Consider the following 56802-nt stretch of genomic DNA (forward strand, 5'->3'; position numbering starts at 1 on the left):
ACCGGCAATAAGGTCTTGCACTGCGCTAACGGGGAAATCGCCACCCGGCAAAGAAACTCCAGCGGTCCATGGACCGGGCAAATCCGGGAAGTACTCAGCGATTTTCTCAAGCGCACTTTCGGCCAATCTGCGATAGGTCGTAATCTTGCCGCCGAAAACATTCAAAACCGGAGCACCGCCAAGCCCATTGACCTTCAGAGTATAGTCTCTGGTCGCGGCCGTTGCGCTGCTGGCCCCATCGTCATACAGAGGGCGCACACCGGAATAGGTCCAGACGATGTCTTCGCGGGTCACAGGCTGCTCAAAATATTTTGACGCAAACGCACACAGATATTCCTGTTCAGACTCGGTACAGACTGGAAGAACCGATGGGTCTGGGTGATCCTGATCAGTTGTTCCAATAAGGGTGAAATCTCTCTCATAGGGAATGGCAAAGATGATGCGCCCGTCTTCGCCCTGAAAGAAATAGCATTTGTCATGGTTGAATAACCTGTGGGTTACGATATGGCTGCCGCGGACCAACCGAACCCCCTCGCGCGAGTTCACGTGGATTTTTTCCTGGATGATATCGCCAACCCAGGGCCCACCGGCATTGATCAACATCTTTGCCAGGACGATACGGGTTTCGTCATTTTGGTTATCGCGGATCGTCACAAGCCAAACATCATCCACCCGCTCGGCTGAAAGAACTTCGGTCCGAACCAGAATATCGGCGCCACGGGCCTCGGCATCACGGGCATTCAGAACTACCAGACGGGAATCTTCGATCCAGCAGTCGGAATACTCATACGCGGTCTCAAACCTATTTTGCAGCGGGACACCTTCAGGCGCGGAACGCAAATTCAGCGCAGAGGTCCCGGGTAGAATTTTCCGCCCTCCAAGGTGATCGTACATGAACAGGCCAAGACGGATCAGCCAGGCTGGACGACGACCACGCATCCAAGGCATCACTGTACTCAGCAGCCGTGAGGTCGGAGTGTCCGAGTCAAATCGCATCCCATCGTGGTAGGGAAGCACAAAGCGCATCGGCCAACTGATATGAGGCATTGCCCGCAGCAGCGTTTCCCGCTCAATCAGCGCCTCGCGGACCAACCTGAACTCAAAATATTCCAGATACCGTAGGCCGCCGTGGAACAATTTGGTCGAGGCCGAGGACGTGGCCGATGCCAAGTCGTTCATCTCGGCCAATGTCACCGACAATCCCCGCCCGGCCGCATCACGCGCGATCCCGCAACCGTTAATACCGCCACCGATGATGAATAGGTCAGTAACCTGGCCAGTCTGCTGTGCCATTTGCAGGTCAGTCCTTTTGCTGAAAACGTGCGGCAATTAACCCGCTCGATACTCGGTTCGTCAATGTAGATTTTCGTTTTTTTTCGCTTAACAAACAAGAATAGTGATTTTTTGTTGTTCTACAAACAATGCTTGATTTCTGCCGGTTGCAATATTGCGAAAAAAGGAACAAAAACGAAAGAACCCAATAACCGGAGCTTCCCTTGTCTCTTTCGTTCCGCCAGTCAGACATCATAGAAATCGCCAAGCAGAATGGTCGCGTCATGGTCGAGGATCTGGCGTTGCAGTTTGGTGTCACGGTCCAAACGATCCGGCGCGATCTTTCCGAGCTTGCGGAATTGGGCAAGCTGGACCGGGTTCATGGCGGCGCGGTCCTGCGATCCGGCGTTTCGAATATCGGTTACGAGGACCGGCGCGCCCTGAATGCTGAAATCAAGACCCGTATCGCACAGGTTTGCGCTGCCAACATACCGGATGGTGCATCGCTTTTTTTGAACATCGGTACATCGACCGAGGCTGTCGCGCATCAGTTGCTAAACCACAAAGATCTTATGGTGGTGACAAATAACATGAATGTCGCGCGTATCCTGGTGGAAAACACGAACTGCCAGATCGTCGTCGCCGGTGGTGTTCTGCGCCGGTCGGACGGTGGTCTGATCGGCAACCTGACAAATTCAACGATTGAACAATTCAAGTTCGATTATGCGGTAATCGGGTGTTCCGCACTGGACGCCGATGGTGATCTTCTGGATTTCGATTTCCAAGAAGTCCGTGTCAGCCAGACTATCATTGCACAGGCCAGACACAGCTTTCTGGTTGCCGATCATTCGAAATTTCAGCGCTCGGCCCCTGCCCGTATTGCCTCGATGTCCGAAGTTGACGTTTTCTTTACAGATCAACCTCTTCCAAGTCGGCTTGCACGTAAATGCAAGGAATGGGGAACGCGGGTCGTATACAGCGGCCGAACCACCGGAGATTCGCATTAAACGCGTAATTCCAAACGTGGTTCTTGTCATAGGCGACCGGCCCTGACAGTATCACAACATATTGCAATCAGTGCACGGCAAGGGGGAGATCCGGGCCATGATCGCGCTTTTATTTGCGTTACTCTCAGCCACTATGGGGCTGAATTATTATAGAAAAACCAAAGCGGCCAATGTTGTGTTCTTCATTACCATGGCCCTAAGTGTTTATTGGCTGAAGTTTCATGCCACCAGCCAACTGACCATTCAGCTGTAGGAGGCCACAATGACACCCGAGCTTTCCCGCACCCTGAACGCGTTGGGAACCCTGGCGGTCAGCCTCGTTCTTGTACTGGCCTTCGGATACCAGCTGGCGCTGAACGAACTGCCCTGCCCGCTTTGCTTATTGCAACGGGTCGGGTTCGTAGCGGTGGGCGTTGGTTTGGGCCTGAACCTGCTATACGGAGCCCGGCCGCAGCATTATGCGTTGATGTTGCTTGCGGCACTGTTTGGGATCAGCGTTTCCGTTCGCCAGATCTTGCTGCATATCGTACCGGGTACCGGCCACTATGGTTCGCCTGTTTTTGGGTATCACTACTACACATGGGCCGCGATCTGCTTTTTTCTGATCCTTCTGGGCACGGCAATCATGCTGCTTTTCGACCATCAATATCAGGACACAACCGACGATCAACCACGGTTCGGGGGCAATATGCTGGCCAAAACCGCGTTCTTTGTGATGCTAGGGCTGGCCGCGCTGAATGCGGGGTCGACCTTGTTGGAATGTGGCCCAGGTATCTGCGCTGACCCGCCGACAAGCTACAAATTGATTGACGAACTGGACACCAACAACTGAGGATGGATAAACCTTCCCTCATGGAGGCATCGGAATGGGACTACTGGGGCAGCCGCTAGGCTATTATGACTATCTGACATTTATCGCACTTATACTGCTGCTGGCCGCTGTAATGGCGCTGTTTCTGTTCATAATGGGACTGCCCGGCCGCATCGCAATCAAACGCAACCATCCCCATGCCGAGGCAGTCAAGATCATGGGCTGGATGGGGTTTCTGGCTGTCGTTCCCTGGATTCACGCCTTTATGTGGGCTTTCCACGATGCAGCCACTGTCGATATCCGCCGTATGCCTGATGATGAACGCGATGCGATACGGAAGGATATCAAACGGTTAGGCGGTGATCTGACCGAAGAATATCGCGATCCACTGGACCCGGACGAAACACAAAAAAGCTAAGGCTAAAGGAAGTCCCACAATATGTTTGTCGCTCTTGGCATTACGCTTTTCTACATCATTTTTGTCTGGCTGATCTTCTTCAAACTACAATGGCTTAAGTTTAGTATCGCCTGGGGCATCGTTTCCTTCTGGGTGGGTGCTCATCTGTTATTGATCTTTATGGTTGCGCTGCGGTTCTTCCAGCCATTTTCGATCGACAGCCACGTAGTCCGCTCAACCATACAGATCGTACCGCGCCTGACTGAACCAACCATCCTGTCCGAGGTTCTGGTCGAGCCGAATACAGAGGTGAAGAAAGGGGATCCGCTGTATCGGTTCGACGACACCGTCTTTGCGCTTGAATTCGAAGAGGCATCCGCACAGTTGGTTGCAGCCCAGCAGAACGCCAAAATTCTGGAACAGGATGTGATCGTCGCGGGTGAAGCCGTCGAGCGAGCCAACGCGCAACTGGCATATGCGCTGACCCAGCAAGCACGGTATGAAAACCTTGTCCCTGCGGGTGGTGCCCGCGAGGATGAGCTGGATCGCTGGAACGAGCAGGTCACGGAAGATCAGGCCAAGATAAAAGAGGCCGAAGCCAATCTGGAAAAGGCAAAGCTGGCGCTGGATTCGCAGATCGACGGGGTCAATACCGGAATCGTTCAAGCTCAGGCTCAGTTGGAAAAGGCCCGGTACTTTCTGGACAATACTACGATCTACGCGCCCGAAGATGGTATGATCGTTTCACAACAGGCACGCCCGGGTCTGGTTGTCGGTGACATCCGATTGGGCGCAATCGCCAGCTTTGTGACCAAGGAAAATCCCTATATTCTCGCCACTTACCGGCAGCAAAACCTGAAATTTGTGAAACCCGGGCAACAGGTTGAGGTCGCACTGGACTTATATCCCGGAGAAATCCTGACCGGCAAAGTCGAGGCAATCTGGTGGGCAACCCGCCAGGGTCAATATCTGCCATCAGGCCGCCTGCCCGGATTTGAACTGCCAAAAATTCCTGGACATATTGCCGTGCAGATTTCGGTCGATATTCCAGATGGCCACGTCTTTCCCGCCGGTGGACATGCCGCGGTGGCAATCTATACCGGCCAGGGCAAAAGCTTTGAGTTCCTGCGGCGCATCAATATCCGCCTCTATTCCTTCGCAAACTTCATCCGACCACTGGACATTTAAGGACACGCTGTATGACACGGGCCAGGCTAAACCGCAGTTTGATGGGCACAGCCCTGTGTGCCGCGCTGCTGGTGGGATGCGCACCTGTCGGTCCTGATTTTGTGCGACCGAACTCTCCGGTCGTGAAGGAATGGATCGAGGTAAACAACCCCTCAGTCGGTGCCAGCGGCCTCACCTCGCGTAGTGCCCCTGTGGCAAAATGGTGGGAGACCTTCAACGACGCCACTTTGAACCGGTTGATCGCCGAAGCCTATGCCCAGAACCTGGCGCTACAGGTGGCCGGTGCGCGCGTATTACAGGCCCGCGCACAGCTTGGGATTGCCTTTGGTGAGCTTTACCCCCAATCGCAGGCCATCGGAGGTTCGATCGAGCGGCGCCAGATCAGCGATAATATCGGGCCGATTTCCGATATCAATCGGATCATCCCTCTGGATACCGAATTCTCGACCTCGCAGGTTGGCTTCGACGCCCAATGGGAATTGGATGTGTGGGGGCAGCAACGCCGGGGTGTGCAGGCCGCACGATCCAATCTGGCACTTCAGGTCGCTAATTACGATGACGCTTTGGTCACGCTGACCGGCGATGTAGCAGCGTTATATGTAAGCTTCCGCGCGCTGCAAGAAACCCTGTTCGTGGCACGAGAGAATATCAAGCTGCAACAGGAATCGGTTGATCTGACCCAGCTGCGTTTCAACAACGGCGTCACCACCGAACTGGATGTGCAAGAGGCCACCGCCCTGCTGAACAATACCATGGCGCTAGTGCCGGAAATTGAAAGCGATCTTCAGCAGACCAAGAATGCTTTGGCTGTTTTACTGGGAACAACACCCTCGCGCATGGCCGGGTTGCTGGGTAATTCCGGTCGTATCCCTTCGGCCCGATCCAACGTCGCCGTTGGAGTACCAGCGGAATTGCTGCGCCGACGCCCGGATGTACGCGCCGCAGAACTGGCTGCTGCCACACAGTCTGCGCAAGTTGGGATCGCGATTGCTGACCTGTATCCCCAGTTCATCCTGTCCGGTTCGATCGGCCTGCAGGCCTCGGGCAGTCAGGACCTGTTTTCATCCGCCAGCAATACTGGGCTGGCCAGTGCCGGAGTGGTCTGGAATGTGCTGAATTATGGGCGGATCAAGAATAATGTCCGCGCCCAGGACGCAGCTTATCAGGCCTTGATTGCGAACTATCAAAACACCGTCCTGACCGCCTATTCCGAGGTCGAAAGTGCTATGGTCGCCTATACGCAATCACGCAAACAGGTGACATTCTACCAAAACAGCGTCACCGCATCGCGCAAAGCTGCCGAGATCGCGGTGAACCAATATCGGGATGGCATCGCCAGTTATTCCCGCGTTCTGAACACGCAAACCGCATTGCTGCGATCACAGGCCAACCTGATCGAAGCCCGCCAGCAGGTCTCGAGCAATCTGGTTGCAGTCTACAAAGGTTTAGGCGGTGGTTGGCAAATCCGGCAAAATCAGGAGTTCCTGCCGGAAACCGTGCTGGCCGAAATGGCCTATCGCACCGATTGGGGAGACCTGCTGCAACAGGCTCCGACCCAAGCCAGCCTGAACTGAGCGCTATTTCGTCAGACCGTGCAAGCCGCCCGAAATCAGAATGTTGACCTCGTAGAGAATACGCGGCGCGGCCAGTCCTCCGGGGCTGGCCAAATAGTTCGGGCTCCATTCTGGTTCGAATTTCTGCTTGAACGAGCGCAGCCCCTCGAAGTGATAAAACTGTTCGCCATGTTCATAGACAAAGCCGCCAATGCGGTTCCACAGCGATGCCAGTTGCCGGTTTTCGATCCCGGAAAACGGTGCCGCCCCCAGCGAGAACCAGTGGAACCCCTGCTCGGCGCCCCATGACATCATCTCGGCAAACAGCGCATCCATAACAAAACTTGGGCTATCTGGTTCATACCGCATCAGATCCAGCGACAGTTCTGATTTTTGCCCGCCCTGAAACAGGTTAGCAAACGCGACGATCTCACCTGTTTCGCCATTCCGCAGCACCGCGTGGTCGAAATAGGACAGATAGGTTTCATCAAATCCGCCAAGCGCAAAACCTTTCTCGGCCCCAGCCTTTTGCGCCAGCCAGTCATCCGAAATCTTGCGCAACTCGGGCAGGATCGGGGTTAGTTCCTGTTTTGGGATAATCTCGAAAACATACCCTTCGCGTTCGGCACGGTTCTTGGCCTGACGGAACCGCTTGCGGGATTTTCCGTCCAGCGAAAAATCTTTCAGCGGCACCCGCGCTACTTCGCCAATTTTCAGGATCGACAGGCCAAGGTCCAGAAAGGTCGGCAGGTATTTGGTGGAAACGCTGTAGAAGGCACAAAGTTTACCCTCACGGTCCGCCATCTCGCGCAGCTGCCATATCAGCTGTTTACCGGCGGTTTCATCCCCTACTGGTTCACCTTTGGTGACCAGTGCGTTGCCGGTATCGGCATAAGCCAGAAAAGCGGTTTCATCCGGCGCGATCAGGAACTGCTTGTCCCCGGTCAGGGAAATCTGGGATTCCGTGTCTTCGCTTTCCATCACCAGACGTTCGACTACTTCGGGGATTTCTGTGCGGACTGGAACAGGAATCTCGCGCCCGAACAGAGAGCTAACGGCAACCACCCCTAGGATGACCGCAACCACAAGGCTGGATCGTAGGAACCGCGAAGCGTCGCCGTTCCAGGCAAACTCCCACCACAGGGCATTTTGATATTCGACATGGGAATAAGCAAACAGACCCACCCAAAAGATCACGGCAAGCAATGCAAGAACGCTGACCAGCCAAGGTATGTTCAACCTGAAGATCGACGCGCCGCTAACCCGATAGAACGCATCCCGGAACATGGCCAGCAGAACGATGCTACCTACCATGCTGAGCGCTTCGTGCGTATCGAGCCCTTTGGTCAGCGAAGCGACAAAACCGGCCAGCATCAACAGCATGGCCACAACCCAAGCCCGGTAAAGCTTGCGAAACAACCCCCGTGACACAAGGATCAGTAAGACCCCTACCGCGCTTCCGGCCAGGTGGGACGCTTCGACAAAGGACAGGGGCAGGAAATCCCGTAGCACACCCAGGTTACCGCTGCTTGCAGGCAACGCGCCGGAGACCAGAAGTATCACACCGGCCACTGCGGCCACACCTGCGGCCACCATGGGCACGATCGGACGGATCACTCGATAAACCCAAGTGGCTGCACCAGTAATATGTCGCCGGTGGCTCAGCGCTGATGCCACAGCGATTGAAAGCGTGGCGATGAGGAAGGGAAGAAACGTATAAACAAGGCGATACAGCAACAGCGCGGCAATGACATCCGACCGGCCTGACGCGCCAAGTCCCGCGATCATAGTCGCCTCGAAGGCGCCAATTCCACCCGGCGCATGGCTGAGGATACCGACCGCAATCGCGCCAATAAAGATGGTGAAGAAATAGGGGTAGCCGATCCCAAGGTCTGTCGGCAGCAGCACATACAGAACCATCGACGCACCAAACACATCGCCCAAGGCCGCCAGCGTCAGCAACCCGGCCAGTTTGCCGCCGGGAAGGTTAAATCCAACCCCGCCATAGGCCAGCCTGCGCCCGCCTTTCGACAGCCAGATGAACAGCGTTGCCAGAGCGATCAAAAGGCCCAATCCTATGACCGTCTCGACCGTATCGCTGATTGGCAAAACCTTCGATATCCCGTCGGGATGAAAGGTCAGCAAAGCCCCTAACAGCAAGGTCATGCCGGACCAGAAAGCGATCCACGAGGTCGCAATAACCCCAGCGACACGCCCCAGATCCAGCCCCAAAGATGCGTAGATCCGATACCGGATCGCCGTGCCCGTGATGTAGGAAAACCCAAGGCAGTTTGACACCGCATAACCACAGGCCCCGGCCATGCCCGCAACCGGCAAAGGGACCTCACCGTCGGCAACGCTCTGGACTGCAAAGACGTCGTATAAAGACAGGGAAACAAAGCTAAAAGCGGTCCAGCACAAGGCGATGAACAACAGCGTCCAAGAGGTGTTCGCCACATCCGTCTGAACGGATGACCATTTCACATGTGCAGACAGTTCATGCAGCACGGTCAGGGCGACCAGCATGACGATTACGGGAATGGCGATTCTGACCAGGGGTCGTTCCAGAAAACCGGATACTCTTTCGGCAAGTCTGATGGCCCAGAGTTCTTTGCCTGTATCCTGATCAGTCATGTGATTTCCCTGTTTCAGGTTTGCAGCTGCCTTTGCGCGGGTGGCGAACGCATCGCAACTTTTACACATATTCCTTGCTGCTCAAAGCACTACAGCAATCAGACGCGGCCTTTCCGAGTAGAAAGAAGCAAGTTGGTTTCGGATCGCGTAATCCCTTCGATCCTGCGGATGCGAAACAGGATTTCATCCAGTTCGGCCAGGGTCTCGGTCCCAATCTCGGCAATCAAGTCCCAACCGCCATTTGTCGAATGGACAGCCCGCACCTGTGGCATGGCGGCAATTTGGGCCATGGTGCGCTCGGTGCCGCGCCCTTCGATTTCCAGCATCATCAACCCTCTGACCGGGCTTTGCGCCACATCCTGCCGTGTCAGAACCGTAAAGCCCACAATCTCGCCGGATTGCTTCAAACGTTGCAGACGGCTGCGCACTGTTGTGCGTGTGACCCCCAGTGTTTCCGCCAGTTCCGAGAGTGAAGCACGGGCATCCCGATGCAGAGCGCTGAGAAGCTTGCCATCCAAATCGTCCATTCAATACTTCCGTTATGTCACTTGCGGTTCCATTTTGAGCATTTTGATCCCTATCCGCAAGCCACATTGCCGGAGTAGTATTCCATATGGATACAAACAACGTAATTCTGGTTGGCGCCCCGATGGATTCGGGCAAGCGTCGACAAGGCTGCCGGATGGGCCCCGATGCCTATCGGGTTGCGGGGCTTCAATCAGCTCTTTCCGATCTCGGTCTTCACGTACGGGATCTCGGCGATATCACACCTGACATTCCGGATATGTCCGAACATTCGCATCTCTTCGCCCTGCCCGAGTGTATCGGCTGGACCAAGGCTCTCAGCCGTGTTGCGCAGGATGTCGCCCCACAAGGCCTGCCAATTTTCATGGGCGGCGATCATGCACTTTCGATGGGCACGGTTTTGGGCATGGCACAGCACGCCGAGCGGATCGAACGCCCACTGTTCGTTCTCTGGCTGGACGCGCATAGCGATTTCCACACACCCGAGAGCACCGATAGCGGCAACCTGCACGGGACACCCGTAGCCTATTTCACCGGACAGCCCGGATTTGACGACTTTCCACCGGTTTCATCACCAGTTCCGACCGACCGGGTCGGCATGATCGGTCTGCGCTCGGTCGACCCAGCCGAACGGGCTCGGCTGGAACAGGATCGCGCAATGCTGGCCGATATGCGAAGCATCGACGAAAACGGCATCAAAGCACCGCTGATGGCCTTTCTGGAGCGGGTCCGGGCAGCGGATGGCATCCTTCATGTTTCGCTGGATGTGGATTTCCTTGATCCGTCCATTGCTCCTGCAGTTGGCACAACAGTTCCAGGTGGCGCGACCGAACGCGAGGCTCATCTAGTGATGGAACTGCTGCACGAAAGCGGTCTTGTCTGCTCGCTGGATCTGGTAGAATTGAACCCGTTTCTGGACGAACGCGGCCGCACTGCAAAATTGATGGTGGATCTGGCCGCCTCATTGCTGGGCCGCCGCATCTTTGACCGCCCCACCCGGAGCTTCTGATGCAATCTCTACAAGCCCCACCAGCCGTTGTGATGATCCGGCCCCATGCGTTTGCTTCGAACCCCGAGACACGCGACGACAATGCGTTCCAGACCTTGGCCAACCGCTCGGCAGCGGCCACGTCTGTCCAAGCACGCGATGAACATGATCAGGCGGTGGCGCTGCTGCGCGATGCGGGTATTAAGGTTCATGTCTTCGACGATTTCGGAGACCTCGACACACCAGACAGCGTATTTCCGAACAACTGGTTCTCGACCCATCCCGGCGGACATGTGGCAATCTATCCGATGTTTGTGCCGTCGCGCAGGCGCGAACGTCGCGCCGACGTCATAGAAATGTTGAAACAGGAGTATCGTGTTCAGGACGTGATCGATTATTCCGGGCTTGAACAGGACAGACTGGCGCTGGAAGGCACCGGAGCGATGGTTCTGGACCACATTGGCCGCGTGGCCTACACGGTCAAATCCAACCGCGCCGACCCCGTTCTGTTGGAGCGTTTCTGCACCCATTTCAACTATGAGCCCATCGCATTCGAGGCGCATGATGCCGCAGGACGTGATGTCTATCACACGAATGTTCTGATGGGCATCGGCTCCAAATACGCGCTGATCTGTCTTGATATGATCGCGGACCCCGAACGCCGCGCGACAGTGAAAGCCAGGCTGGAAGAATCCGGTCGCACGGTCATTGACCTGACCCATGATCAGATCGCTGAATTTGCTGGCAACGCCATCGAACTGAGCGGCCTGAATGGTCCCGTACTGGCGCTGTCCAGCCGGGCACTTGCTGCCCTGACCCCGGTACAAATCGCTACAATCGAAGCCAGCGCGACACCTCTGCCGCTTTCGATTCCCACCATTGAAACTGCCGGTGGATCCGTGCGCTGCATGATTGCGGGCATCCACCTGTCCCGCCGATAGGAGCCCCTAATGCAACCATCCGAAAAGGCCCTGGTGCCGTTCGTGTCTGTCGACAATATGATGAGACTGGTCCACCATATCGGCGTCGAACGTATGATCACCGATATTGCGGCGCAAATCGAAGCTGATTTCAAACGGTGGGAAAGCTTTGACAAAACACCCCGCATCCCTGCCCACTCGCCGCATGGGGTGATTGAACTGATGCCAACTTCAGACGGTGAGGCCTATGGGTTTAAATACGTCAACGGCCACCCCAAGAATACCTCCGAGGGCCTACAGACCGTTACCGCATTTGGATTGCTGGCAGACGTCTACACAGGCTATCCGACCCTGCTGACCGAAATGACCATGCTGACTGCATTGCGCACCGCAGCAACCTCTGCCCTGGTCGGCAGTTATCTTGCGCCTAAATCGGCCTCGACGATGGCAATGATCGGGAATGGCGCGCAATCCGAATTTCAGTGCCTCGCCTTCAAGGCCATGTGCGGGATTGATACTGTTCGCTTGTACGATACCGACGCGGCTGCCACCGAAAAATGTGCGGCCAATCTGGCGGGCTCTGGCCTCTCGGTCGTGAAATGCAAATCCCCTGAGGACGCCATCGAAGGCGCGCATATCATCACGACCTGCACGGCGGACAAGAAGAATGCCACGATCCTGACCGATAACTTGGTCGGCCCCGGCGTCCACATCAACGCGATCGGCGGCGACTGTCCCGGCAAAACCGAACTGCACAGGGATATCCTGCTACGCTCTGAAATATTCGTCGAATACCCGGAACAAACCCGTATTGAGGGCGAGATTCAGGCCCTTGAAGACGATCATCCCGTCACCGAGTTGTGGCAGGTCATGACGGGACAGGCCGAGGGTCGCAAAGATGATCGTCAGATCACGTTGTTTGACAGCGTAGGCTTCGCGATCGAGGATTTTTCAGCCCTGCGCTACATCCAGTCCGCAGTCCGGGGCACAGATTACTACGAACCCCTGGACATGCTGGCAGACCCTGACGATCCGCGCGATCTGTACGGAATGCTGATGCGAGCGAAATAGAGATACCCTGCCCCCGTGCGCCAGCCGGGGGCAGGTATCACCAAAGATTGGCTTCGCCAGATGCCAATTACCCGGCCAGCGAAGGCAGGTACAGAACGATGCCCGGAAAGGCGACCAGCAGCGCAATCGTCACGGCGTCGGCGATGAAAAACGGCGTCACGCCCTTGAACACGTCCTGAACGCTCAGATCAGGGCGGACGCCGGCAACGACAAAGCAATTCAAACCGATCGGTGGCGTGATCAGGCAGAACTCGGCCATTTTCACCACCAAAATACCAAACCAGATGGCGCACATCGGACCGGACATCCCAAACGTACTTTCCGCAGCGGTGACGGCCTCGCCCCCGTTCAGCGCCATAACTGCCGGATAGACAACCGGAAGAGTCAGCAATAGCATCCCGATGGCATCCATGAACATGCCGAGCACCGCATAGGCCAGCAGGATGCAGATCAGGATCAGCATGGGTGACATTGTCAGCGACGTGATCCAGTCGGAAAACGCGCTTGGCAAATCGGCGAAACCCAGGAACCTGACATAGATCAGCACGCCCCAGATGATCGAAAAGATCATCGCGGTCAGTTTGGCGGTCTCAAGCAGTGCGGATTTCAACTCTGCCCATCTCATGCCGTGGAACAGCGCGAAGCAGAACACGATAAAGGCACCGATTGCCCCGCCTTCGGTTGGCGTGCCCCAGGCTTTTTCACCAAACGGGTTATAGACGAAGCAGATGATGATCAGGATCACCGCAACAATCGGTAGGGCACCAGGCAGCGCGGCAAAACGCTGTTTCCAAGTAAAGCCAGTGACCGGCGGGCCGACATTTTTGAACACAACGGCGATGCCGACGATCAGCAGACCATAGATAACCGCCGAAAACGCTCCCGGTATGAACCCGGCGAGCAGCAGTTTGCCCACATCCTGTTCCACGATGATCGCATAAATCACAAGGATCGCCGAGGGCGGGATCAGTGAGGCCAAAGTGCCACCTGCAGCAACTACGCCCGCCGCAAATTGTTTGTTGTACCCGACCTTCAGCATTTCCGGGATCGCGATCCGGGCAAATACCGCAGATGTCGCGACCGATGCCCCCGAGACCGCAGCAAAACCAGCGGTGGCGAACACGGTTGCGACCGCAAGCCCACCCGGAACCCATGCTACCCAGCGCTTGGCAGCCTCGAACAGCGCGCGCGTCAGGCCTGCGTAGTAGGCAAGGTAACCGATCAGGATAAAGGTCGGAATCAGGCTGAGCGTATGGGCTGCAACCTTGGAATGCGGCACTTGCCCTGCGGTTTTTACCGCAACGGTCAGCGCCTTGCCGAACCGGTCGGGATCATATCCGAATTTGGCCCAGAATATCCAAACCAGACCGATCAGCCCCGCCAAAGCCGCGGCAAAAGCCACACGCATTCCGGTGATAACCAGAACCAGCAGACCACCGGTGACCCAAAGGCCAATCTCAATCGAGTCCATTTACTAGTCCTGCCCTTCGAATTGTTCGGCTTCAGCGGCAGCCTGCGCAGCAGCGTCCTGTATCATCGGCACCGCAACTGGGTTTTGTAGGCCCAGCACAAAGGCCCGTCCATAACCCCAGATTTGCAGCACAAGCCGCAAGCAAAGTACCGAAAACGCAATAGGTGCCAGTAACTTGGCAGGCCAGAGCGGGATGCCAATGTCGATCGAGCTGTCCCGGCTCCACAGAGGTGCGCCAAAGTCGAATGATCTGTCGAAATGGGACCAGCTGCCCCAGACCAATGCCAACATGAGCACCAGGATGAGAACGACCGAAATCAACTCGAACAGCCACAAAGCCCGTCCGTGTAGCCGCGAAATGACAATATCCATCCGGATATGGCCCCCATCGCGTTGTACGTAAGAGATACCTAGAAACGCAATCAAAGGCATGGCTTGCTCGATCCAATCGACATAGCCCGGCAATGGCGCGTTATAGGCGTTGCGCCCGCTCACCGAGACAACTGCCAGCACCATTAACCCGAACACGGCAATTCCGCTGATCAGTGCAAGCGTACGCTCGGCCCTTAACAGCAGCTGGTCCAGCCTGCTCAGACGGCTATCATCCGCAAGCACCGTCGCCTGTCCTGCCATTCCGCTGGCCCTCTCTGTATTGGAATCAGTGTCCGGGTACCGCGCTGGGTACCCGGAACGCGTGATCAGTTCCCGCCACGCTGTTGTTTCAGCGTCAGTTGAACAAGATCATATAGATCCTGCGCAGGCAGACCCTGCGCGGACATGTCAGCGATCCACTGCTCGCGGATCGGATCAGCAGCCTTGGTGCGGAATTCCTCCAGCACGGCTTCATCGATCTGAACTTTCTGCACGCCTTTTTCGGTCAACACACCATCCCACTGCTCCAGCAGACCGCCGTAATTGGCGAGATAATGGGCAATGGCCTCGTCGACAGAACTGTTAAGCGCTTCACGATGTTCCGCAGGCAGCGCTTCGTAGGCGTCGATATTGACCACAACCGGACAGTTTACAGTGCCGGGGTTCAGGTTGGCCGTCCACCAGTCGGCTTCGTTGATAGTGCCGAAAGACAAATGTGCGTGCTGAGCAAAGGCCACTGTATCAACAACACCGGATTCCATCGCATTAAACGCCTCGGTCGCGGGCACCGATGTTGGAACACCGCCAACGGCCTCAAACGCCTGGCCCAGCCCGCCAGTCGCACGTACACGCATGCCGTCAAAATCTGCAAGCGTTGAGCGCGGATCACCGGTTCCAACGATATTATACTGGGGCATTGGCGACGTCATGATGATCCGGGCATTCCACTGAGCCATCTCATCCTTAACGGCGGGATGATCATATACAGCGTGGCTGACGGCCACCTCTTCTTCCAAATTGTTCACACCCAGGAACGGCAGTTCAAGTACAGTGATCGCCCGATTTTTGTCGCGGTGATAGCCTGCGCAGAACTGCGCCATCTCGAATGCACCGATCTCAATCCCGTCCAGATTCTCTTTCGGCTTTGACAGCCCGCCATAGCTGACATTGATCGTGAATTCGCCACCGGTTTTTTCGCTGACCAGTTCAGCCAGTTTCTCGACATGTTCGGTAAAGGCCCGGCGTTTGCCCCAGACCGAAGCATTCCATTCTGTTGCTGCAGCTTCGGTAACGAATGCAACAGTCAGGGCGGCGACGGCGGCACCGCTCAACATTTTAGTCATAGTGATTTCTCCCATTGATGCGCCCCCTTTTTTGGGTCGCTTGAGCGTAAAGCTAGCGCCAACATCGATATGTGCCAACCCCTGCCAGACCACCCACCAAAATCTGCAAACCGCCCGCCAGCGCTAACAATCATAAGGTGAATATGAAATGTGTAAATTTCACGGGCAAGCACTTTGAAAACAGTGAAAATGTGATTAACATCTATATTATTGTTTTAAATATATTTTTTTGATATCTAACTATTTCCTTTACAATTCCCTCAAAGAGATTGAAATTTATTAACAAATAAACCCTGCTATTTCTGTAATTTATTTCTTTGTTTTCTGATCTCCGTATTATCCTGCATCGGGAGGAAACAGGTCGACATTGCCTGTTCAGCGGGCAAGATTGTCCCAGTGAATTTAAGTCCAGAGGGAGGAACCTCAGAATGACAACCGCTGCTCAGGCAGATGCCAAAGTTTATCCGCCATCCGCAGAAATTTCAGCGCGTGCGCATGTCGATGCCAAGAAATACGGCGAAATGTACACGGCTTCTATAAACGACCCCGTTGCATTCTGGGGCGAACAGGGCAAACGCGTTGACTGGATCAAACCCTATACCCAAGTGAAAGACGTCAGCTATGATTTGGGCTCGGTCGGGATCAACTGGTATGCGGATGGCACTCTGAACGTTTCAGCCAACTGCCTGGATCGTCATCTGAATACACGCGGCGATCAGACTGCGATCATCTGGGAACCTGATGACCCGAATGAACCCGCCCAACACATCACCTATGCCGAACTGCACCGCCGCACCTGCCGGATGGCGAATATCCTGGTTTCCATGGGCGTGCGCAAAGGCGACCGTGTAGTCATTTATCTTCCGATGATCCCCGAGGCTGCATATGCCATGCTGGCGTGCGCACGTATCGGCGCAATCCACTCGATTGTTTTTGCAGGGTTTTCCCCTGATGCCCTGGCTGCACGCGTCAACGGATGCGACGCCAAGGTTCTGATTACAGCTGATGAGGCCCCTCGCGGCGGCCGTAAGACACCGTTGAAGTCAAACGCAGACGCGGCCCTGCTGCACTGCAAGGACACGGTGAAATGCTTGGTTGTCAAGCGTACCAACGGCCAGACCACATGGATCGACGGGCGCGACTACGACTATAACGAAATGGCGCTCGAGGCGGATGACTATTGCGCGCCTGCGGAAATGGACGCCGAAGACCCTCTGTTCATTCTGTATACCTCCGGGTCGACCGGTCAGCCGAAAGGTGTGGTGCATACCACCGGCGGATATCTGGTCTATGCGGCAATGACGCATGAGATCACCTTCGATTACCATGAAGGCGACGTCTATTGGTGTACCGCCGATGTCGGTTGGGTGACCGGCCACAGCTATATCGTCTATGGCCCGCTGGCCAATGGCGCGACCACGCTGATGTTCGAAGGTGTTCCGACCTATCCGGATGCATCCCGCTTTTGGCAGGTCTGTGAAAAGCACAAGGTCAATCAATTCTACACGGCCCCTACCGCTTTGCGCGCCCTGATGGGGCAAGGCAATGAATGGGTCGAGAAATGCGATCTGAGCGATCTGCGCACGCTGGGCACTGTGGGTGAGCCGATCAACCCGGAAGCGTGGAACTGGTACAATGACGTTGTCGGCGGTGGGCGCTGCCCGATCGTGGACACCTGGTGGCAAACCGAAACCGGTGGTCACCTGATGACCCCCCTGCCCGGCGCCCACGCGATGAAGCCCGGCTCGGCCATGAAGCCGTTCTTTGGCATTCAGCCTGTGGTTCTGGACCCGCAATCCGGGGTCGAGATCGACGGCAACGGCGTCGAAGGCGTGCTGTGCATCAAGGACAGCTGGCCCGGCCAGATGCGTACGGTCTGGGGCGATCATGAACGGTTCGAGAAGACTTATTTCTCGGACTACAAAGGCTACTACTTCACCGGTGACGGCTGCCGCCGGGACGAGGATGGCGATTACTGGATCACCGGACGTGTGGACGATGTGATCAACGTCTCGGGGCACCGCATGGGTACGGCCGAGGTCGAAAGCGCTCTGGTGGCACATGCTGCCGTGGCCGAGGCCGCGGTTGTGGGCTATCCCCATGATATCAAGGGGCAAGGCATCTATTGCTATGTCACCTTGATGAATGATCGCGAACCCTCGGACGAGCTTGTGAAAGAGCTGCGCACCTGGGTTCGGACCGAGATCGGACCGATTGCCAGCCCGGATGTGATCCAATGGGCTCCTGGCCTGCCAAAAACCCGCTCGGGCAAGATCATGCGCCGTATCCTGCGTAAGATCGCCGAGAATGATTTTGGATCGCTCGGTGACACATCGACCTTGGCTGATCCGTCCGTGGTCGACAACTTGATCGAAAACCGCGCAAGCAAGTGAGGATGTGATGGACGCTGCCACGATCACTACACCCACCGTACTGATCCTTCTCGGCCCCCCGGGCGCCGGGAAGGGTACACAGGCCCGTATGCTCGAAGACAAGTTCGGGCTTGTCCAACTCAGCACGGGTGACCTGTTACGGGCGGCAGTTGCCGCGGGAACCGAAGCCGGAAAAGCCGCCAAAGCTGTCATGGAGGCGGGTGATCTGGTCAGTGACGATATCGTAATTGCAATCCTGCGGGATCGTCTGGCCGAACCGGACTGCGCCAAGGGCGTCATTCTGGACGGCTTCCCCCGCACCACGGTTCAGGCACAGGCGCTGGACGCGCTGCTGTCAGAGACCGGTCAGCAGATCAACGCAGCCATCAGTCTTGAGGTTGAAGACGCTGAAATGGTGATCCGTATTTCCGGCCGTTACACATGTGCCGGATGTGGCGAAGGGTTCCATGATCGGTTCAAAACGCCCGCAGTCGAAGGCAAATGCGACAAATGCGGCAAGACCGAGTTCAAGCGCCGCGCAGATGACAATGCTGAAACCGTCGCCTCACGGCTGGCTGCCTATCACGCGCAGACCGCGCCGCTGATCACTTATTACCAAGACCATGGCGTTCTGAAAGGTCTGAACGCAATGGGCAATATCGAAGACATCGCCGGCAATCTGGAACGGATCGTCAGTGACACAATGAACTAGGGGAATATGGCCCGCCCTCAATAAGGGCCGAATTCCTAAAGGAAAACTTCTAAGGGCCCGCTCTGGCGGACCAGAGAAGTCTTGCCTGATGCCACCTGGCATCAAGCATATCGAAAAGTGGCCCCGCGCGCTGGAGGGTTAGGACAACGGGCCGCTCAAAGAGGAAGCGAAGGAGGAACCCGCGATGGCGGATCAATCAACACACTCCGCGCAGACTGCCGAAGCCGATAAGGGCTATTGGCAGGCCAACCTGCGTCTTATCTACATCAGCCTGGTGATCTGGGCGCTGGTGTCGTTTGGATTCGGCATTTTGCTGCGTCCACTTCTGTCCGGCATTTCCGTCGGCGGAACCGATCTCGGCTTTTGGTTCGCGCAACAGGGATCCATCTTGGTCTTTCTGCTGCTGATCTTCAACTACGCCTGGCGGATGAACAAGCTAGACGCTGAATACGGCGTTGAGGAGGAGTAAGGCCCTATGGACCAGTTTACCATCAACCTGCTGTTTGTGGGCGCGTCCTTTGCGCTTTACATCGGCATCGCGATCTGGGCCCGTGCTGGGTCCACATCAGAATTCTACGCCGCCGGTCGCGGCGTTCACCCGGTCACCAACGGTATGGCGACAGCGGCAGACTGGATGTCTGCAGCCTCGTTCATCTCGATGGCGGGCCTCATCGCCTTTACCGGTTATGACAACTCGTCCTTCCTGATGGGTTGGACCGGTGGTTATGTGCTGCTGGCGCTGCTTCTTGCCCCTTACCTGCGTAAGTTCGGCAAGTTCACCGTGTCAGAGTTCATTGGCGACCGCTTTTACAGCCAGACCGCGCGTATCGTGGCGGTGATCTGTCTGATCGTAGCGTCTGTGACCTACGTGATCGGCCAGATGACCGGCGTTGGCGTAGCTTTTGGCCGCTTCCTTGAAGTGTCAAACACCACCGGGTTGTTAATTGGTGCAGCCGTTGTTTTCGCCTACGCGGTGTTTGGGGGGATGAAGGGCGTGACCTACACACAGGTCGCTCAGTACTGCGTGCTGATCACCGCCTACACAATCCCAGCCATCTTTATTTCCCTGCAACTGACTGGCAATCCGGTTCCGGCTCTGGGTCTGTTTGGTGATACCGCCAGCGGTGAACCGCTGCTGACCAAGCTGGATGCGATCGTGACCGAGTTGGGCTTTAACGAATACACCGCCCACCACTCGGACACGCTGAACATGGTGCTGTTCACGCTGTCGCTGATGATCGGTACGGCCGGTCTGCCGCACGTAATCATGCGTTTCTTCACCGTGCCGAAAGTGGCTGATGCCCGCTGGTCTGCCGGTTGGGCGCTGGTGTTCATCGCACTGCTTTACCTGACCGCCCCTGCGGTTGGCGCAATGGCCCGTCTAAACATCAGTGACATGATGTGGCCAAATGGCGGCATCGAAGGTGGCGCCGTATCCGTCGAAGATATCGACAACGACGCCCGTTATGACTGGATGGCTACATGGAAGAAAACCGGCCTGCTGGACTGGGAAGACAAGAACGGCGACGGCAAGATCCAGTACTATAACGACAAGAATGCCGACATGCAGGCGCTTGCGGAAGAGAAGGGCTGGGTCGGAAACGAGCTGACCAAGTTCAACCGTGACATCCTGGTTCTGGCCAACCCCGAAATTGCCAACCTGCCGGGTTGGGTGATCGGTCTGGTCGCTGCCGGTGGTCTTGCGGCTGCTCTGTCGACCGCTGCGGGCCTGTTGCTGGCGATCTCGTCCGCTGTGTCACACGACCTGATCAAAGGCGCGATCAACCCGCAGATTTCGGAAAAATCCGAGCTTCTGTCGGCGCGGATCGCAATGGGCGTGGCCATTGTTGTGGCGACATATCTGGGCCTGAACCCTCCAGGTTTTGCAGCGCAGACCGTTGCCCTGGCGTTTGGTCTGGCAGCTGCCTCGATCTTCCCGGCGCTGATGATGGGGATCTTCTCGACCCGCATCAACAACACCGGTGCGGTTGCTGGTATGCTGGCTGGTCTGACTGTGACCCTGGTCTACATCTTCCTGCACAAGGGCTGGTTGTTCATTCCGGATACCAACTCGTTCACGGATGCTGATCCTCTGTTGGGTACGATCAAGTCGACTTCGTTCGGTGCGATCGGTGCATTGGTCAACTTCACTGTCGCCTATGTGGTGGCTGGCATGACCAAAGAAACCCCGCAAGAGATCAAGGATCTGGTCGAAAGCGTCCGCATTCCCCGTGGCGCGGGTGCCGCTCAGGATCACTGAGTAGAGATGCGGCCCCTGAGCACCTTGCCAAAGGCCGTGTCTTTCGACTGACTACTCCCGCCCGGCATTCCACCGGGCGGGATTTTTCGAATAGAAACCGAGGAGTATCCGATGCCCCTGCCCCAAGCCGAGATCACGCGGTTTCTGAAATCCGTTCACCCTTATGACGCCCTGCCCGCCGATGATCTGGCAACGCTGTCTGATCAGATCGAAGTTTGGGAGGTCGAAGAAGGATCCCCGGTGTATCAACTGGGCGCGCCCCTGCCCGGCGTATTCGTGATTTACGAAGGACAGGTTGAAATCACTGACAGGAACGGCGCGATTGTCTCTCATCTGGGGCTGCGCAATTCTTTCGGGGAACGCGGTTTACTGAAAGACGGTAAAGCCGCGACCAAAGCGCAGGCGCACGCAAACTCGGTTTTTCTGGTGATCCCGCCCAACCTGATCCGAGACCTCATTGACGAACATGAAATCGTCGCCAAATTCTTTGATCGGACCCGCACGGAACGCTCCAGCCCCCAAAGCCTTGCAACCAGCGCTATCGACGTTCTGATGGCACATAACCCCGCAACCTGCCCCCCTATTACCACCGTTCGCGAAGCGGCGCAGATGATGAGGGACAGACATATTTCCTCTCTCTGCATCACCGAGGGGGACATTCTTTTGGGGATCGCCACCTTACGAGATATCTCGGGCAAATACGTTGCCGATGGGATGTCTGTGGATACCCCTGTATCGGCAATAATGACGGCAAACCCGGTGACGCTGTCGCCGTCGGATATCGGATCGGATGTTCTTCACATCATGATGGAGCGCGGCATCGGCCATATTCCGGTATCCGAAGCTGGGCGTCTGGTCGGAATTGTCACCCAGACAGACCTGACCCACTATCAGGCGGTCAATTCCGCCGAGTTGGTGCGCCGGATAGCAAATGCGCAAACCGCGCAGCAGATGGCAGAAGTGACCGAAGAGATTCCCCAGCTTCTGGTCCAGCTTGTCGCTGCCGGAAATCGCCACGAGATCGTTACGCGCCTGATTACCGATATCGCCGACACAGCCACCAGACGTTTGCTGGCAATGGCGGAAAAACAGCTTGGACCACCACCTGTGCCTTACCTATGGCTGGCTTGCGGATCGCAGGGACGACAGGAACAAACCGGGGTGTCGGATCAGGACAACTGCTTGATGCTGGATGACAAAGTAACCGATGACGACATGCCATATTTCCAGACACTGGCAAAAATCGTGTCGGACGGGCTGGATAAATGTGGGTACTTTTATTGCCCGGGCGACATGATGGCGACAAATCCACGCTGGTGCCAACCGGTAAGTGTCTGGCGTGATTATTTTCGCGGGTGGATCGCCAAACCAAACCCCGAGGCGCAGATGCTGGCCTCGGTCATGTTCGACCTGCGCCCCATTGGCGGCGCATTTCACCTGTTCGATGACCTGCAGGCCGAAACGCTGGCCGCGGCCCAAACGAATTCAATCTTTGTGGCGCATATGATCTCGAACTCGTTAAAGCACACGCCGCCGCTGGGCCTGTTACGCGGGTTTGCCACGGTACGCTCGGGTGAGCATCGCAACACGCTGGATCTAAAGCATAATGGCGTTGTGCCTGTGGTTGACCTGGCCCGGATATACAGCCTTCAGGGGCAACTGTCCCAGGCCAATACACGTGCCCGCCTGAAAGCAGCTGGGGCGGCAGGCGTCCTCAGCCCCTCAGGTACCCGCGACCTGCTGGACGCTTACGATCTGATCGCCGAAACGCGGCTGGACCATCAGGCCCGTCTGGTGAAAGGCAACAAGAAGCCGGACAATTTCCTGCCCCCTTCCGATCTTTCGGACTTTGAGCGAAGTCATCTGCGAGATGCCTTTGTCGTGGTAAAAACAATGCAATCGGCGGTCGGCCACGGTAAAGGAATGCTGGGCTAAACCCTCAGGAACCTTGGAGAGTATTCATGTTCTTAGAACTGATCGGCACGATATTTGCAGGCGTCGCCCTAGCCGGCATCGTGATGGTGATCAACAAACTGACAGGTGGACGCCTGCCTCGTTGGTCCGCACCAGTCGCGGCGGGCATTGGCATGATCGGGATGACGATCAACAGCGAGTATTCATGGTTTGACCGCACGCGCGATACGCTTCCAGATGGTCTGATCATCATTCAAGAGGTCGAAAGCCGCGCTTTGTACCGTCCCTGGACCTATGCGATGCCCTTTGTTGATCGTTTTGCCGCAATCGACACCCTATCTGTGCGCACCAATGACCAAGTGCCTGAGCAGCGCCTCGTTGAACTGTATTTCTTTGGTCGTTGGGCACCGGTTTCAAAATTGCCGGTCGCTGTGGATTGCGACAAGAACCAACGCGCCAATCTGGCGGATGGGGCAGAGTTTGGTGACAACGGCCAGTTGCTGAACGCAGATTGGGTAACAGGCTCTACCAACGATCCGATCATCGAGGCCACTTGCGGAGTGTAACATGCTGACCCGATTAAGCCTGCGCCTGCGGATTTTCCTCTTCTTCTGCCTGCTGGCGGTCGGCGGGGTTGCCGTCAGCTCGGTTGCGCTTTGGGTCAGCTACAGGCGAGCGGCGGATCCGGCCCTTTTCGACGCGTTCATCTTTGCAGAGATCGTCATCGGGTTCGGTCTGCTGGCCCTGATCGCCGCTGTCTGGCTATTGTTCGACGATAATGTCGCCAAGCCGATCGAAAGGCTTTCCGCTGAACTGCGCGCACGAGCGCATGCCGGTGTCAGCCGCGACCTCGATCTGCAAGCCGCGCGGTATCTTGGCGACCTGGCCCCTGCGGCTGCCGGTCTGGCCAACCAACTGTCCGACAAGACCATGGGCGTGGCAGAGGCTGTCGCTGCTGAAACCGAGCATCTGGCTGTGGAACAGCAAAGGCTTAGGGCGCTTTTGACTGAAATTCCTGTAGCCATATTGCTGGCTAGCCCCTCTCACAGGCTCGTTTTGTATGACGGACAGGCGGCCGAGGTTCTGGCACAGATTTCGCATCCACGCCTGAATGCGCCACTGTTCGATTACTTCCAGCCAGACGCGCTGCAGAAAGCCTATGCCAAACTGGCCAAGACCGGGATGGAGGCATCCTGTTCGCTGACCAGCATTGATGGGGCGCAGACCTATTCAGCCCGCATGAAACCGCTGGGGGAAACTTCCGGCTATATGCTAATCCTAGATGACAGCGCCGCCAATATAGCGCCTGAGGCTGCCAGACCTCTGGTCTATGACTTTGGTTTGCTGAACACATCCACCGACCAATCATTCGAGACATTGCCTCTGCGCGAGCTTTGTTTTGTTGTCTTCGACACCGAAACCACAGGCCTGCTGCCGCACAAAGACGAGATCGTCCAGATCGGCGCAGTCCGTGTGGTAAATGGACGGATGGTCGAAGGCGAAAGGCTGGATATGCTGGTGAACCCGGTCATGCCGATCCCTGCCGCCTCGACCAAGGTTCACAAGATCACGGATCGAATGGTCGAAGGCGCGCCGGAAATCGCCGAAGCCGGGCGTATCTTTCACGAATTCGCGCGAAATGCCGTAATCGTGGCGCATAATGCACCTTTTGATATGGCGTTTCTGCGACGCCACGCCGACCGTATGAAAGTTGAGTGGACGCATCCCGTACTGGATACGGTCCTGCTATCAGCGGTCCTGTTCGGCGCCAGCGACACGCACACTTTGGACGCGCTGTGCGAACGGCTGGACATTACAATTCCGCATGAGCTGCGCCATACGGCATTGGGTGATGCAGTTGCCACCGCCGAGGCGCTGGTTCGGATGCTTCCGATGCTGCAAGCGCGCGGGATGAATACGTTTGGCGAGGTCATCGAAGCAACCCGCCGGCACGGTCGTCTGCTTGAGGACCTGAACTGAGGGCGTAATATGCACCTCAGGCGCAGCTTTTCATGGACAATCCCGACTTGCCGTGGCACCTGAGGCGCGGCCACAGAATGAGCGTGAGATGACGGACCGCACCTTCACCCCAACCCCGGACAACAGCACCGCGTTTCGCGAAGCATTGGGGTGTTTTGGAACCGGGGTCACGGTCGTCACCACCGAAACAGCGCTGGGGCCCCGCGCAATCACGGTCAATTCGTTTTCCTCGGTCTCGCTGACGCCTCCGCTGGTGCTGTGGTGCCTGGCGAAGGATTCGAACCGGTTCGACGCTTTCAAAGACTGCGATCACTATTCGATCCATGTGATGGCTGAGGAACAGCAGGAACAGGCCCTAAAATTCGCGCGCGAGGGTGCGGATTTTTCACATGTCAACTGGGCCGCAGATCACCGTGGTCGCCCTCGTCTGGCGGATTGTCTGGCGCGCTTCGACTGCCAGCTTCATGCCCGGCACGAGGCAGGGGATCATCTGATCATCGTGGGTGAAGTCGAACAGGCCATGTTCCGCACCGGCAAAGGTCTGATCTTCAAACGCGGTCAGTTCGGCGGGTTTGCCGATCTTCTATAAGCCCTATTCGTCCAGCGATCCGTGGACGGCCAGCGCCTCAAGCTGGGTTTCCTGCGGTGTGATGATGCGAAACGCCTCAAGCACCCCGGTTTCAGACAGCTCACGGGCGACCGTCAGCAAGGTATTGGCGGCGTGATCATCGCATAGCTCTGCCATATGCGCGATCTCTTCCTGCGCAACACCCATGGCGGCCTCGACCGATGGGGCTCCGTAAAATTGCACGAAATGTTCCGCCAAATTCCGGGCAATCTGGTCGATCTCAGCCTGTTCAACCTGCGTCACTGCTACAAAGGTCACCCGGCCGAATGTCTCAACCCCCAACCAACCATTCGCAAAGGCCTGGCGGGCTTTACCCTCCAAATCGCCTTCGCCCCAATTCGAAAACTCGAACCCGCCGGAAATGCACCATTCACCCGTTCTCGCCGGAGAATGAAACACATTCATGTCGCTTTCATCGAAATGGATCGCACGGGCCAGTTTCATCATCCGTTCTCCAGTAAGTCAGTCAGCGGGTGCAGGCGGGTGTCTGCACCATTGCGGATAAGCATGCCAAACCGTTCATCAGTGCCCAAAAAAACCCCGATCTCGCCAAAGGGTTCGCCAACACCACGCAGCAGCCCCAACCATTCGCTGTGCAGGGGCGCGTTGCCGTCTTCTTGCCAACGGTTGAGCCATGTCAGCATGTGGCGCGACCAGCTTTCGACCAGCTGGACAGGCTGGACCTCGGCACACCCTTCATCATAGAGCGCTGTGATATCCGGGGTCTGGCCTGGCGCAGTGCTGGTCTGTAGCAAGGCCAGCTCCCAGCCGACAATCAACCAGTCAGGCTCAATCTGAGGGTCTGAAGTCGACGCAGCAACCTGAAACTTGCCGCAGGTCGCACCATTCACACAGATAGGGCCGCCCCAGTCCAGATGAACGGCAACCTCGGGCGGGGCCAGAGCGCCCAGCGCATTCTGAAACCCAACTCCGCAAAGCGGCAACATCACCATGGCATCCTGCAATGGAACCTCAGGTGCAAATACAATGGCAACGCGCAAACGGTTGGCCTGAATGTTGTAGACCACCGTTCCGGCATCACAGCCCAGCGCTGCCATCGCCTGGGCGCGTTCGAACGGGTCTTCCCCGCCGTGAACGGCATGTCCAGTCAGCAACGGAGGAAAGACCGGCTGGGTCATGCATTGCCCTTGGTGATCATGTCGCGGGCAATCTTGCGGAAAGCTTCGGCCTGTGCGCTGTCCGGCTTGCTGACAACGATGGGCGCGCCCCCATCCGCCGCAACCCGGATATCCAGATGCAGCGGAATCTCACCAAGCAGCGGAATGCCCAGCGCCTCGGCCTCAGCGGCGACGCCGCCATGGCCGAACACGTGCTCCTCATGACCGCAATTCGAACAGATATGGGTCGACATATTCTCGATCATTCCAATAATCGGCGTCTTGAGCTGATTGAACATATCGATCCCTTTGCGCGCGTCGATCAGGGCCACGTCCTGCGGGGTCGACACCACGATGGCCCCGTCCACCTTGAACTTCTGGCTGAGCGTCAGTTGCACATCGCCGGTGCCCGGCGGTAGGTCGACAATCAATACATCCAATGCTCCCCACTGAACCTGTCCCATCATCTGTTGAAGCGCGCCCATCAGCATCGGACCACGCCAGACGACCGCCTGCCCTTCGTTGGTCATCAGTCCCATCGACATCATCGTGACGCCATGATTGCGCAGGGGCAGGATCGTTTTGCCATCCGGGCTGGCCGGGCGGCCAGAGACACCCAGCATCCGAGGCTGTGAAGGGCCATAGACATCAGCATCCAACAACCCGACACGCCGCCCTTCTGCAGCCAAAGCACAAGCCAGATTTGCGGATACGGTGGATTTACCGACTCCGCCCTTACCGGATGCAACGGCGATGATCCGATCGACACCCGGAACGGCCTGCGGACCTGTCTGAGATGGTTTCGGCTTGGGCTTCAGTTCAGGCGGGGCCTTTTCGGAATGCGCAGTCATCATGGCGGAAACCTTGTCGACCCCCTCCACCAACTGCGCAGCCTGCTCGGCGGCGGCGCGCACCGGCTCCATCCGCTCTGCCTGTTTCGGATCAATCTCAAGCACAAAGCGCACTGTATCGCCATCGACATTCAACGCGCGGACAACTCCGGCGCTGACGATATCCTGGCCTGAAACCGGATCGGTGATTTTCTTCAGGTTCGCCAGAACCGCGTCACGAACACTCATGCCATTACCCTTTTGGTTTGCCCGGTCGTTGGGATACGTTTCATTGCATGTGTCTCCGTCTTTTTTTCGTTCATTTGACGCATTCGGGCGCAGGCCGATAAGCTGCCTCCATGCGGGTTACCTTCTTTTGCCTGAGCTTGCTGCTCTCTGCTACCCCCTCTTGGTCGCAAGAGGCGCTGGGGCTTGCCGCCCCGGATGAGGTTACAGACTCTGGTCTGTTGCAACATATTCTTCCGCGTTTTTCTCTCAAGACCGGGATACGCGTCGTTGCGGACGATACCGGCGCTATGTCTCTGGGTGGATCACCGCCAGGCGATCCGGTTTTCGCGCGTCACGGGGTCACTTACCACCTGCGCATACTGGACGACACAAAGCAGCTTCGGTTTCGGGACTGGCTGCTGTCTGACATCGGCAAGCGCACCGTTGAGAGTTTCGCGCCCGAAAGCGGCCCGCCCTATTCCGCCAGCTTAACGGTCGAGGCCGCGACCGAGACCGACAAGATCGACGGCGACGCTGTCCTGGGTGCGGAGCTGTCGATGACCCATTGCGGGCGCTGCCATGTGATCGGTCCGCAGAACCAGATGAACGGGCTTGGCTCAACCCCCTCATTCGCTGTGCTGCGGGCTATGCCGGACTGGTCCGAACGGTTCGAGGCCTTCTTTGCCCTGAACCCTCATCCCGCTTTCACACAGATTGAGGACGTAACCCCGCCCTTTGACCCTCTGCGTCCTTCGCCAATCCACCCGGTCGAGATGACGCTGGAGGAGTTAGAGGCGATTCTGGCCTTTGTCTCGGCCATCGAGGCAGCAGATCTGGGCGCGCCGCTACAGCTTCAATGATCCTTTCTTTTCGAGAAATAGTCCTCGGTCGTGACGACTTTGGGTTTCGGGTTTGACTGAAACGGGTTGTCCTTGTGCTGGAACTGCGCGTTCACACGACAGTTGTCACACATCTGGATCATGCGCGCCTGTTCGGATGTCGCAAACATCGGATGCGTACCAGACAGCTTTTCCATGATACGTTCGACGGTCGATTTGACACCAAAGAGGGCACCGCATTCCACACACGCAAAAGGGTCTTCTTCGTTCAACACGTCCTGAGACAGGGCCGCATCACTTAAATCCAGTTGCGGTACCAGAGTTATCGCATTCTCGGGGCAGATTGTTCGGCATAGGCCACATTGCAGACAGGCATCCTGTTGGAAGTTCAGCTGCGGCATATCCGGGTTGTCGGCCAAAGCGCCTGACGGACAAAGGGACACGCAGCTGAGGCACAATGTACAGGCGTCCGTATCCACCGCGATGGCCCCATAGGGTGCATTCTCGGGCAAGGGCAACGGGGCTGCGGCCTGCGGGTTCAGCGCCTGTGCGGCCAGTCGCGTAATCTGCCTGCGATTTCCCAGCGGCAGAACCGTGTCGGCCAAGGGGGGCGGCACGTCCTGCGCATATAGCAGGTCGGACAGCGCATCGGGATCAGCCTCATCGATCAGTGCCAACACTGCAGTCCCAGCGATAGCCTGCGCCAGCGCCAGTTCGCGATCCAAGGCATCCCTTTCGGTTGTTGGGGCCAGCAGCACATCAACCCGCGCAAACCCATGCGCCAGCGCGGCCAGCATCTCGGCATGGCCAAAGCCCGAGATCACGTTCAGTTCTAGCGGGATCACATCCGCTGGAATCCCGCGTCCGAAACGGGCGGACAGGCGGATCATTTCGGCCCCATGCGCGTCATGCACCAACAGCCGGGGTGCTTGCCCGCCTGCACGCCGGTAGGTGCGCGACAGAATGTGCATCCGTGACAGCAGCGCAGAAACGGGCGGATCCTCGTAAGTTATCGCGGTAGATGGGCAAACCGCCGCGCATTCTCCGCACCCTGCGCAAACCATAGGGTCGATGGCTACATGTTCGCCCGCAGGGGTGATCGCCCCCGTCGGGCAGATATCCAGGCAATTCGTACACCCGACCTGTTCTGCACGGGAATGCGCACATAGGGATTCTTCCAACCGGACATAGAGAGGCTTTTCAAATGTCCCGACCAGTTGCATGGCCTCAAACGCCAGCCGTTCGACAGCGACCGCATCTTTGGGATCAGCTCGCAAATACCCTTCGCGCTTGGCTGGGGCCTGAACCAGAGGCGTGCCGCCGGTCAGATCCACAACTATATCGCATGAGGAGTTCGCCCCGTCGCGCGGTTCGGTCCAGCCAAAGGCCCCGCGCCCACCGGGTTCAAGCTGTTGCAACGCATCCAGCTTAATCGAAAACCCGCCCAGCGCACCTTTCACAGTACGAACGCGCCCGCGCACCACATCAAAGCTGCGCGACATGGGGTCCATGTCATCAGTAGCCAAGACCGTCACGGCCAACTGGTCCGACAGGCGTTCTGCCACTTCAAAGCTCAGCGCGCCGGGCCCGACGATGAAACACGTCCCTTCGCTGACCACATCGACACTGGGTGTGATCGGCTGAGGCAACACCGCCTCAGCAGCCAGCGCGGCCATTTTGGGGGCAGCATCCTGCCCTTGTTCAGACCACCCGGCACGATCGCGAAGATCGACAAACCCTGGCACTTCGACACCTAACTCATCGGCCAGTGCCAGAAAAACATCCTGCTCTTGTGTACAGGCTATTACGACTTTGCCCTCTTGCAGCGGCTGTGCGACGCTTTCCAGTTCTTTCGTACATAATGCGGTGTGAATTCTGGAGCAGGCGACATCGCAAGCTGACGATAGTTTCTCAGCGTCAATGGTTTGCGTTCCCGCACAGTCACATAGCAGCAATCTCGTACCCATAACCTCCCCCGGATGTCCTCCCCAGTCCAAGGTCAGCTTAGAACCTCTGAAGAAAGTAGCAATGCCCGTGGGGGCCGGATCGCAGGAACAAGGCCCGATAATAGCCGCGAGGACCGTAAACAATCGGTGAGGGGTACATATTCGACCACCCAAGGACTTGGCAGGAAGCTACTTTGTGTACCATAGTAGACCCTGAGGAAGGCAGGGGAGAGCTTTCCAGGGAGGACTTAGTGGCCAAGGCCGCCAGCCAGATTGAAATGCCAATCGGCGTCGTCGTGCGCAAAACACCCGGGGTTACACGCTGGGCGCAATGGAATTGGCGCGCCGTCGCCGTGCTGCCCGGCGCTGGACCGGCCGATTGGCTGGAGATGCGGCGCGAGGGCGAAGCGGTCGAATACCACGCGGCCACCCTGCCCCTGACCCTGTGGTCAGATGAGGCCGAAGCCTACATGGTCAACCTGTCGGACGGGCAACCCTCGATCTATCTGGTCCTGCGCGATGCGCTGGATGGAACACAGCCGATGGACGCTGTGCTGGTGACCGCCTCACCCTTCGAAGGACAGGACTACGCCGATACCGGCGAAGAGCTTGTCGAGAAAATCCCAATGACTGATGGGCTGATCGCTTGGGTACGTGATTTCGCACTGGAGCATCATCGCAACGAGGTCTTCGTCAAACGTCGCCGTGATAAGAAACGCACCGATCTGGTTGAGGACGGCAAAGGGGATGTACGCATCCGGCAGGACTCGGATGTTTTCCGCGCCCCGCGGAGGATTGTGCAATGACAGAAACCCGCGATTTCTGGTCGCGCCGCAAAGCCGCCGTTCAGGCTGAGGCCAAAGCCGAGGTTGTAGCAGCACAAGAACAGGCTTTCGCTGAACAGCGGGGCGAGCTGGAAGAAAAGACTGACGCTGAAATTCTGGCGGAATTCAATTTGCCCGACCCTGATCAGTTGCAAGTTGGTGACGACGTCTCGGGCTTTATGGCCAAGGCAGTGCCTGACCGATTGCGCCGCCGCGCCCTTCGGCAGCTCTGGCGTCTGAACCCGGTTCTGGCCAATGTCGATGGGCTGGTGGATTACGGCGAGGACTATACCGACGCCGCCTGCGTGATCGAAAATATCCAGACCGCCTATCAGGTCGGCAAGGGAATGCTGGCCCATATCGAGGCTTTGGCCGCTCAGACCGAAGAGGAAGACGCAGCGCCTGAGGTTGAAGACCCAACATCAGAGCCTGAGCCTGAGTTGCCCGAAACGCCCGAGGTACACTCGGCAGAACCTGTAATGATTTCTGAAATCGACGACCCGGATGAGGCAGAGCTTACGCCTGCCCCACGCCGCATGAAGTTTGAATACGAAGGATAACCGTATGACCGCAAGCAACGCGCAAAACCTGGACGTCTCAGCCGAGGATCGTCTGCGTGCGGATTTCTATAACTTCCTTGGGCTGCTGCTTGCGGCGCCTCCGGATCAGATGCTGCTGTCTCAGGTTACTGGTCTGACCGGCGATGAAACCGATCTGGGTCAGGCTATCAAGGCCATGTCGCGGGTCGCCAAGGTGACCAAACCCGCGGCTGCCGAACGCGAATTCAATGCCTTGTTCATCGGGCTGGGGCGCGGGGAACTGCTGCCCTATGCCAGTTTCTACCTGACTGGTTTCCTGAACGAAAAACCGCTGGCGCAACTGCGCAACGACATGGCGGTTCGTCAGATCACACGGGCGCAGAACGTGTTTGAACCCGAAGACAATATCGCCTCGTTGATGGAGATGATGGCGGGTATGATCGTCGGTCGCTTTGGCGCGCCCGCCTCGTTGGAGGATCAAAAAGCGTTCTGGAACAAGCACATCGGCCCCTGGGCCGCACATTTCTATTCAGATTTGGAAGCTGCGGAAAACTCGGTTTTCTATGCCTCGGTCGGCACCGCCGGTCGGGTTTTCATGGAAATCGAGCGTGAAGCCTTTCGAATGACGGCGGGATGATCCCGCCACTCGCCAGCGCCCCCAAAGGCGCTAGATCGCAATTGGGAAAGGAGGATCCCATGAGCAAAACCAAGGAAGAAGGCGCCACGCGCCGTGACTTCTTGAAACTGGCCGGAACCGCAGCGCCCGCTGCAGTCGCCGCCGCCAGCCTGAGCGGACAAGCCGAGGCAGCCGAGCTGCCAACGGATGAAACCCGCATGCAGGACACCGCGCATACGCGCGCATATCTGGACAGCGCCCGGTTCTGAACCCCGGACGATGTCACCACCCGACTGACGGTTGCGATTGGCCCTGACGTCGGCACCAACAGTACCAAGCCAGCCATAGCTAACATGGCCAGCAAGGGAGGAAAGAAATGCTTAGGAAAAAGACCAACGGGGTTGCGAGACGCTCCCAGCGGACAAGTATCCTGTCCCAGGTCGGCGAGAAAACCGTCGATCGCCGCGCGTTCCTGCGCGGATCGGGCCTGACGATCGGCGGGTTGGCCGCGATCAGCGCCACGGGTGGAACCGTGACGCCAGCCAGTGCCCAGTCAGCGGCCAATCAAGCCGTCGAAAACCTCAAATCCATATGCACGCATTGCTCGGTCGGCTGTACCGTAGTGGCCGAGGTGCAGAACGGCGTCTGGATCGGGCAAGAACCCGGCTGGGACAGCCCTTTCAACCTGGGTGCGCACTGCGCCAAGGGGGCCTCGGTCCGTGAGCACGCCCATGGTGAGCGCCGCCTGAAATATCCGATGAAAAAGGAAGGCGGCGAGTGGAAGCGCATCAGCTGGGAAGAGGCGATCAACGAGATCGGCGACGGCATGATGAACATCCGCGAAGAATCCGGACCGGACAGTGTGTACTGGCTTGGTTCCGCGAAACATAACAACGAACAGGCCTATCTTTTCCGCAAGTTCGCCGCCTATTGGGGCACGAACAACGTGGACCATCAGGCCCGTATCTGCCACTCGACCACTGTTGCTGGTGTTGCGAATACATGGGGCTACGGCGCCATGACCAACAGCTACAATGACATCCACAACTCCAAGGCTATCTTCATCATCGGTGGCAACCCGGCTGAGGCACACCCGGTCTCGCTGCTGCATGTTCTGCGCGCAAAAGAGCAGAACAACGCGCCGCTGATCGTTTGCGACCCGCGCTTTACGCGCACCGCCGCGCATGCGGATGAATATGTCCGCTTCCGCCCCGGCTCTGACGTGGCTCTGATCTGGGGTATCCTCTGGCACATCTTCGACAACGGCTGGGAGGACAAGGAGTTCATCCGCACCCGTGTCTGGGGCATGGATCAGATCCGTGAAGAGGTCGCCAACTGGAACCCGGAAGAAACCGAGCGTGTGACCGGCGTACCCGGATCACAGCTTAAGCGCGTGGCGCGCACCATGGCCAACAACCGTCCTGGCACGGTGATCTGGTGCATGGGCGGCACCCAGCATACCAATGGCAACAACAACACACGCGCCTATTGCGTGCTGCAGCTGGCTTTGGGCAACATGGGAACGTCGGGCGGTGGCACCAACATCTTCCGTGGCCACGACAACGTGCAGGGTGCGACGGACCTTGGTGTTCTGTCCCATACCCTACCCGGCTATTATGGCCTGTCCGCAGGGGCATGGGGCCATTGGGCGCGCGTTTGGGGTGAAGACCCTGAATGGCTGTCCGGCCAGTTCGCCTCGATCAAGGACAAGGAGGGCAAGGATAAACCGCTGCAGAATGAGCGCGGCATCCCGGTCTCTCGTTGGATCGACGGTGTTCTGGAAGACCCCGCCAACATGGATCAGGACAACAATGTCCGCGCCATGGTTCTGTGGGGGCACGCTCCGAACTCGCAAACCCGTGGGCCGGAAATGAAGACGGCGATGGAAAAGCTGGACATGCTGGTCGTGATCGACCCGTATCCCACCGTTTCCGCCGTTCTGCATGATCGGACCGATGGCGTTTACCTGTTGCCCGCCTGTACGCAGTTCGAAACCCGTGGCTCGGTCACGGCCTCGAACCGGTCGTTGCAGTGGCGCGACAAGGTGGTCGAACCACTGTTCGAAAGCCTGCCGGACGAGGTCATCATGGCCAAGTTCGCCAACAAATTCGGCTGGGCAGATCGGTTCTTCCGCAACATCGAGATGGAGGACCCTGAGACCCCGAATGTAGAAAGCATCACGCGTGAGTTCAACTCGGGCCTCTGGACCATCGGCTATACCGGCCAGTCGCCAGAGCGTTTGAAAAGCCACATGGCCAATCAGCACACGTTCGACAGAACCACGCTGCAAGCTATTGGTGGACCAAACGACGGCGAATACTACGGTCTGCCCTGGCCGTGCTGGGGAACGCCAGAGATGGGTCATACAGGGACACCAAACCTCTATGACATGTCCAAACCGGTGGCCGAAGGTGGCCTGACCTTCCGCGCGCGCTTTGGCGTGGAACGTGATGGCGACAACCTGCTGGCGGAAGGGGTCTATAGCGTTGGGTCGGAAATTCAGGACGGATATCCTGAATTCACGATGCAGATGCTAATGGATCTTGGTTGGGACGGCGATCTGACGGCCGAAGAACGTGCGGCCATCGACGCCGTTGCGGGGCCAAAGACCAACTGGAAAACCGACCTGTCAGGCGGCATCCAGAGGGTTGCGATTGCACATGGCTGTGCGCCCTTTGGCAACGCCAAGGCCCGCACCGTGGTCTGGACTTTCCCGGACCCGATCCCGTTGCATCGCGAGCCGCTTTATACCAACCGGCGTGATCTGGTAGAGGATTATCCGACCTATGAGGATCGTCAGTCCTATCGCCTGCCAACCCTGTATGCTTCGATCCAGAAGAACGACTTTTCAAAGGATTACCCGATAATCCTGACGTCTGGTCGTCTGGTCGAATATGAGGGCGGAGGTGAGGAATCCCGGTCGAACCCGTGGCTGGCCGAACTGCAACAGGACATGTTCGTCGAGATCAACCCACGCGATGCCAACAACCTGGGCATTCGCGACGGGGCTCAGGTCTGGGTCGAAGGGCCTGAGGGTGGTAAGGTCAAGGTGATGGCGATGCTGACCAACAGGGTTGGTGCCGGCGTGGCCTTTATGCCATTCCACTTTGGCGGCCATTTCCAGGGTCAGGATCTGCGGGACAAATACCCCTCAGGCGCTGATCCCTATGTGCTGGGAGAAAGTTCGAACACCGCCCAGACCTATGGCTATGATTCAGTAACCCAGATGCAGGAGACCAAAGCGACTCTCTGCAAGATCTCAGCAGCGTAAGGAGGACGACAATGGCTAGAGCAAAGTTTCTCTGCGACGCTGAACGCTGCATCGAATGCAACGCCTGCGTAACCGCGTGTAAGAACGAGCACGAGGTGCCTTGGGGCATCAACCGCCGCAGAGTGGTGACGATCAATGACGGCGACCCGGGCGAACGCTCGATCTCGGTTGCCTGTATGCATTGCTCGGATGCGCCCTGTATGGCGGTGTGCCCGGTTGACTGCTTCTATCAGAACGAAGAAGGGGTCGTCCTGCACTCCAAGGACCTGTGCATTGGCTGCGGCTATTGCTTCTATGCGTGCCCCTTCGGCGCGCCGCAATACCCACAGGCAGGCAACTTCGGATCACGTGGCAAGATGGACAAATGTACCTTCTGCGCCGGTGGCCCCGAGGAAACGCACTCGACCGCAGAGTTCGCCAAATACGGTCGCAACCGGATCGCAGAAGGCAAACTGCCCATCTGCGCCGAGATGTGTTCCACCAAGGCCCTGCTTGCCGGTGACGGCGACGTGGTATCGGCCATCTATCGCGAACGCGTAGTGGCGCGCGGTTTCGGGTCTGGCGCCTGGGGGTGGGGCACAGCCTACGACCAAAAAGACGGCTGATCCTTGGCCAAACCTTCCCCGGCGCGCAAACCGTGTGCCGGGGAGCACTAAGATTTTTCGACGAAAAATCTCTGCCCGCCCGGAAAAGGGCCTACGCCAATGACCGCGTCACGAGGTTCATATGACTTTCCTGCGACTTCTGTTCTGTCTCATTGTTTTGACTGTTCCTGCCCTTGCTCAGGATGCTCCGGATCGCAATTCGACGGGTGGTGCGACCACGCTCGAGGATATCTTGGCCCGGCAGCGAGGTGAAGACGTGGACACCACATATCGCTCGGATAACACCGGCAAGGGCAATGCCGAAGGCCTGTTGGGCCAGTTGGGCACACGTGGCGTGGCGTCTGACAGCGACGTCTATCGCGCTTTGCGCTATGGCTCGGCGGATGTGACCGTTTCGTCGAACGGTCCTGCGGCCAGCGTCTTGATACAGGACGGAGGCATGTGGTGGTTGAATTTCCGAACAGGCCCGTTGCGCGATTACGGCACGTATATTCTGGCCGGGATGCTTGGCATCCTGCTGCTGTTCTTCTTGGTCCGGGGTAAAATCCGCATTGATGGTGAAAAGACGGGACGCACAGTTACGCGTTTCTCGGGCTTTGAGCGGTTCGGACATTGGTTGTTCGCGGGCTCTTTCTTGATCCTTGGCCTGACCGGTTTGCTGACCCTTTATGGTCGAGACTTTTTGATCCCGATCTTCGGGAAAGAAGGCTTTGCGGCCATAGCGCAGGGCTGCAAATGGCTGCATAACAACCTCGCCTGGGCCTTCATGCTTGGTTTGATCATGGTCACTGTGAACTGGATCGCCCACAACATCCCCAACCGCACCGACCTGAAATGGCTGGCCGCCGGCGGCGGGTTGTTCACGAAAGGCAGCCATCCCCCGGCCAAAAAATTCAACGCGGGTCAAAAGATCATCTTCTGGGCCTGTATCCTGCTGGGCGTATCGATCAGCCTGTCTGGCCTGTCTCTGCTGTTCCCGTTTGAGATGCCGCTGTTTGCTAAGACCTTCTCAATCGCAAATGCCACCGGCATCCCGCAGATGTTGGGTATGAACCTTCCGGTGCAGATGTCCCCCCAAGAAGAGATGCAATATGCTCAGGTTTGGCACGTGATGGTCGCCTATGTCTTCATCGCCATCATCATCGCGCATATCTACCTGGGCTCGGTGGGCATGGAGGGCGCTTTCGACGCGATGGGCACCGGCGAGGTCGAGGAACAATGGGCGCGTGAGCACCACTCGCTTTGGCTGGAAGAGGTCCAGGAAAAAGAGGCCAATAAGGCAGCGGCCTCGCCTGCGGAATAGATGCGCAGTCTAATCCTTGCACTGGTGTTGACCCCCCTGCCCGCTTTGGCCGAGTTTTTCACGCTGAAAGGTCATGGCGGGCCGATCATGGGGATTGCCTCCGCGCCGGACGGCCGGATTGCGACGGCCAGCTTCGACAACTCCGTCGGCCTGTGGTCAGACCGCACGCCGCAATGGCTTGAAGGGCACGAGGCTGCCGTGAACAGCGTCGCCTTTGGCGGCACAGCGATCTATTCCGCGGGTGACGACTTTACCCTGCGCCGGTGGCCGGATGGCCAAATCCTCGGGCGGCACAAAGGCAAGATCGTCGATATTGCTGTTTCAAACTCCCACATCGCCACTGCCAGTTGGGACGGCACGATAGGGGTTTGGCCGCTTGACGGGTCAGAGCCAAGGATATTGGGGCCCACAGGCAGCGGTGTGAATGCTGTTGTGTTCACACCAAACGGGGATGCGCTGTATACCGGCGGGGTTGATGGGGCGGTTCGTCTTTGGGATGTCGCAACCGGTCAGGAAAAACTGCGACTGGTTGATAACGGGTTCGGCATCAACGAACTGGTCCTGAATCCCCATGAAAACTGGATTGCCTATGGGGCCGTCGATGGCGTCACGCGCATTCGTGATCTGACTACAGGCGACGAGCATGATTTCACCCTGGACCGCCGTCCAATCCTTGCGCTGGCTCTCAGCCCGGACCGCAGCTTGCTGGCGGTGGGGGATGGTGAGGGTCATATCATGTTGGTCGATACCATCGACTGGCGCATCGCACAGGATTTCCGGGCCACATTGCGCGGTCCGGTCTGGGCGCTGGCCTTCTCAACCGATGGTAAAAACATCTATGCAGGTGGTATAGATGAGGCGATGTATAGCTGGCCGGTATCTGACCTTGGCGACCAACAACTGATGGCCGCGACTGAACCTAGTTTTCTGAAGAACCCTGACCAGATGGACAATGGCGAGCGCCAATTCGTGCGCAAATGCTCGATCTGCCACAGCCTGACGGCGGACGGGCACAGACGTGCTGGACCTACGCTCTCTGGTGTGTTTGGTCGCCGGGCGGGCAGCTTACCGGGATATTTCTACTCGGACACGCTGCAAGACTCTGATATCATTTGGAATGGCGAGACGATAAATGCCCTTTTCGACCAAGGACCAGACCATTACATTCCGGGATCGAAGATGCCCATGCAACGGATTACACAAGCGGATGACCGCATAGATTTGATCGCCTTTCTGCGCCGCGTCACGGCACCGGAAAACTGAACCGGAGGTAAATATGAAAGCCTTTCTAGCCGCAGTTGCCACGATGGCTGTAATTGCCGTCGCTGCGCCATTTGCCTTAGGCCAATTCGGATTCAGCGCGGCGAATGCCAGCGCGGGTTCGGCCGTGCGCCTCGACTGAATGTCAGAATACCTGACCACCAAAGAACTGGCGGACCTGCTGCGCATTGGCGAGCGTAAAGCCTATGACCTTGCCTCATCCGGCGAGGTCCCCTGTGTCCGTGCCATGGGCAAACTCTTGTTTCCAAGGGCCGAAGTCATTGCCTGGCTGAACGCATCGCGCTGCGGACCGCAGGTCGCAGAACCGTCGCTGCCGCCGATCGTGGCGGGCAGTCATGATCCGCTGTTGGATTGGGCTCTGCGGGAAAGCGGGTCGGGCCTGGCAACTTATTATGACGGCTCATTTGACGGCTTGAATCGCCTGAAAGAACGATCAGCGCAGGCTGCGGCGCTGCATATCCACGAGACAGACGGATTCAACACGCAATCTCTGCAGGACCATCTGGGAGAGGCACCCGTCATTCTGTTCGAACTAGCAAAACGCCAGCGTGGGCTACTAATGGCCCCCGGTGTGACTGGGATATCGGACTTTTCTGACCTCAGGGGCCGTCGCATTCTTCTTCGTCAGGACAGTGCCGCCAGTCAACGGTTGTTCGACACGCAACTGCAGGCGCACGGCCTGAACCGAGACGATCTGGATACCCTGCCGACCTGCGCACGTACCGAAGAAGAGCTGGCCATAGCCCTGCATGACAATAAAGCCGATGCCGGATTCGGCCTGGGTGCGCTTGCAGGGCTGTACAATCTGGGCTTTGCCCCGACCCATACCGAACGCCTGGACCTTGCTATCTGGAGGCGCGCCTATTTCGATGGCCCGATGCTTCGGTTGCTCGGCTTTGTGCAATCCGACCGCTTTGCCACCCGGGCAGAAGAATTCGGCGGGTATGACTTGTCGGATCTGGGAACCATCCATCACAATGGAGCCAGCGGCTGACCCTATTGGGCGTTGGGAAAGAACAGCTGCTGGCCGTCCAGCGTGTAAGATGCGATGGCCGCCTGCCCTTCGGGTCCGGTCAACCAGTCAATAAAGCGCTGCCCCGAGGCCGCCCGCACTTTGGGATGCTTGTCAGGGTTCACAAGAATAATCCCATATTGATTAAACAGGCGCGGATCGCCCTCAACCATAACCTCTAGGTTTCCCTTATTGCCAAAGCTCTGCCAAGTCGCGCGATCCGTCAGCGCATAAGCCCCCATCCCGCTGGCCACATTCAGTGTCGCCCCCATCCCGGATCCGGTTTCCCGGTACCAGGTGCCCGAGGCGCCGGTCGGGTCAATACCGGAGGTGGCCCAATGGCCCAGTTCCGCCTTATGCGTCCCGCTGTCATCCCCGCGAGAGGCGAAGGGCGCCTCGGCCTCAGCGACCGCAGTCAGCGCCGCGATAATGTCAGTCCCACCTTTCACTTTGGCGGGATCGGATTTTGGCCCTACAAGGACAAAATCATTGTACATCACGCCCGACCGCTCAACACCCCAACCATCTGCCACAAACTTCTCTTCGGCAGGTTTGGCGTGAACCAGCAAGACGTCCCCGTCACCGTTGATCGCATTGCGGATCGCCTGCCCTGTACCAACAGCCACCACGCGGACATCAATCCCGCTTTCGGCTTCAAAGCCTGGCAGGATATGGTCGAACAAGCCCGAATTCTGAGTCGACGTGGTTGATTGGACTACAATAAATGGTGTTTCGGTCAATGCGGCTGTAGTGTTCAGGCCAAGCGCGATTACTGCAGCCCCGACGAATTTGCGGATCATTTGAACTCCATATTCTGATTAGGTTACCAGACCACCGGCAACAAACCGGCGCGCGGCGTCACTTGTCGGGGCATCCAGAACTTGTTTGGCAGCACCGTGTTCGACCACGTGCCCGGCCTGCATCATGACGATATCCGTTGCCAGACGGCGTGCCTGACCGATATCGTGGGATACCATGACAATGCGTACCCCTCGGTTCGAAGCGCGCAAGATCATCCGTTCGATCATCTGCGTAGCACCGGGATCAAGCGAACTGGTTGGTTCGTCCAGGAACAAAGTCTCCGGGTCCAGCGCCAGCGCGCGCAGGATGGCCAGCCGTTGCGCCTCGCCCCCGGACAGCGATCTGGCGGACTGGCGCGCCTTACCCTCTAGCCCACCTTCGGCCAGCAATTCGTCGATCCGGGATTTGCGAATTGCACGGGACATGCCCTGACGCTTTAGCACAAAATCAAGATTGGTTGACACGGACCGGCGCAACAGAACCGGTCTTTGAAACACCATCGCCTGTCGTGATTTGTGATACGCATTCAGGGCAATCCCGTCCTGCTGAACCCTGCCGCTATCCGGGACGATAAGCCCGTGCAAACAGCGCAAAAGCAGGCTCTTGCCCGCTCCGTTCGGCCCAAGGATCAAAGTTGGTCCCAGCCCCATCAGGGATAACTCTGGCACTTGAAGCAGTGTCTTTCCCTTGCGGGAAATCTGTAAACTGTGAACAGAAAGACATTTCACCATCTCGGGCACCAGATCACGCATGGCGCAACCCTTCCTTCTCGGCCCGCAGGCTAAGCGTGCTGACCATGGCGTTTACTGCGATGGCTATGGCAATCAGGATCGCCCCAAGCGCAAGCGCCAAGGCCAAATTACCCTTGGACGTTTCAAGGGCGATTGTCGTCGTCATCACCCGCGTGACGTGATTGATATTGCCGCCAACGATAATAACCGCTCCAACTTCGGCAATCGCACGGCCAAACCCCGCCAGCAATGCCGTAACAAGAGACAGCCGCGCATCCCACAATAGCACCGGAATCGATGCCATCCGCGACAGGCCGAGTGAGCGGAGTTGCTCGGAATATTCCTCGGCCAGCATTTCGACCACTTGACGTGTCAGTGCGGCAACGATCGGGGTCACCAGAACGACCTGAGCAATAATCATCGCCGTCGGTGTGTAGAGCAATTCAAGGACCCCCAACGGGCCGGAACGCGACAGCATCAGATAGACCAGCAAACCTACCACAACCGGGGGCAAGCCCATCAAGGCATTCATCAAGACGATCAGAATCCGCCGCCCTGGAAAACGCGCAACGGCCAAAGCCGCGCCCATGGGCATCCCGATAACGGCAGAAATCAGAACGGCAAAAACAGAGACTTTCAGGGACAACAGAACAATCGCCCACAGCTCCGGATCCCAATGAAGGATCAAAGCAAGCGCCGACCTGAATTCTGTTGTAAAATCCTGCATTATCTACCTGATATCTCCCATGTTGAACAGTTTGCTATAATTTACAGGTAATTACTATGACAAACGCCCTACAAGTTCAGTCACATTTTCGACGCTTCCAACAAAAAACGCGGCCCCATTTGGGACCGCGCCATATTCCATCGTGAACCTGACTCAGTTCAGTGCTGCATCCGAAATCTGATGCGTCCAGGCACCTTCGGGTTGTTTTGTGATAACGGGATCAGAACCACCGGCAAGCAGCGTCCCTACAGTGCGCTCAAAATCCGCCGGATCAAGCGATCCGTTTGAGCCCGCAGTCAGCTTGGCAATCTCACCCATCATACGTTTCTGATGCGCTTCGGTCTGGGCGCCAGTCTCGTCATTTTCAAGCACGATATCGGCCGCTTCATCTGGGTTCTCCTCGGCATATTTCCACCCCTTCATCGACGCCCGCACGAAACGTTCCATCTTGTCGACAAATGCCGCGTCGTTCAGGTTCTCTTCAAGAACGTACAGGCCGTCTTCCAGCGTCGCGACGCCCTGATCTTCGTATTTGAATGTGACCAGTTCGTCGGGGCTGACGCCGGAATCTATGACCTGCCAGTATTCGTTATAGGTCATGGTGCTGATGCAATCAGCCTGACGCTGCAGCAGCGGGTCGACATTAAAGCCCTGCTTCAAAACCTCGACGCCATTTTCGCTCTTGCCACCGGTATCAATGCCCAGCTGGCTCATCCAGCTCATGAAGGGGAATTCGTTGCCAAAGAACCAGACGCCCAGTGTCCGGTTCTTAAGGTCTTCTGGTGCGGAAATACCGGCATCTTTCCAGCAGGTCAGCATCATACCCGAGCTTTTGAAAGGCTGGGCAATATTCACCAGCGGCAGGCCCTTTTCGCGCGCGGCCAACGCAGCTGGCATCCACTCGACCGTCACGTCAGCGCCCCCACCGGCAATGACCTGTGTCGGCGCTATGTCCGGGCCGCCTGGCAGAATTGTGACATCAAGACCTTCTTCTTCGTAGAACCCTTTGTCTTTGGCCACGTAATAACCTGCGAACTGAGCTTGCGTGACCCATTTCAACTGCAATGTCACCTCATCCGCTGACCAGGCTGCACTGGCGGCCAGGCTAAAGGCGGCAACCGCCCCGCTGAGTATCTTTTTCATCTTCACATCTCCTAGTTTCAGTTGGCGCCCCATTTTTCATTTTTGGGGTCTGTTGAATTTTTATCCGCGCTGCGATGGGTGCCAGAAGGTCACCGCCTTTTCGATCATGGCCACCAGACCATAAAATGATGTCCCGGCCAAAGCCGCCACTACGATCTCGGCCCAGACCATATCCAGTGAGAGCTGCCCCACGCTGGTTGATATCCGAAACCCCATGCCAAGCGTCGGTGAGCCAAAGAACTCGGCCACGATAGCGCCGATCAATGCAAGGGTGGTGGATATCTTGAGACCATTGAAAACAAATGGCATCGCGGCAGGCAAGCGCAGCTTCAGAAAGCTTTGCCAATAGGTGGCGGCATAGGTCTCCATCAGGTCGCGCTGCATTGCTGTCGCCTCGCGCAGCCCGGCGACGGTGTTCACCAGCATTGGGAAAAAGACCATCACGACAACCACCGCCGCTTTGGAGTGCCAGTCGAACCCGAACCACATGACCAGAATCGGCGCGGTGCCGACAATCGGCAGAGCAGCCACGAAGTTGCCCACGGGCAAAAGCCCAAGGCGTAGAAAATCCCACCGGTCCACTGCAATCGCCATCAGGAGGGCGGCTCCACAGCCGATGATGTAACCGCTCAGCGCGCCCTTGATGATGGTTTGCACGAAATCCATCCAAAGCGTTGGCAAACTGTCCCAGAACCGAATCCAGATAACCGATGGAGCGGGCAGAATGACCAAAGACACCTCAAGGCCGCGCACTAAAAGCTCCCAGATGACGATGATAGTCAGACCAAAGATCAGCGGAGCCAGAAACCGGACCATCCGCGTATCAGCATAAGGCCCGCTGGCCAAGCGGCCGTTCAACCACCATCCCAACAGCCACACACCGAGTGCGCCCAGAATTGGTATCATTGCGCAATCCCCATCCGTTTCAGGACGGACTTTTCAATCAGCCCCAGAAGCCCCACAAGACAGGCCGCCAGAATCGCCGCCGCAAACAGGGCCGACCAGATTTGCACGGTCTGACCATAATAGCTGCCTGCCAGCAGGCGCGCACCCAGTCCCGCAACTGCCCCGGTGGGCAATTCCCCCACGATGGCCCCTACCAATGAAGCCGCAATGCCTATCTTCAGCGATGTGAACAGATACGGCATCGAGGCCGGCAAACGCAGTTTCCAGAACCCCTGCGCGTGGCTCGCGCTATAGGTACGCAGCAAATCCAGTTGCATCGCATCCGGGCTGCGCAAACCTTTGACCATGCCCACCACGACAGGAAAAAAGCTGAGATAGGCCGATATGACCGCCTTGGGGATGATCCCCTGCACACCAACGGAATATAGGACCACAATGATCATTGGGGCCAGAGCGATGATCGGGATGGTCTGGCTGACTATCGCCCAGGGCATGACCGACAGGTCCATGACCCGGCTATGTACGATCCCAACAGCCAGCAGAATTCCCAGGCCGGTGCCAATGGCAAAACCCAGTATCGTCGCACTCAGCGTCACCCAGCCGTGATAAACCAGCGAGCGCTTTGAGGTGATTTTCTTCTGAACTGTTGTCTTCCATATCTCAACGGCCACCTGATGCGGAGCGGGCAACCGCGGACGATCCTGTTCCCACGTGGCTGGAATGGCAAAGCTATTGTCCAGAACCAAGCTGAATTCGGACAGATCGCGACGATCTTTTGCCGAGGGTGGCTGAACTGTGGCCCCGGCCCGTTCTTGTTCGGTCAGAACGCCTTTGATATTCATCGGAATACAAGCGGCGTACCAAAAGGCTACTATGACGGCCAGTACCGTCAATACAGCCCAGAATGCCTTGAACCCGCTGCTATTCATCCGAATGCCCCGCGCGCAACCCTTCTCGCACCCTATGGGCAACTTCGATGAATTCCGGCGTGTCGCGAATATCGAGCGGCCGCTCTTTCGGCAACGGACTGTCGATCACGTCAGTGATCCGTCCGGGCCGAGGGCTCATTACAACGATCTTGGTGCTCAGATAGACGGCCTCAGGGATGGAATGGGTGACAAACCCAATGGTCTTTTCAGTCCGCGCCCAAAGCGCCAGAAGCTGCTCGTTCAGGTGATCGCGGACAATCTCATCCAACGCGCCAAAAGGTTCGTCCATAAGCAGGATATCCGCATCAAAGGCCAGCGCCCGTGCGATGCTGGCCCGTTGCTGCATTCCCCCCGACAACTGCCAGGGAAACTTTCCACCAAACCCTTCAAGATCAACAAGTTCCAAAACCTTGTTTACGCGTTCTTCCTGCTCGGCAGCTGTAAACCCCATGATTTCAAGCGGGAGCTTGATGTTCTTGGAAATGGTGCGCCAAGGGTACAGACCCGCGGCCTGAAATACATAACCATAGGCCCGTTTCCGCCGCGCTTCATCCGGGGTCATACTGTTGACGGTCAATGTCCCGCCAGTCGGTGTTTCCAACGCAGCGATGCACCGCAAAAAGGTGGTCTTACCACAGCCGGAAGGTCCGATGAAGCTGACGAATTCTCCCTTTTCGATGGTCAGGTTCACATCCTTCAGAGCGTGGACCGGCCCGTCATTGGTCTGAAAGGTCAGATCCAGTTGCCGCGCCTCGATTACAGGCGGTGCAGCGGTTTCAATATTCATTCCATCCCCTTGAACTTAAACCGTAATAAGACGTGATATCTGCCACATATTCTGTCATACACCGGTTGCTGGAATACCCGTGCGTACCACCGGTCGCGGCGCTGTCAGCTCTTTCCAAGTACTCAGCGCCTTGTTGACGGTTGTATTGGCCTCGCGTTCAACAAATTGGCCATGGCCTTCCTGAGTCCTGATCTCTCCGTCATGCACTGCAACCTGCCCACGGGTCAGAGTAAAGCGCGGCAAGCCTTTGACCTCTTTGCCCTCAAACACGTTGTAGTCGATCGAAGATTGCTGCGATTTCGCGCTGATCGTCTTGCCTTTCTCAGGATCCCACACCACCAAATCGGCATCGGCACCTACAAGAACTGCGCCCTTTTTTGGATAACAATTCAATATCTTGGCGATGTTTGTTGAAGTGACTGCCACAAATTCATTTGGCGTCAGCCGACCAGTGTTCACCCCATGAGTCCACAGCATCGGCATCCGGTCTTCCAACCCTCCGGTACCGTTCGGGATCTTGGTGAAATCCCCCACGCCAAAGCGTTTCTGATCCGTCGTAAAGGCGCAATGGTCGGTGGCCACGACACTCAACGAACCAGATTGTAATCCGTTCCACAGGCTATCCTGATGCTGCTTGTTTCGGAACGGAGGGCTCATGACCCGCCGCGCCGCGTGGTCCCAATCCTGGTTGAAATACTCGCTCTCATCCAAGGTCAGATGCTGGATCAAAGGTTCCCCCCACACCCGCTTGCCCTGCATCTTGGCACGCCGAATGGCCTCATGCGCCTCTTCGCACGAAGTGTGCACCACATACAGCGGCACTCCGGCCATATCCGCGATCATGATCGCGCGGTTGGTCGCTTCGCCCTCGACCTGCGGCGGACGGGAATAGGCATGTGCCTCGGGACCTGTATTGCCTTCGGCCAACAGCTTGGCGCTGAGCTCGGCAACAACATCGCCATTCTCGGCATGCACCATGGCCGTTCCACCCAGCTCGGCAAGACGCTTGAACGAAGCATACATTTCATCGTCATTGACCATCAACGCGCCCTTATAGGCCATGAAATGCTTGAACGTGTTGATGCCGCGTGTCTCGATCACCGTCTTGAGGTCATCAAACACCTGCTCGCCCCACCAGGTCACCGCCATGTGGAAAGAATAGTCGCAATTTGCACGTGTCGACTTGTTATCCCAGCGCTTGAGCGCATCCAACAGGCTTTCACCTGGGTTGGGCAGAGCGAAATCAACCACCATCGTGGTTCCTCCGGCCAATGCCGCCCGGGTTCCGCTCTCGAAATCATCGCTGGAATAGGTGCCCATGAACGGCATTTCCAAATGCGTATGCGGGTCGATCCCGCCAGGCATCACATAGCAGCCTGTCGCATCCAGTTCCGTATCACCTTTTAGGTCCGGCCCAATCTCGGTGATCACCCCATGCTCGACCCTCACATCCGCCTGGTAAGACAAATCCGCGGTTACGACGGTCCCGTTCTTGATAACAGTGCTCATATCAATCTCCCTGATGCGGTCTGCGCCGCTTGCTTCATCTGGCTACAAAAACCTCGGGGGAGTCGCCCAACGGGCGACGGGGGTAGAGCCCCCTATTCCACAATCCCAGCCGTCTCTACGACCGCATGAAACAGAACATCCGCCCCGGCGGCAGCCCAATCCTTGCTGATTTCTTCGGCTTCGTTATGGCTTAGCCCATCCACACAAGGGCACATCACCATCGCTGTTGGTGCAACCCGGTTGATCCAGCAGGCATCATGACCGGCGCCCGAAATGATATCTGTATGAGAATAACCCAACCGTTCAGCCGCATCGCGCACGGCTGCCACGCAGCCTTCATCAAATTGCACCGGATCAAATCCGCCGACCTTCTCGAATTCGATCTGTAGGCCCATCTCATCCACGATATCTTCGGCCGCTACGCGCAGACGATTTTCCATATCGGTGATCACGTCCAGATCGGGCGAACGGAGATCGACAGTAAACACAACTTTCCCCGGGATCACGTTACGCGAATTCGGAAACACATCAATATGCCCCGCCGCACCCACCGCGTGGGGCGCATGGGACCAAGCAATCTCGTCAACCTTTTCAAGGATACGCGCCATCGCCAATCCGGCATTCTTGCGCATCGGCATCGGCGTAGACCCGGTATGGGCGTCCTTTCCGGTAACTGTAATCTGGGTCCAGCTGAGACCCTGACCATGGGTGACAACGCCGATATCCTTCCCCTCGGCCTCAAGAATGGGGCCCTGTTCGATATGCAGCTCAAAAAAGGCGTGCATCTTTCGGGCACCAACCTCTTCGTCACCGCGCCAGCCAATGCGGCTCAGCTCATCTCCGAACTTCTTACCTTCGGCATCCTCACGGTCATAAGCCCAATCCTGCGTATGCATCCCGGCGAAAACCCCCGAGGACAGCATCGCAGGTGCATAGCGCGTGCCTTCTTCATTCGTCCAGTTGGTCGCAACGATTGGATGTTTGGTCTTGATTCCCAAATCATTGAGCGTGCGGATGATTTCCAGCCCGCCCAATACACCCAGAACACCGTCATATTTGCCGCCTGTCGGCTGCGTATCCAGATGTGAACCCACATAGACCGGCAATGCCTCGGGGTCCGTGCCCTCTCGATGCGCAAACATATTGCCCATTTGGTCCAGCCCCATGGTGCACCCGGCCTCTTCGCACCATTTCTGAAACAGCGCGCGGCCTGCCGCATCTTCATCCGTCAAGGTCTGACGATTATTGCCCCCCGCAACACCCGGGCCAATCTTGGCCATCTCCATCAGGCTGTCCCACAACCTGTCGCCATTGATCCTGAGGTTCTGCGCCGGAGCTGCCATCCTAGTCTTCCCTGTTGCTTGCGATTTGCTCGCTTTTGGTGTCTTGATTTGACCATCTGGTCAAACTCACGCTATCACGGGTTCGACATCAGTCAAGAAATAGCAGAGCTCGGTGGGAATTTTTGGCATATTCCGCACTTGCGAGCCCAAAAATCAGACAGGCAAAGACATGTCCAAAGACCGCGCACCAACACGAATTCAGAAAAAAAATCGCGCTGCAATTCTAGAAGCCGCTTTGAACGTGTTTTCTGCCTACGGTTTCCGCGGTGCCACCGTCGACCAGATTGCTGCCGAGGCCGGGTTGAGCAAGCCGAATCTTCTATATTATTTCCCCTCAAAAGAAGCGATTCACACGGCCCTTCTATCTGGCCTTCTCGAGATTTGGCTGGCCCCTCTCCATGATCTCGACGCCGACGGGGACCCATTGGAAGAGATACGCGCATATATCCATCGCAAACTGCAAATGAGCCGGGAACTTCCGCGCGAAAGCCGTCTGTTTGCCAATGAACTGGTCCAGGGTGCGCCACGCATACACGATGCATTGTCCAATGATCTCAAAACTTTGATGGATGAGAAGACCGCAATCCTTACGGCCTGGATGGAGCAGGGTAAAATCGCGCGCCTCCATCCCTACCACCTTATTTTCTCCATCTGGGCTTTGACACAGCATTATGCGGATTTCGATGTCCAGGTTCGGGCCATTCTTGGCGACGAAGACCCGTATGAAGGTGCTGAACCGTTCATCGACACGCTCTACCGCAAATTGCTGGCGCCTTAGGTTTTCGTTAGCCGGAACCCGCTCACCCTCAGCCTAGGATGACGCTACTCTTTTCTTCCCGGTCCACACACAGAGGCCGTGGTAAGGCTTTCGGTTGGGTGGGTAGAGCGAGAAGTGGGGCATGAGGCGTTCCAAGACGAAGTGAGGAGGCGCGGATATCATCTGATCCGCACCGCCACCCAATATGTCGCAAACTGCCACAACGCCCCCTCATCGACATCCTGCTCTAAGAAAATTCGACGAGTTTTCTTGGACTACTCGGCGGCTTTCGCCATTGGATTGTTGGGATGGGTTGTCCAGTTGCCATATTCGGGCTGCACTTCTTGTCCCGTGCGCGGGTCGATTTCGCCAGCGGCCATCGGCACCATCGAAATACATCCTTCAACCGGGCACACATCCACGCACAGGTTACAGGCCACACATTCGTCATCCATAACCTCGAACACGCGCTCTTCGGACATTGAAATGGCCTGGTGGCTGGTGTCTTCGCAGGCGGCATAGCAACGGCCACACTTGATGCACTGATCCTGATCAATCTTGGCCTTGGCGACATAATTCAGGTTCAGATATTGCCAGTCGGTCACGTTTGGAACCGCAAGACCGACAATTTCCGAGACGTCCTGATACCCTTTTTCATCCATCCATTTCGACAGGCCCGCCGTCAGTTCGTCAATGATCTTGAACCCATAGGTCATCGCTGCCGTGCAGACCTGAACATTGCCGCAACCCAATGCCATAAACTCTGCAGCATCGCGCCAGGTAGTCACACCGCCAATACCCGAGATCGGCATTCCGTTCGTTGCCTGTCCACGCGAAATCTCGGACACCATCGACAGGGCAATCGGTTTCACCGCAGGGCCACAATAGCCGCCGTGGCTGCCTTTGCCGTCAATCGAGGGTTCAGGGCTGAAGCTATCCAGATTGACACTGGTAATCGAATTAATCGTGTTGATCAGCGATACCGCATCCGCACCACCATTCTTTGCGGCCTCGGCGGGCTTGCGGATATCAGTGATATTCGGCGTCAGTTTCACGATGACCGGACGGTCATAGTATTTCTTGCACCAGCGCGTCACCATCTCGATATATTCCGGCACCTGCCCTACGGCCGCCCCCATCCCGCGCTCGCTCATCCCGTGTGGACAGCCAAAGTTCAGTTCGATCCCGTCGGCACCGGTTTCGGCAACACGCGGCAGGATAGCCTTCCAGGCTTCTTCTTCGCACGGCACCATGATCGAGGCGATCAGGGCGCGATCTGGATAATCAGCCTTAACCCGCGCCATTTCTTCAAGGTTTACCTCTAATGGGCGGTCTGTAATCAGCTCGATATTGTTCAGACCCAACAACCGACGGTCTGCGCCGTAGATCGCCCCATACCGCGGGCCATTAACATTGACGACCGGTGGACCTTCGGACCCGAGTGTTTTCCACACCACACCGCCCCATCCGGCCTCAAAGGCGCGGCGGACGTTATATTCCTTGTCCGTCGGCGGCGCAGATGCCAACCAATATGGGTTGGGGCTTTCAATTCCTAGAAAGTTCGATTTCAAATCAGCCATTTATCCGGCCTCCCTGATGCTTGCAGGCATCTTGATCATTGAGTTTCACGCAATCAGACTTGCGTGGATATCCATCGCGGCATCGCGCCCCTCGGCCACTGCAGTCACGGTCAGGTCATCCCCGCCTGCGGCGCAGTCGCCTCCGGCCCAGACCGCTTGTACCGATGTGCGCCCGGCGCCCGTGACGGCGATCTTGTTCCCGTCCAACGTCAGCCCTTCGGGCGCTCCTTCCAGCGTCTGACCTATTGCCTTCAGCACCTGATCGGCAGGCAGGCGGGTTTTCTCGCCGGTGCCCTTCAACTGACCGTCATGGCTGGCAGTATACTCCAATTCGATCTCGGCGGCTGCCCCGTTGCCGTGTACGGCTATGGGCTGAACATTGGTCATGATCCTGACGCCGTGCGATGCGGCCAGATCCTGCTCATAGCGGCTGGCACCCATCGCCTCGCGTCCGCGCCGGTAGGCGATGGTGACGTTTTCCGCGCCCAGCAATTTCGACTTTACAGCTGCGTCAACCGCGGTCATGCCGCCTCCGATGACGACGACATTCCGCCCAACGGGCAGCTCAGCCAGATCGGCCGCCTGACGCACATCCGAGATAAAATCGACCGCGTCGCGCACGCCGGTCAGATCCTCGCCGCCCGCTCGCAATGCATTCACACCTGTCAGACCGATGGACAGGAAAACCGCATCATAGTTGTCAACAAGGCCATCCAGCGACAGGCCCTCGCCCAGCACCGATCCGGTCTCGATTGTGATGCCGCCGATCCTCAGCAACCAATCGATCTCAGCCTGAGCGAAATCATTGGTCGATTTATAGGCGGCAATTCCATATTCATTCAGACCGCCGGGTTTTGGGCGGCTTTCGTGAATGACCACATCATGCCCCAGCATCGCCAGCCGATGCGCACAGGCTAGCCCTGCGGGCCCTGCCCCGATCACGGCCACCGTTTTGCCGGTGAATGCGGCGCGCTGGAACGGATGGTCGCCCGATGCCATAACGCTGTCAGTAGCAAACCGCTGCAAACGCCCGATCTCGACTGGCGATCCTTCGGCGGTTTCGCGTACGCAGACTTCCTCGCACAGCGTTTCGGTCGGACAAACACGGGCGCACATGCCACCCAAGATATTCTGGCCAAGGATGGTTTCACCCGCAGCTTCAGGCTGACCGGCCTGAATCTGGCGCATGAACAATGGAATATCAATGTCTGTCGGACAGGCCGTCACACACGGCGCGTCATAGCAGAAATAGCACCGATCCGCGGCCACTGCGGCCTCATGCGGGGCAAGTGGTGGATGCAGATCCGTGAAATTCGAGGTCAGCTCATCGCTGGAAAGCCTCCCGGAGACTATGCCGGGGACCATCTGGCCCTGTGCCATCGCTCTACTCCCTGTAGATATGTTGTTATGGCCTCAGCTTGGCACAATCTGATTTTTTATCAAATGGTAAATTTTGCCAAATGGTCAAAAAATGAATAACCAGGCCGAAACACCCGGTTTTTTACTGTACATTGCTGGTTTTTTGGGCCGGAACCGCTCAGATCATCTGTGACAGGTGCCCGGATTTGATCCAAATTCGCGCGCCCTCTGCTCCTGCCAAAGCAGTGGAACGCGCACCTGGCGGTAATCTCAACCAGTCCCAGACCGAAAATTCTTCGTCGGATTCCTGCACCGAACCTGCGATGACAAACAACTCCAACCCATCGACTGCATCCAGATCCAGCTTTTCGCCAGGTGACAAGTTCAATACGCGAACATCTTCGCGTGAGTCCTTGAAAAGCTGAAGATTCGAATCCCCAGTAATCGACCGACGAATTTCGGTCCTGTCCTCAGGGTCAAACCGGTGCAGTTTGACTAGTATCGTCGCGCCTTCTTTTGCCGAAGGCGTATGGGAAGATGTCGGAGGATTGCGCACATAACTACCTGCAGGAAAATCACCGGTCTCGTCCTGAAACACACCGTCCAGCACCAAATACTCCTCTCCTCCATCATGCGTATGGGCGGCAAAGGCGCTTCCTGGGGCAAAGCGGACAATCGTGGTGGCGCGGGCGACCTCTTCCCCGATCCGGTCCAACATCTTGCGCTCGACCCCTGCGGCAGGTGACGCAATCCAGTCATTCCGGTCGAAATGCACAGCAACACGTTTTGTGAAATCTGCGTTAACTCTCATGCGGCTTCTCCTGTTGGGTCTGGTCTCTAGATGGTTGCGCAAGTCCTGAATTCAAAATTCAGATGCATGATCTATGATCACATCTGGTTTTGTGCCACGTCTCTACCTAGTGTACGCCCAACCAAAATTCGAGCAGTGCTGGCCCAACGCCACGAACCCGAGAGACGCCCGATGCAGACCGCAAACAATAAATTCAATATCGTGGTCATCGGCCAAAACAACCGGCTGCAATACGAGGCACTGCTGTTTGCAGCCTCGTTACGACACAGCTGTCCCGATTTCGCTGGCCGCCTGTTTGTAGCCGTTCCTCAACCGGGGGCCCGATGGTCACAGGACCCCAGCATTCAGGATGAGGATGTCCTGAAAGCGTTACACCAGCTTGGGGCCGAAATTCTACCGTTTGAAAACCGGGCTTTCGGTGGAAGCTATCCCTATGGAAACAAGATCGAGGCGCTCTTGGCCCTGCCCAAGGGGGAACCGTTTGTCTTTTTCGACAGCGATACGCTTGTCACCGGAGACCTGAATAGTGTGCCCTTCGATTTTGACCGCCCCGGTGCCTCGCTGAAAGTTGAGGGGACATGGCCGCGCCCGACCCTGTATGGTCCGGGGTATGACGGTATCTGGCGCGCCCTGTATGAGCGGTTCGAACTGGATTTCGACAGCTCCTTGGACAAGGCCCAACCAGCCGAATACTGGCGGCGCTACCTGTATTTCAATGCGGGTTATTTCTTTTACAGATGCCCACGCCAGTTCGGCGAACGGTTCCTGGAATATGCCTGCACCATCCGGGATGAGGATATCCCGGAACTCGCGGGCCAAACACTGGACCCATGGCTGGATCAGGTCGCATTGCCGCTGGTTATCCATGCCCTTGGCGGCGGCCGCGACGCACTGCCCACTGGCCTGCTGGACGGGTCGGTCACGTGCCACTACCGTCTGTTTCCTCTGCTGTATGCACGCGAAAGCGACCATGTGATCGAGGTTCTGGAAACTGTGGTTGCGCCCAACAAGTTCAAGAAAGTGCTCAAGGGCTATGACCCAATAAAGAAACTGGTGCTCCAGCGCAAAGGGCACAAAATACGCGAGATGTTCGATCGCGAAAACCTGCCTCAGCGCGAGCAGGTCATTCGCAACAAGATCAAAAGCAAAGGTCTATGGATGCGCTGACAGCAATGTTGTGCGCACGCGGCCAATCGCCTAGAGATTCTGCAACACATAGTCCAACAGGAGATTTCCACCATGTCTGACGGCCCCACCTACGGTTTCGACACGCTTCAAATTCACGCAGGCGCGCGCCCTGATCCGGCAACAGGTGCCCGTCAGACGCCGATTTATCAAACAACGGCATATGTGTTTCGCGATGCAGACCACGCGGCGGCTCTGTTCAACCTGCAGGAAGTCGGCTTTATCTATTCCCGCCTGACCAATCCCACCGTGGCGGTTCTGCAGGAACGCGTGGCAACGCTTGAGGGTGGCGTTGGAGCAGTTTGCTGCTCGTCCGGTCATGCCGCCCAAATCATGGCACTGTTCCCGCTGATGGGACCTGGCTGCAACGTGGTGGCCTCGACCCGGCTGTATGGCGGCACGATCACTCAGTTTAGCCAGACGATCAAACGGTTCGGCTGGTCTGCCAAGTTTGTGGATACTGACGATCTGGATGCTGTGAAGGACGCGATCGACGAAAATACACGAGCGGTGTTCTGCGAATCCATCGCCAACCCTGGCGGCTATGTCACCGATATACGCGCACTGGCGGATGTGACAGATGGCGCCGGCATTCCGCTGATCGTCGACAACACCTCGGCCACACCCTATCTGTGCCGCCCGATTGAGCACGGCGCGACGCTGGTTGTGCATTCAACCACCAAATACCTGACCGGCAACGGCACTGTCACCGGCGGCTGTATCGTGGATTCGGGCAAGTTCGACTGGTCCGCGAATGACAAATTTTCCTCGCTCAGCCAGCCGGAACCGGCCTATCACGGGCTGAAATTCCACGAGACATTCGGTCCGCTGGCCTTCACATTCCACGGCATCGCCATCGGCCTGCGTGATCTGGGCATGACGATGAACCCACAGGCGGCGCATTACACGCTGATGGGAATCGAGACCCTGTCTTTGCGAATGGAGCGTCATGTAGAGAACGCGCAAAAGATCGCAGCCTGGCTAGAGGCCGATGACCGCGTGGAATATGTGACCTATGCGGGCTTGCCGTCCTCGCCCTATCACGACCGGGTCAAGACGCATTACCCCAAAGGGGCCGGTGCGCTATTCACTTTTGCGGTCAAAGGCGGCTATGACGCCTGTGTCAAACTGGTGAACGCGCTGGAGATCTTCAGCCATGTGGCCAACCTGGGCGATGCGCGGTCGCTGATCATTCATTCGGCCTCGACCACCCACCGTCAGCTGACCCCGGAACAGCAAGAGGCCGCAGGCGCCGGTCCCGGCGTTGTTCGGGTTTCCATCGGCATCGAAGACGCCAACGATCTGATTGCCGATCTGGATCAGGCGCTGGCCAAGGCGACGGCCTGACAAATGGCCGGGCACGATACCAACGATCTTGGCCAACCCGTCGGCCGGCCGGTTTCGGGCAGTTTTCCGCGCCCGACGCCGCCATATACGCCGATGGAAGGCCACTATTGCTCGGTCGTGCCCCTTGATGTGAACAGGCATGCGCCCGGTCTGTACCGGGCGTTTGCCAATGACACTGATGGGCGGAACTGGACTTATCTGCCCTATGGCCCATTCGACAGCGAAGAAGATTTCGCCGCCTGGACCCGCGCGTCCTGTATTGATGCCGATCCCATGTTCCACACAGTGCTAGACGGTGATGGCACCCCGATTGGCATGGCCTCGTTCCTGCGGATAGAACCTGCGGCCGGTGTGGTCGAGGTTGGGCACATCCATTTCTCACCGCTATTGCAACGCAGCCCGAAATCCACCGAGACGATGTACCTGATGATGCGCCGCGTGTTCGACGAGCTGGGGTATCGCCGTTATGAATGGAAATGTGACGCTCTGAATGCCCCGTCCCGCAGCGCAGCCCAAAGGCTGGGCTTTACCTTCGAGGGCATCTTTCGGCAGGCCACCCATTATAAGGGGCGCAACCGCGATACGGCCTGGTACTCGATCCTCGATACAGAATGGCCGCGCATCCGCTCTGCTTTCGAGGCCTGGCTTTCACCAGAAAATTTTGATCAGTCGGGCCAGCAGCGGCAATCCCTGATGGCCCGAACCAGCGACACATCCTAGTCGGAAATCAGAAATTCCATCGACACGTTGACCGAGACCGAAATTTCGCCCCCGGAAACCGGAACGCCGCCCTCAGCCGCCATGTTCATTGCACGCATTTGAGGCATGGGATTGAACCCTCCGGCCTGTTCGCGGATCATCTGAACCGGTCCCAGCGTGACTTCGGCCGCCTGTGCCAGTTGGTTGGCCTTTGCCCGCGCCTCACCGACAGCTTTGGCCCGCGCCTGTGCCTCGAGCGGTGCAGGGTCCTGAATTCCGAAACTCAGCCCGCCGAAATTGTTGGCCCCGTCGTCAATGACCGCATCCATGATGGTACCCAACTGCGACAGATCGCGAA

55 protein-coding genes (2 of these 55 running past the window's edge) are annotated in these 56802 nt (G+C 57.2%); 32 read left to right on the forward strand and 23 right to left on the reverse strand.

Going from position 1 to position 56802, the window contains the following annotated elements:
• Nucleotides 1–1293, reverse strand: the 5' portion of a protein-coding gene (gene glpD / locus AC2FHW_RS01980; RefSeq protein ID WP_496821355.1) for a glycerol-3-phosphate dehydrogenase. The gene continues 285 nt to the left of window position 1, outside the view; the window shows 1293 of its 1578 coding nt (coding positions 1–1293); its start codon is at nt 1291–1293; the stop codon falls past the left edge of the window.
• A 203-nt stretch (nt 1294–1496) separates the two neighbouring features.
• Here glpD and AC2FHW_RS01985 point away from each other — a divergent pair, with 203 nt between their 5' ends.
• From AC2FHW_RS01985 to AC2FHW_RS02010, 6 genes are all read left to right on the forward strand, one after another.
• The gene (locus AC2FHW_RS01985) at nt 1497–2279 is read left to right on the forward strand and encodes a DeoR/GlpR family DNA-binding transcription regulator (protein ID WP_142634299.1); all 783 of its coding nucleotides are present in this window, start codon (nt 1497–1499) and stop codon (nt 2277–2279) included.
• 97 nt (nt 2280–2376) lie between these two features.
• The gene (locus AC2FHW_RS01990) at nt 2377–2532 is read left to right on the forward strand and encodes a DUF5993 family protein (RefSeq protein WP_185956618.1); all 156 of its coding nucleotides are present in this window, start codon (nt 2377–2379) and stop codon (nt 2530–2532) included.
• 9 nt (nt 2533–2541) lie between these two features.
• Nucleotides 2542–3111 (forward strand): disulfide bond formation protein B, encoded by a 570-nt coding sequence (locus AC2FHW_RS01995; RefSeq protein ID WP_496821356.1) that lies wholly within the window; start codon nt 2542–2544, stop codon nt 3109–3111.
• Nucleotides 3112–3145: 34 nt separating this feature from the next.
• Nucleotides 3146–3508: a DUF3302 domain-containing protein gene (locus AC2FHW_RS02000; RefSeq protein WP_142634304.1), complete on the forward strand. Its 363-nt coding sequence runs from the start codon at nt 3146–3148 to the stop codon at nt 3506–3508.
• 21 nt (nt 3509–3529) lie between these two features.
• A complete protein-coding gene (locus tag AC2FHW_RS02005) occupies nt 3530–4675 on the forward strand; it encodes an HlyD family secretion protein (protein ID WP_142634305.1) in 1146 nt (381 codons plus the stop codon).
• Between the two features lie 11 nt (nt 4676–4686).
• The gene (locus AC2FHW_RS02010; protein ID WP_271946619.1) at nt 4687–6249 is read left to right on the forward strand and encodes an efflux transporter outer membrane subunit; all 1563 of its coding nucleotides are present in this window, start codon (nt 4687–4689) and stop codon (nt 6247–6249) included.
• A 3-nt stretch (nt 6250–6252) separates the two neighbouring features.
• Here the strand turns inward: AC2FHW_RS02010 and mprF are convergent, their stop codons facing one another.
• Nucleotides 6253–8862 carry a bifunctional lysylphosphatidylglycerol flippase/synthetase MprF gene (gene mprF / locus AC2FHW_RS02015; RefSeq protein WP_496821357.1) on the reverse strand — a complete coding sequence of 870 codons (2610 nt, stop codon included), beginning with the start codon at nt 8860–8862 and terminating at the stop codon, nt 6253–6255.
• 98 nt (nt 8863–8960) lie between these two features.
• Nucleotides 8961–9389: an Lrp/AsnC family transcriptional regulator gene (locus AC2FHW_RS02020; RefSeq protein WP_142634311.1), complete on the reverse strand. Its 429-nt coding sequence runs from the start codon at nt 9387–9389 to the stop codon at nt 8961–8963.
• A gap of 86 nt (nt 9390–9475) precedes the next feature.
• On the opposite strand from AC2FHW_RS02020, the gene rocF reads away from it, so the two are divergent.
• From rocF to ocd, 3 genes are read left to right on the forward strand one after another with little or no spacing between them, the layout of a single operon-like run.
• Entirely contained in the window at nt 9476–10396 is a 921-nt protein-coding gene (gene rocF / locus AC2FHW_RS02025; RefSeq protein WP_282021333.1) for an arginase, read from the forward strand.
• A complete protein-coding gene (gene ctlX, locus AC2FHW_RS02030; protein WP_496728152.1) occupies nt 10396–11316 on the forward strand; it encodes a citrulline utilization hydrolase CtlX in 921 nt (306 codons plus the stop codon). The genes rocF and ctlX overlap by 1 nt, the downstream gene beginning before the upstream one ends.
• A 9-nt stretch (nt 11317–11325) precedes the next feature.
• A complete protein-coding gene (gene ocd / locus AC2FHW_RS02035; protein ID WP_142634317.1) occupies nt 11326–12366 on the forward strand; it encodes an ornithine cyclodeaminase in 1041 nt (346 codons plus the stop codon).
• Nucleotides 12367–12433: 67 nt separating this feature from the next.
• On the opposite strand, the gene AC2FHW_RS02040 is transcribed toward ocd, so the two are convergent.
• From AC2FHW_RS02040 to AC2FHW_RS02050, 3 genes are all read right to left on the reverse strand, one after another.
• Nucleotides 12434–13837, reverse strand: a complete 1404-nt coding sequence (locus tag AC2FHW_RS02040; RefSeq protein WP_142634319.1) for a TRAP transporter large permease — start codon at nt 13835–13837, stop codon at nt 12434–12436.
• A gap of 3 nt (nt 13838–13840) precedes the next feature.
• Nucleotides 13841–14470 carry a TRAP transporter small permease subunit gene (locus AC2FHW_RS02045; protein ID WP_142634321.1) on the reverse strand — a complete coding sequence of 210 codons (630 nt, stop codon included), beginning with the start codon at nt 14468–14470 and terminating at the stop codon, nt 13841–13843.
• Between the two features lie 65 nt (nt 14471–14535).
• On the reverse strand, nt 14536–15552 hold the full coding sequence (locus AC2FHW_RS02050; protein WP_271946606.1) for a C4-dicarboxylate TRAP transporter substrate-binding protein: 1017 nt from the start codon (nt 15550–15552) through the stop codon (nt 14536–14538).
• Between the two features lie 428 nt (nt 15553–15980).
• Here AC2FHW_RS02050 and acs point away from each other — a divergent pair, with 428 nt between their 5' ends.
• The 8 genes from acs (at nt 15981) to AC2FHW_RS02090 (ending at nt 25379) form a co-directional block, all read left to right on the forward strand.
• The gene (gene acs, locus AC2FHW_RS02055; RefSeq protein WP_142634325.1) at nt 15981–17945 is read left to right on the forward strand and encodes an acetate--CoA ligase; all 1965 of its coding nucleotides are present in this window, start codon (nt 15981–15983) and stop codon (nt 17943–17945) included.
• A gap of 7 nt (nt 17946–17952) precedes the next feature.
• Entirely contained in the window at nt 17953–18636 is a 684-nt protein-coding gene (locus tag AC2FHW_RS02060) for an adenylate kinase (protein ID WP_142634327.1), read from the forward strand.
• A 184-nt stretch (nt 18637–18820) separates the two neighbouring features.
• A complete protein-coding gene (locus AC2FHW_RS02065; protein ID WP_142634329.1) occupies nt 18821–19105 on the forward strand; it encodes a DUF4212 domain-containing protein in 285 nt (94 codons plus the stop codon).
• A 6-nt stretch (nt 19106–19111) separates the two neighbouring features.
• A complete protein-coding gene (locus AC2FHW_RS02070) occupies nt 19112–20896 on the forward strand; it encodes a sodium:solute symporter family protein (RefSeq protein WP_142634331.1) in 1785 nt (594 codons plus the stop codon).
• A 111-nt stretch (nt 20897–21007) separates the two neighbouring features.
• Nucleotides 21008–22831, forward strand: coding sequence for a DUF294 nucleotidyltransferase-like domain-containing protein (locus AC2FHW_RS02075; RefSeq protein ID WP_496821358.1), 1824 nt, complete (start codon nt 21008–21010; stop codon nt 22829–22831).
• 26 nt (nt 22832–22857) lie between these two features.
• Nucleotides 22858–23376, forward strand: a complete 519-nt coding sequence (locus tag AC2FHW_RS02080; RefSeq protein ID WP_142634335.1) for a hypothetical protein — start codon at nt 22858–22860, stop codon at nt 23374–23376.
• Between the two features lies 1 nt (nt 23377).
• Nucleotides 23378–24790, forward strand: a complete 1413-nt coding sequence (locus AC2FHW_RS02085) for a 3'-5' exonuclease (protein WP_142634338.1) — start codon at nt 23378–23380, stop codon at nt 24788–24790.
• Nucleotides 24791–24878: 88 nt separating this feature from the next.
• Nucleotides 24879–25379, forward strand: a complete 501-nt coding sequence (locus AC2FHW_RS02090) for a flavin reductase family protein (protein ID WP_142634340.1) — start codon at nt 24879–24881, stop codon at nt 25377–25379.
• 3 nt (nt 25380–25382) lie between these two features.
• On the opposite strand, the gene AC2FHW_RS02095 is transcribed toward AC2FHW_RS02090, so the two are convergent.
• Genes AC2FHW_RS02095 through AC2FHW_RS02105 form a run of 3 tightly spaced genes read right to left on the reverse strand, consistent with a single transcriptional unit; the run spans nt 25383 to nt 27615 of the window.
• Nucleotides 25383–25862: a DUF6505 family protein gene (locus AC2FHW_RS02095; protein WP_142634342.1), complete on the reverse strand. Its 480-nt coding sequence runs from the start codon at nt 25860–25862 to the stop codon at nt 25383–25385.
• Entirely contained in the window at nt 25862–26557 is a 696-nt protein-coding gene (locus AC2FHW_RS02100; RefSeq protein ID WP_496821359.1) for a biotin/lipoate--protein ligase family protein, read from the reverse strand. The genes AC2FHW_RS02095 and AC2FHW_RS02100 overlap by 1 nt, the downstream gene beginning before the upstream one ends.
• Complete coding sequence (locus tag AC2FHW_RS02105) at nt 26554–27615, reverse strand: Mrp/NBP35 family ATP-binding protein (RefSeq protein WP_142634347.1); 1062 nt, start codon at nt 27613–27615, stop codon at nt 26554–26556. The genes AC2FHW_RS02100 and AC2FHW_RS02105 overlap by 4 nt, the downstream gene beginning before the upstream one ends.
• Before the next feature lie 110 nt (nt 27616–27725).
• On the opposite strand from AC2FHW_RS02105, the gene AC2FHW_RS02110 reads away from it, so the two are divergent.
• Nucleotides 27726–28454: a c-type cytochrome gene (locus AC2FHW_RS02110; protein WP_496728150.1), complete on the forward strand. Its 729-nt coding sequence runs from the start codon at nt 27726–27728 to the stop codon at nt 28452–28454.
• On the opposite strand, the gene AC2FHW_RS02115 is transcribed toward AC2FHW_RS02110, so the two are convergent.
• Nucleotides 28448–30400: a 4Fe-4S binding protein gene (locus AC2FHW_RS02115; RefSeq protein WP_496677793.1), complete on the reverse strand. Its 1953-nt coding sequence runs from the start codon at nt 30398–30400 to the stop codon at nt 28448–28450. The two genes, AC2FHW_RS02110 and AC2FHW_RS02115, sit on opposite strands and share 7 nt — an antisense overlap.
• Before the next feature lie 230 nt (nt 30401–30630).
• Here AC2FHW_RS02115 and AC2FHW_RS02120 point away from each other — a divergent pair, with 230 nt between their 5' ends.
• The 10 genes from AC2FHW_RS02120 to AC2FHW_RS02165 all read left to right on the forward strand — a co-directional run bounded on the left by AC2FHW_RS02120 (nt 30631) and on the right by AC2FHW_RS02165 (nt 39812).
• Nucleotides 30631–31185: a DUF3305 domain-containing protein gene (locus AC2FHW_RS02120; RefSeq protein WP_142634353.1), complete on the forward strand. Its 555-nt coding sequence runs from the start codon at nt 30631–30633 to the stop codon at nt 31183–31185.
• On the forward strand, nt 31182–31763 hold the full coding sequence (locus AC2FHW_RS02125) for a DUF3306 domain-containing protein (RefSeq protein ID WP_282021337.1): 582 nt from the start codon (nt 31182–31184) through the stop codon (nt 31761–31763). The genes AC2FHW_RS02120 and AC2FHW_RS02125 overlap by 4 nt, the downstream gene beginning before the upstream one ends.
• A gap of 4 nt (nt 31764–31767) precedes the next feature.
• On the forward strand, nt 31768–32379 hold the full coding sequence (locus tag AC2FHW_RS02130) for a TorD/DmsD family molecular chaperone (RefSeq protein ID WP_271946579.1): 612 nt from the start codon (nt 31768–31770) through the stop codon (nt 32377–32379).
• Nucleotides 32380–32438: 59 nt separating this feature from the next.
• Entirely contained in the window at nt 32439–32627 is a 189-nt protein-coding gene (locus tag AC2FHW_RS02135; protein WP_142634359.1) for a ubiquinol-cytochrome c reductase iron-sulfur subunit N-terminal domain-containing protein, read from the forward strand.
• Between the two features lie 107 nt (nt 32628–32734).
• Nucleotides 32735–35629 (forward strand): formate dehydrogenase subunit alpha, encoded by a 2895-nt coding sequence (locus tag AC2FHW_RS02140; protein WP_496821360.1) that lies wholly within the window; start codon nt 32735–32737, stop codon nt 35627–35629.
• Nucleotides 35630–35640: 11 nt separating this feature from the next.
• Complete coding sequence (gene fdh3B, locus AC2FHW_RS02145) at nt 35641–36234, forward strand: formate dehydrogenase FDH3 subunit beta (RefSeq protein WP_085821701.1); 594 nt, start codon at nt 35641–35643, stop codon at nt 36232–36234.
• Nucleotides 36235–36355: 121 nt separating this feature from the next.
• On the forward strand, nt 36356–37537 hold the full coding sequence (locus AC2FHW_RS02150; RefSeq protein WP_496728148.1) for a formate dehydrogenase subunit gamma: 1182 nt from the start codon (nt 36356–36358) through the stop codon (nt 37535–37537).
• Nucleotides 37538–38800 (forward strand): c-type cytochrome, encoded by a 1263-nt coding sequence (locus AC2FHW_RS02155; RefSeq protein WP_496821361.1) that lies wholly within the window; start codon nt 37538–37540, stop codon nt 38798–38800.
• A 13-nt stretch (nt 38801–38813) separates the two neighbouring features.
• Nucleotides 38814–38939, forward strand: a complete 126-nt coding sequence (locus AC2FHW_RS02160; RefSeq protein WP_271946568.1) for a hypothetical protein — start codon at nt 38814–38816, stop codon at nt 38937–38939.
• The gene (locus tag AC2FHW_RS02165) at nt 38940–39812 is read left to right on the forward strand and encodes a substrate-binding domain-containing protein (protein WP_496728144.1); all 873 of its coding nucleotides are present in this window, start codon (nt 38940–38942) and stop codon (nt 39810–39812) included.
• Between the two features lie 2 nt (nt 39813–39814).
• On the opposite strand, the gene AC2FHW_RS02170 is transcribed toward AC2FHW_RS02165, so the two are convergent.
• The 9 genes from AC2FHW_RS02170 to AC2FHW_RS02210 form a co-directional block, all read right to left on the reverse strand.
• On the reverse strand, nt 39815–40630 hold the full coding sequence (locus AC2FHW_RS02170) for an ABC transporter substrate-binding protein (protein WP_271946565.1): 816 nt from the start codon (nt 40628–40630) through the stop codon (nt 39815–39817).
• Between the two features lie 18 nt (nt 40631–40648).
• The gene (locus AC2FHW_RS02175) at nt 40649–41383 is read right to left on the reverse strand and encodes an ATP-binding cassette domain-containing protein (RefSeq protein WP_496821362.1); all 735 of its coding nucleotides are present in this window, start codon (nt 41381–41383) and stop codon (nt 40649–40651) included.
• The gene (locus AC2FHW_RS02180; protein WP_281994749.1) at nt 41376–42089 is read right to left on the reverse strand and encodes an ABC transporter permease; all 714 of its coding nucleotides are present in this window, start codon (nt 42087–42089) and stop codon (nt 41376–41378) included. Before AC2FHW_RS02180 ends, AC2FHW_RS02175 begins: the two co-directional genes overlap by 8 nt.
• Nucleotides 42090–42242: 153 nt before the next feature.
• A complete protein-coding gene (locus AC2FHW_RS02185) occupies nt 42243–43232 on the reverse strand; it encodes an ABC transporter substrate-binding protein (protein ID WP_496707862.1) in 990 nt (329 codons plus the stop codon).
• 60 nt (nt 43233–43292) lie between these two features.
• Complete coding sequence (locus AC2FHW_RS02190; protein ID WP_496813068.1) at nt 43293–44138, reverse strand: ABC transporter permease; 846 nt, start codon at nt 44136–44138, stop codon at nt 43293–43295.
• Nucleotides 44135–45067 (reverse strand): ABC transporter permease, encoded by a 933-nt coding sequence (locus AC2FHW_RS02195; RefSeq protein WP_142634380.1) that lies wholly within the window; start codon nt 45065–45067, stop codon nt 44135–44137. The genes AC2FHW_RS02190 and AC2FHW_RS02195 overlap by 4 nt, the downstream gene beginning before the upstream one ends.
• A complete protein-coding gene (locus tag AC2FHW_RS02200; RefSeq protein ID WP_496677797.1) occupies nt 45060–45854 on the reverse strand; it encodes an ABC transporter ATP-binding protein in 795 nt (264 codons plus the stop codon). Before AC2FHW_RS02200 ends, AC2FHW_RS02195 begins: the two co-directional genes overlap by 8 nt.
• A 54-nt stretch (nt 45855–45908) precedes the next feature.
• Nucleotides 45909–47363, reverse strand: a complete 1455-nt coding sequence (gene hydA / locus AC2FHW_RS02205) for a dihydropyrimidinase (protein WP_281972255.1) — start codon at nt 47361–47363, stop codon at nt 45909–45911.
• 92 nt (nt 47364–47455) lie between these two features.
• Complete coding sequence (locus tag AC2FHW_RS02210) at nt 47456–48706, reverse strand: Zn-dependent hydrolase (protein WP_496728137.1); 1251 nt, start codon at nt 48704–48706, stop codon at nt 47456–47458.
• Between the two features lie 169 nt (nt 48707–48875).
• Here AC2FHW_RS02210 and AC2FHW_RS02215 point away from each other — a divergent pair, with 169 nt between their 5' ends.
• A complete protein-coding gene (locus AC2FHW_RS02215; protein WP_142634388.1) occupies nt 48876–49484 on the forward strand; it encodes a TetR family transcriptional regulator C-terminal domain-containing protein in 609 nt (202 codons plus the stop codon).
• A gap of 254 nt (nt 49485–49738) precedes the next feature.
• On the opposite strand, the gene preA is transcribed toward AC2FHW_RS02215, so the two are convergent.
• From preA to AC2FHW_RS02230, 3 genes are all read right to left on the reverse strand, one after another.
• Nucleotides 49739–51043 (reverse strand): NAD-dependent dihydropyrimidine dehydrogenase subunit PreA, encoded by a 1305-nt coding sequence (gene preA / locus AC2FHW_RS02220; RefSeq protein ID WP_282021347.1) that lies wholly within the window; start codon nt 51041–51043, stop codon nt 49739–49741.
• A gap of 45 nt (nt 51044–51088) precedes the next feature.
• Complete coding sequence (locus AC2FHW_RS02225) at nt 51089–52423, reverse strand: NAD(P)-dependent oxidoreductase (RefSeq protein WP_496677798.1); 1335 nt, start codon at nt 52421–52423, stop codon at nt 51089–51091.
• Nucleotides 52424–52580: 157 nt separating this feature from the next.
• Entirely contained in the window at nt 52581–53213 is a 633-nt protein-coding gene (locus AC2FHW_RS02230; protein WP_496728135.1) for a cupin domain-containing protein, read from the reverse strand.
• A gap of 171 nt (nt 53214–53384) precedes the next feature.
• Here AC2FHW_RS02230 and AC2FHW_RS02235 point away from each other — a divergent pair, with 171 nt between their 5' ends.
• The 3 genes from AC2FHW_RS02235 to AC2FHW_RS02245 all read left to right on the forward strand — a co-directional run bounded on the left by AC2FHW_RS02235 (nt 53385) and on the right by AC2FHW_RS02245 (nt 56465).
• The gene (locus AC2FHW_RS02235; protein WP_496728133.1) at nt 53385–54380 is read left to right on the forward strand and encodes a GT-B fold glycosyltransferase domain-containing protein; all 996 of its coding nucleotides are present in this window, start codon (nt 53385–53387) and stop codon (nt 54378–54380) included.
• A 72-nt stretch (nt 54381–54452) separates the two neighbouring features.
• Nucleotides 54453–55745 carry an O-acetylhomoserine aminocarboxypropyltransferase/cysteine synthase family protein gene (locus tag AC2FHW_RS02240; RefSeq protein WP_271946534.1) on the forward strand — a complete coding sequence of 431 codons (1293 nt, stop codon included), beginning with the start codon at nt 54453–54455 and terminating at the stop codon, nt 55743–55745.
• A 3-nt stretch (nt 55746–55748) separates the two neighbouring features.
• Nucleotides 55749–56465, forward strand: coding sequence for a GNAT family N-acetyltransferase (locus AC2FHW_RS02245; protein WP_271946531.1), 717 nt, complete (start codon nt 55749–55751; stop codon nt 56463–56465).
• Here AC2FHW_RS02245 and AC2FHW_RS02250 read toward each other — a convergent pair.
• A protein-coding gene (locus AC2FHW_RS02250) for an SIMPL domain-containing protein (protein ID WP_271946528.1) crosses the window boundary here: on the reverse strand, nt 56462–56802 show its final stretch. It continues 355 nt past the right edge of the window; the window shows 341 of its 696 coding nt (coding positions 356–696); its start codon lies beyond the right edge, outside the window — the gene reads right to left on this strand; it ends in the stop codon at nt 56462–56464. The two genes, AC2FHW_RS02245 and AC2FHW_RS02250, sit on opposite strands and share 4 nt — an antisense overlap.

The sequence above is a fragment of the Ruegeria sp. YTSA108 genome, assembly GCF_059610185.1.

Excerpts from the sequence above, each read along its gene's own strand:
- AC2FHW_RS02150 (WP_496728148.1), top strand. The coding sequence starts at position 36,356 with ATGACTTTCCTGCGACTTCTGTTCTGTCTCATTGTTTTGACTGTTCCT.
- AC2FHW_RS02230 (WP_496728135.1), bottom strand. The coding sequence starts at position 53,213 with ATGAGAGTTAACGCAGATTTCACAAAACGTGTTGCTGTGCATTTCGAC.
- AC2FHW_RS02050 (WP_271946606.1), bottom strand. The coding sequence starts at position 15,552 with ATGACTAAAATGTTGAGCGGTGCCGCCGTCGCCGCCCTGACTGTTGCA.
- AC2FHW_RS02210 (WP_496728137.1), bottom strand. The coding sequence starts at position 48,706 with ATGGCAGCTCCGGCGCAGAACCTCAGGATCAATGGCGACAGGTTGTGG.
- AC2FHW_RS02185 (WP_496707862.1), bottom strand. The coding sequence starts at position 43,232 with ATGAAAAAGATACTCAGCGGGGCGGTTGCCGCCTTTAGCCTGGCCGCC.
- AC2FHW_RS02110 (WP_496728150.1), top strand. The coding sequence starts at position 27,726 with ATGCGGGTTACCTTCTTTTGCCTGAGCTTGCTGCTCTCTGCTACCCCC.
- preA (WP_282021347.1), bottom strand. The coding sequence starts at position 51,043 with ATGGCTGATTTGAAATCGAACTTTCTAGGAATTGAAAGCCCCAACCCA.
- AC2FHW_RS02155 (WP_496821361.1), top strand. The coding sequence starts at position 37,538 with ATGCGCAGTCTAATCCTTGCACTGGTGTTGACCCCCCTGCCCGCTTTG.
- AC2FHW_RS02245 (WP_271946531.1), top strand. The coding sequence starts at position 55,749 with ATGGCCGGGCACGATACCAACGATCTTGGCCAACCCGTCGGCCGGCCG.
- AC2FHW_RS02005 (WP_142634305.1), top strand. The coding sequence starts at position 3,530 with ATGTTTGTCGCTCTTGGCATTACGCTTTTCTACATCATTTTTGTCTGG.
- ctlX (WP_496728152.1), top strand. The coding sequence starts at position 10,396 with ATGCAATCTCTACAAGCCCCACCAGCCGTTGTGATGATCCGGCCCCAT.
- AC2FHW_RS02115 (WP_496677793.1), bottom strand. The coding sequence starts at position 30,400 with ATGGGTACGAGATTGCTGCTATGTGACTGTGCGGGAACGCAAACCATT.
- AC2FHW_RS02160 (WP_271946568.1), top strand. The coding sequence starts at position 38,814 with ATGAAAGCCTTTCTAGCCGCAGTTGCCACGATGGCTGTAATTGCCGTC.
- AC2FHW_RS02105 (WP_142634347.1), bottom strand. The coding sequence starts at position 27,615 with ATGAGTGTTCGTGACGCGGTTCTGGCGAACCTGAAGAAAATCACCGAT.
- mprF (WP_496821357.1), bottom strand. The coding sequence starts at position 8,862 with ATGACTGATCAGGATACAGGCAAAGAACTCTGGGCCATCAGACTTGCC.
- AC2FHW_RS02170 (WP_271946565.1), bottom strand. The coding sequence starts at position 40,630 with ATGATCCGCAAATTCGTCGGGGCTGCAGTAATCGCGCTTGGCCTGAAC.
- AC2FHW_RS02200 (WP_496677797.1), bottom strand. The coding sequence starts at position 45,854 with ATGAATATTGAAACCGCTGCACCGCCTGTAATCGAGGCGCGGCAACTG.
- AC2FHW_RS02060 (WP_142634327.1), top strand. The coding sequence starts at position 17,953 with ATGGACGCTGCCACGATCACTACACCCACCGTACTGATCCTTCTCGGC.
- hydA (WP_281972255.1), bottom strand. The coding sequence starts at position 47,363 with ATGAGCACTGTTATCAAGAACGGGACCGTCGTAACCGCGGATTTGTCT.
- fdh3B (WP_085821701.1), top strand. The coding sequence starts at position 35,641 with ATGGCTAGAGCAAAGTTTCTCTGCGACGCTGAACGCTGCATCGAATGC.
- AC2FHW_RS02240 (WP_271946534.1), top strand. The coding sequence starts at position 54,453 with ATGTCTGACGGCCCCACCTACGGTTTCGACACGCTTCAAATTCACGCA.
- AC2FHW_RS02080 (WP_142634335.1), top strand. The coding sequence starts at position 22,858 with ATGTTCTTAGAACTGATCGGCACGATATTTGCAGGCGTCGCCCTAGCC.
- AC2FHW_RS02095 (WP_142634342.1), bottom strand. The coding sequence starts at position 25,862 with ATGAAACTGGCCCGTGCGATCCATTTCGATGAAAGCGACATGAATGTG.
- AC2FHW_RS01990 (WP_185956618.1), top strand. The coding sequence starts at position 2,377 with ATGATCGCGCTTTTATTTGCGTTACTCTCAGCCACTATGGGGCTGAAT.
- rocF (WP_282021333.1), top strand. The coding sequence starts at position 9,476 with ATGGATACAAACAACGTAATTCTGGTTGGCGCCCCGATGGATTCGGGC.
- ocd (WP_142634317.1), top strand. The coding sequence starts at position 11,326 with ATGCAACCATCCGAAAAGGCCCTGGTGCCGTTCGTGTCTGTCGACAAT.
- AC2FHW_RS02175 (WP_496821362.1), bottom strand. The coding sequence starts at position 41,383 with ATGCGTGATCTGGTGCCCGAGATGGTGAAATGTCTTTCTGTTCACAGT.
- AC2FHW_RS02000 (WP_142634304.1), top strand. The coding sequence starts at position 3,146 with ATGGGACTACTGGGGCAGCCGCTAGGCTATTATGACTATCTGACATTT.
- AC2FHW_RS02100 (WP_496821359.1), bottom strand. The coding sequence starts at position 26,557 with ATGACCCAGCCGGTCTTTCCTCCGTTGCTGACTGGACATGCCGTTCAC.
- AC2FHW_RS02130 (WP_271946579.1), top strand. The coding sequence starts at position 31,768 with ATGACCGCAAGCAACGCGCAAAACCTGGACGTCTCAGCCGAGGATCGT.
- AC2FHW_RS02135 (WP_142634359.1), top strand. The coding sequence starts at position 32,439 with ATGAGCAAAACCAAGGAAGAAGGCGCCACGCGCCGTGACTTCTTGAAA.
- AC2FHW_RS02075 (WP_496821358.1), top strand. The coding sequence starts at position 21,008 with ATGCCCCTGCCCCAAGCCGAGATCACGCGGTTTCTGAAATCCGTTCAC.
- AC2FHW_RS02215 (WP_142634388.1), top strand. The coding sequence starts at position 48,876 with ATGTCCAAAGACCGCGCACCAACACGAATTCAGAAAAAAAATCGCGCT.
- AC2FHW_RS02020 (WP_142634311.1), bottom strand. The coding sequence starts at position 9,389 with ATGGACGATTTGGATGGCAAGCTTCTCAGCGCTCTGCATCGGGATGCC.
- AC2FHW_RS02180 (WP_281994749.1), bottom strand. The coding sequence starts at position 42,089 with ATGCAGGATTTTACAACAGAATTCAGGTCGGCGCTTGCTTTGATCCTT.
- AC2FHW_RS02195 (WP_142634380.1), bottom strand. The coding sequence starts at position 45,067 with ATGAATAGCAGCGGGTTCAAGGCATTCTGGGCTGTATTGACGGTACTG.
- AC2FHW_RS02040 (WP_142634319.1), bottom strand. The coding sequence starts at position 13,837 with ATGGACTCGATTGAGATTGGCCTTTGGGTCACCGGTGGTCTGCTGGTT.
- AC2FHW_RS02225 (WP_496677798.1), bottom strand. The coding sequence starts at position 52,423 with ATGGCACAGGGCCAGATGGTCCCCGGCATAGTCTCCGGGAGGCTTTCC.
- AC2FHW_RS02085 (WP_142634338.1), top strand. The coding sequence starts at position 23,378 with ATGCTGACCCGATTAAGCCTGCGCCTGCGGATTTTCCTCTTCTTCTGC.
- AC2FHW_RS02190 (WP_496813068.1), bottom strand. The coding sequence starts at position 44,138 with ATGATACCAATTCTGGGCGCACTCGGTGTGTGGCTGTTGGGATGGTGG.
- AC2FHW_RS02125 (WP_282021337.1), top strand. The coding sequence starts at position 31,182 with ATGACAGAAACCCGCGATTTCTGGTCGCGCCGCAAAGCCGCCGTTCAG.
- AC2FHW_RS02165 (WP_496728144.1), top strand. The coding sequence starts at position 38,940 with ATGTCAGAATACCTGACCACCAAAGAACTGGCGGACCTGCTGCGCATT.
- AC2FHW_RS02140 (WP_496821360.1), top strand. The coding sequence starts at position 32,735 with ATGCTTAGGAAAAAGACCAACGGGGTTGCGAGACGCTCCCAGCGGACA.
- AC2FHW_RS02065 (WP_142634329.1), top strand. The coding sequence starts at position 18,821 with ATGGCGGATCAATCAACACACTCCGCGCAGACTGCCGAAGCCGATAAG.
- AC2FHW_RS02235 (WP_496728133.1), top strand. The coding sequence starts at position 53,385 with ATGCAGACCGCAAACAATAAATTCAATATCGTGGTCATCGGCCAAAAC.
- AC2FHW_RS02070 (WP_142634331.1), top strand. The coding sequence starts at position 19,112 with ATGGACCAGTTTACCATCAACCTGCTGTTTGTGGGCGCGTCCTTTGCG.
- AC2FHW_RS02010 (WP_271946619.1), top strand. The coding sequence starts at position 4,687 with ATGACACGGGCCAGGCTAAACCGCAGTTTGATGGGCACAGCCCTGTGT.
- AC2FHW_RS02045 (WP_142634321.1), bottom strand. The coding sequence starts at position 14,470 with ATGGCAGGACAGGCGACGGTGCTTGCGGATGATAGCCGTCTGAGCAGG.
- AC2FHW_RS02090 (WP_142634340.1), top strand. The coding sequence starts at position 24,879 with ATGACGGACCGCACCTTCACCCCAACCCCGGACAACAGCACCGCGTTT.
- acs (WP_142634325.1), top strand. The coding sequence starts at position 15,981 with ATGACAACCGCTGCTCAGGCAGATGCCAAAGTTTATCCGCCATCCGCA.
- AC2FHW_RS01995 (WP_496821356.1), top strand. The coding sequence starts at position 2,542 with ATGACACCCGAGCTTTCCCGCACCCTGAACGCGTTGGGAACCCTGGCG.